46 protein-coding genes and 1 pseudogene (2 of these 47 only partly in view) are annotated in these 57671 nt (G+C 70.2%); 29 read left to right on the top strand and 18 right to left on the bottom strand.

Translation table 11 applies throughout. The annotated features are described in order from the left end of the window. Window positions 1–2008: the 3' portion of a DUF3427 domain-containing protein gene (locus tag ACILSK_RS12685; protein ID WP_395727521.1), read on the top strand. 1046 nt of this gene lie to the left of the window's left edge; only the last 2008 of its 3054 coding nucleotides appear in the window; the start codon falls outside the window, past its left edge; the stop codon is at window positions 2006–2008. A 505-nt stretch (window positions 2009–2513) separates the two neighbouring features. Here ACILSK_RS12685 and ACILSK_RS12680 read toward each other — a convergent pair. After that, on the bottom strand, window positions 2514–2996 hold the full coding sequence (locus ACILSK_RS12680) for a Panacea domain-containing protein (protein ID WP_395727520.1): 483 nt from the start codon (window positions 2994–2996) through the stop codon (window positions 2514–2516). 220 nt (window positions 2997–3216) lie between these two features. Here ACILSK_RS12680 and ACILSK_RS12675 point away from each other — a divergent pair, with 220 nt between their 5' ends. The 3 genes and pseudogenes from ACILSK_RS12675 to ACILSK_RS12665 form a co-directional block, all read left to right on the top strand. Further along, window positions 3217–3477 (top strand): type II toxin-antitoxin system CcdA family antitoxin, encoded by a 261-nt coding sequence (locus tag ACILSK_RS12675; RefSeq protein ID WP_395727519.1) that lies wholly within the window; start codon window positions 3217–3219, stop codon window positions 3475–3477. 146 nt (window positions 3478–3623) lie between these two features. After that, entirely contained in the window at window positions 3624–3860 is a 237-nt protein-coding gene (locus ACILSK_RS12670) for a hypothetical protein (RefSeq protein WP_395727518.1), read from the top strand. A 263-nt stretch (window positions 3861–4123) separates the two neighbouring features. Continuing rightward, window positions 4124–4815 (top strand): annotated as a pseudogene (locus ACILSK_RS12665) (helicase); the annotation flags it as partial. A gap of 7 nt (window positions 4816–4822) precedes the next feature. On the opposite strand, the gene ACILSK_RS12660 reads toward ACILSK_RS12665, so the two are convergent. From ACILSK_RS12660 to ACILSK_RS12645, 4 genes are all read right to left on the bottom strand, one after another. Continuing rightward, the gene (locus ACILSK_RS12660) at window positions 4823–5152 is read right to left on the bottom strand and encodes a type II toxin-antitoxin system PemK/MazF family toxin (RefSeq protein WP_395727517.1); all 330 of its coding nucleotides are present in this window, start codon (window positions 5150–5152) and stop codon (window positions 4823–4825) included. Beyond that, the gene (locus ACILSK_RS12655; protein ID WP_395727516.1) at window positions 5149–5385 is read right to left on the bottom strand and encodes a DUF2191 domain-containing protein; all 237 of its coding nucleotides are present in this window, start codon (window positions 5383–5385) and stop codon (window positions 5149–5151) included. Before ACILSK_RS12655 ends, ACILSK_RS12660 begins: the two co-directional genes overlap by 4 nt. Before the next feature lie 563 nt (window positions 5386–5948). Beyond that, window positions 5949–6422 carry a hypothetical protein gene (locus ACILSK_RS12650; protein WP_395727515.1) on the bottom strand — a complete coding sequence of 158 codons (474 nt, stop codon included), beginning with the start codon at window positions 6420–6422 and terminating at the stop codon, window positions 5949–5951. A 741-nt stretch (window positions 6423–7163) separates the two neighbouring features. Continuing rightward, window positions 7164–7304: a hypothetical protein gene (locus ACILSK_RS12645; protein ID WP_395727514.1), complete on the bottom strand. Its 141-nt coding sequence runs from the start codon at window positions 7302–7304 to the stop codon at window positions 7164–7166. 35 nt (window positions 7305–7339) lie between these two features. Between ACILSK_RS12645 and ACILSK_RS12640 the strand changes: the two genes are divergently transcribed. The 6 genes from ACILSK_RS12640 to ACILSK_RS12610 all read left to right on the top strand — a co-directional run bounded on the left by ACILSK_RS12640 (window position 7340) and on the right by ACILSK_RS12610 (window position 13411). Next, window positions 7340–8746 (top strand): ADP-ribosylglycohydrolase family protein, encoded by a 1407-nt coding sequence (locus ACILSK_RS12640; protein WP_407077048.1) that lies wholly within the window; start codon window positions 7340–7342, stop codon window positions 8744–8746. A 108-nt stretch (window positions 8747–8854) separates the two neighbouring features. Next, window positions 8855–9718: a polysaccharide deacetylase family protein gene (locus tag ACILSK_RS12630; RefSeq protein ID WP_395727513.1), complete on the top strand. Its 864-nt coding sequence runs from the start codon at window positions 8855–8857 to the stop codon at window positions 9716–9718. A gap of 116 nt (window positions 9719–9834) precedes the next feature. After that, window positions 9835–10998 carry an epoxide hydrolase family protein gene (locus tag ACILSK_RS12625; protein ID WP_395727512.1) on the top strand — a complete coding sequence of 388 codons (1164 nt, stop codon included), beginning with the start codon at window positions 9835–9837 and terminating at the stop codon, window positions 10996–10998. A 22-nt stretch (window positions 10999–11020) separates the two neighbouring features. Beyond that, window positions 11021–11353, top strand: a complete 333-nt coding sequence (locus ACILSK_RS12620) for a TfoX/Sxy family protein (protein WP_395727511.1) — start codon at window positions 11021–11023, stop codon at window positions 11351–11353. A 145-nt stretch (window positions 11354–11498) separates the two neighbouring features. After that, window positions 11499–12089 (top strand): ArsR family transcriptional regulator, encoded by a 591-nt coding sequence (locus ACILSK_RS12615; protein WP_395727510.1) that lies wholly within the window; start codon window positions 11499–11501, stop codon window positions 12087–12089. Further along, on the top strand, window positions 12086–13411 hold the full coding sequence (locus ACILSK_RS12610; RefSeq protein WP_395727509.1) for an MFS transporter: 1326 nt from the start codon (window positions 12086–12088) through the stop codon (window positions 13409–13411). Before ACILSK_RS12615 ends, ACILSK_RS12610 begins: the two co-directional genes overlap by 4 nt. Window positions 13412–13536: 125 nt before the next feature. Here the strand turns inward: ACILSK_RS12610 and ACILSK_RS12605 are convergent, their stop codons facing one another. Then, the gene (locus ACILSK_RS12605; RefSeq protein ID WP_395727508.1) at window positions 13537–13731 is read right to left on the bottom strand and encodes a hypothetical protein; all 195 of its coding nucleotides are present in this window, start codon (window positions 13729–13731) and stop codon (window positions 13537–13539) included. A 148-nt stretch (window positions 13732–13879) separates the two neighbouring features. Here ACILSK_RS12605 and ACILSK_RS12600 point away from each other — a divergent pair, with 148 nt between their 5' ends. From ACILSK_RS12600 to ACILSK_RS12590, 3 genes are read left to right on the top strand one after another with little or no spacing between them, the layout of a single operon-like run. Further along, complete coding sequence (locus tag ACILSK_RS12600) at window positions 13880–15733, top strand: alpha-amylase family glycosyl hydrolase (protein ID WP_395727567.1); 1854 nt, start codon at window positions 13880–13882, stop codon at window positions 15731–15733. Window positions 15734–15761: 28 nt separating this feature from the next. Beyond that, window positions 15762–16355 carry a TetR/AcrR family transcriptional regulator gene (locus tag ACILSK_RS12595; RefSeq protein ID WP_395727507.1) on the top strand — a complete coding sequence of 198 codons (594 nt, stop codon included), beginning with the start codon at window positions 15762–15764 and terminating at the stop codon, window positions 16353–16355. Window positions 16356–16392: 37 nt separating this feature from the next. Further along, a complete protein-coding gene (locus tag ACILSK_RS12590; protein WP_395727506.1) occupies window positions 16393–17301 on the top strand; it encodes an alpha/beta hydrolase in 909 nt (302 codons plus the stop codon). A gap of 4 nt (window positions 17302–17305) precedes the next feature. Here ACILSK_RS12590 and ACILSK_RS12585 read toward each other — a convergent pair whose 3' ends face one another. Genes ACILSK_RS12585 through ACILSK_RS12570 form a run of 4 tightly spaced genes read right to left on the bottom strand, consistent with a single transcriptional unit; the run spans window position 17306 to window position 24577 of the window. Beyond that, on the bottom strand, window positions 17306–18286 hold the full coding sequence (locus ACILSK_RS12585) for a hypothetical protein (protein ID WP_395727566.1): 981 nt from the start codon (window positions 18284–18286) through the stop codon (window positions 17306–17308). A gap of 52 nt (window positions 18287–18338) precedes the next feature. Continuing rightward, the gene (locus ACILSK_RS12580) at window positions 18339–21650 is read right to left on the bottom strand and encodes an AAA family ATPase (RefSeq protein ID WP_395727505.1); all 3312 of its coding nucleotides are present in this window, start codon (window positions 21648–21650) and stop codon (window positions 18339–18341) included. Window positions 21651–21659: 9 nt separating this feature from the next. Then, window positions 21660–22826 (bottom strand): exonuclease SbcCD subunit D, encoded by a 1167-nt coding sequence (locus tag ACILSK_RS12575; protein WP_395727504.1) that lies wholly within the window; start codon window positions 22824–22826, stop codon window positions 21660–21662. Window positions 22827–22837: 11 nt separating this feature from the next. Continuing rightward, complete coding sequence (locus ACILSK_RS12570) at window positions 22838–24577, bottom strand: ATP-binding protein (protein WP_395727503.1); 1740 nt, start codon at window positions 24575–24577, stop codon at window positions 22838–22840. A 157-nt stretch (window positions 24578–24734) separates the two neighbouring features. Between ACILSK_RS12570 and ACILSK_RS12565 the strand changes: the two genes are divergently transcribed. From ACILSK_RS12565 to ACILSK_RS12550, 4 genes are all read left to right on the top strand, one after another. Next, window positions 24735–26021, top strand: a complete 1287-nt coding sequence (locus ACILSK_RS12565; protein ID WP_395727502.1) for an MFS transporter — start codon at window positions 24735–24737, stop codon at window positions 26019–26021. A 131-nt stretch (window positions 26022–26152) separates the two neighbouring features. Beyond that, on the top strand, window positions 26153–26983 hold the full coding sequence (locus ACILSK_RS12560) for a VOC family protein (RefSeq protein ID WP_395727501.1): 831 nt from the start codon (window positions 26153–26155) through the stop codon (window positions 26981–26983). Between the two features lie 717 nt (window positions 26984–27700). Continuing rightward, window positions 27701–28483, top strand: coding sequence for an IclR family transcriptional regulator (locus tag ACILSK_RS12555; protein WP_395727500.1), 783 nt, complete (start codon window positions 27701–27703; stop codon window positions 28481–28483). A gap of 50 nt (window positions 28484–28533) precedes the next feature. Continuing rightward, entirely contained in the window at window positions 28534–29589 is a 1056-nt protein-coding gene (locus tag ACILSK_RS12550) for an alpha/beta hydrolase (protein WP_395727499.1), read from the top strand. Between the two features lie 2 nt (window positions 29590–29591). Here the strand turns inward: ACILSK_RS12550 and ACILSK_RS12545 are convergent, their stop codons facing one another. Beyond that, the gene (locus ACILSK_RS12545) at window positions 29592–30602 is read right to left on the bottom strand and encodes an aldo/keto reductase family protein (protein ID WP_395727498.1); all 1011 of its coding nucleotides are present in this window, start codon (window positions 30600–30602) and stop codon (window positions 29592–29594) included. A gap of 229 nt (window positions 30603–30831) precedes the next feature. On the opposite strand from ACILSK_RS12545, the gene ACILSK_RS12540 reads away from it, so the two are divergent. Beyond that, window positions 30832–31305: a hypothetical protein gene (locus tag ACILSK_RS12540; protein ID WP_395727497.1), complete on the top strand. Its 474-nt coding sequence runs from the start codon at window positions 30832–30834 to the stop codon at window positions 31303–31305. A 15-nt stretch (window positions 31306–31320) separates the two neighbouring features. Here ACILSK_RS12540 and pknB read toward each other — a convergent pair whose 3' ends face one another. Continuing rightward, entirely contained in the window at window positions 31321–33447 is a 2127-nt protein-coding gene (pknB, locus tag ACILSK_RS12535; protein WP_395727496.1) for a Stk1 family PASTA domain-containing Ser/Thr kinase, read from the bottom strand. A gap of 184 nt (window positions 33448–33631) precedes the next feature. On the opposite strand from pknB, the gene ACILSK_RS12530 reads away from it, so the two are divergent. Next, entirely contained in the window at window positions 33632–35515 is a 1884-nt protein-coding gene (locus ACILSK_RS12530) for a propionyl-CoA synthetase (protein ID WP_395727495.1), read from the top strand. A 62-nt stretch (window positions 35516–35577) separates the two neighbouring features. Here ACILSK_RS12530 and ACILSK_RS12525 read toward each other — a convergent pair whose 3' ends face one another. Beyond that, entirely contained in the window at window positions 35578–36237 is a 660-nt protein-coding gene (locus tag ACILSK_RS12525; RefSeq protein WP_395727494.1) for an ANTAR domain-containing response regulator, read from the bottom strand. Window positions 36238–37236: 999 nt separating this feature from the next. On the opposite strand from ACILSK_RS12525, the gene ACILSK_RS12520 reads away from it, so the two are divergent. The 4 genes from ACILSK_RS12520 (at window position 37237) to ACILSK_RS12505 (ending at window position 43070) form a co-directional block, all read left to right on the top strand. Beyond that, window positions 37237–39522: a hypothetical protein gene (locus ACILSK_RS12520; protein WP_395727493.1), complete on the top strand. Its 2286-nt coding sequence runs from the start codon at window positions 37237–37239 to the stop codon at window positions 39520–39522. Window positions 39523–39544: 22 nt separating this feature from the next. After that, a complete protein-coding gene (locus ACILSK_RS12515; RefSeq protein WP_395727492.1) occupies window positions 39545–40636 on the top strand; it encodes an alpha/beta fold hydrolase in 1092 nt (363 codons plus the stop codon). A gap of 178 nt (window positions 40637–40814) precedes the next feature. Then, the gene (locus ACILSK_RS12510; RefSeq protein WP_395727491.1) at window positions 40815–41648 is read left to right on the top strand and encodes a class I SAM-dependent methyltransferase; all 834 of its coding nucleotides are present in this window, start codon (window positions 40815–40817) and stop codon (window positions 41646–41648) included. Between the two features lie 138 nt (window positions 41649–41786). Next, complete coding sequence (locus ACILSK_RS12505; RefSeq protein WP_395727490.1) at window positions 41787–43070, top strand: Ig-like domain-containing protein; 1284 nt, start codon at window positions 41787–41789, stop codon at window positions 43068–43070. A gap of 16 nt (window positions 43071–43086) precedes the next feature. Here the strand turns inward: ACILSK_RS12505 and ACILSK_RS12500 are convergent, their stop codons facing one another. Further along, complete coding sequence (locus ACILSK_RS12500) at window positions 43087–43581, bottom strand: DUF4188 domain-containing protein (protein WP_395727489.1); 495 nt, start codon at window positions 43579–43581, stop codon at window positions 43087–43089. A gap of 74 nt (window positions 43582–43655) precedes the next feature. On the opposite strand from ACILSK_RS12500, the gene ACILSK_RS12495 reads away from it, so the two are divergent. Beyond that, on the top strand, window positions 43656–44285 hold the full coding sequence (locus ACILSK_RS12495) for a MerR family transcriptional regulator (protein WP_395727488.1): 630 nt from the start codon (window positions 43656–43658) through the stop codon (window positions 44283–44285). 68 nt (window positions 44286–44353) lie between these two features. Next, window positions 44354–47815, top strand: a complete 3462-nt coding sequence (locus ACILSK_RS12490) for a hypothetical protein (RefSeq protein ID WP_395727487.1) — start codon at window positions 44354–44356, stop codon at window positions 47813–47815. Here ACILSK_RS12490 and ACILSK_RS12485 read toward each other — a convergent pair. The 3 genes from ACILSK_RS12485 to ACILSK_RS12475 form a co-directional block, all read right to left on the bottom strand. Beyond that, a complete protein-coding gene (locus tag ACILSK_RS12485; protein WP_395727486.1) occupies window positions 47812–48240 on the bottom strand; it encodes a cyclic nucleotide-binding/CBS domain-containing protein in 429 nt (142 codons plus the stop codon). The genes ACILSK_RS12490 and ACILSK_RS12485 overlap by 4 nt on opposite strands. A gap of 228 nt (window positions 48241–48468) precedes the next feature. Continuing rightward, window positions 48469–48675: a hypothetical protein gene (locus ACILSK_RS12480; protein ID WP_395727485.1), complete on the bottom strand. Its 207-nt coding sequence runs from the start codon at window positions 48673–48675 to the stop codon at window positions 48469–48471. 187 nt (window positions 48676–48862) lie between these two features. Further along, complete coding sequence (locus ACILSK_RS12475) at window positions 48863–49669, bottom strand: hypothetical protein (protein WP_395727484.1); 807 nt, start codon at window positions 49667–49669, stop codon at window positions 48863–48865. A gap of 58 nt (window positions 49670–49727) precedes the next feature. Between ACILSK_RS12475 and ACILSK_RS12470 the strand changes: the two genes are divergently transcribed. Then, the gene (locus ACILSK_RS12470; protein WP_395727483.1) at window positions 49728–50195 is read left to right on the top strand and encodes a DUF5818 domain-containing protein; all 468 of its coding nucleotides are present in this window, start codon (window positions 49728–49730) and stop codon (window positions 50193–50195) included. 108 nt (window positions 50196–50303) lie between these two features. On the opposite strand, the gene ACILSK_RS12465 is transcribed toward ACILSK_RS12470, so the two are convergent. Next, on the bottom strand, window positions 50304–51749 hold the full coding sequence (locus tag ACILSK_RS12465) for an ISNCY family transposase (RefSeq protein WP_395727482.1): 1446 nt from the start codon (window positions 51747–51749) through the stop codon (window positions 50304–50306). Window positions 51750–51961: 212 nt separating this feature from the next. Between ACILSK_RS12465 and ACILSK_RS12460 the strand changes: the two genes are divergently transcribed. The 3 genes from ACILSK_RS12460 to ACILSK_RS12450 all read left to right on the top strand — a co-directional run. Next, on the top strand, window positions 51962–54085 hold the full coding sequence (locus ACILSK_RS12460) for a protease pro-enzyme activation domain-containing protein (protein ID WP_395727481.1): 2124 nt from the start codon (window positions 51962–51964) through the stop codon (window positions 54083–54085). Between the two features lie 112 nt (window positions 54086–54197). Further along, entirely contained in the window at window positions 54198–56405 is a 2208-nt protein-coding gene (gene treS / locus ACILSK_RS12455) for a maltose alpha-D-glucosyltransferase (protein WP_395727565.1), read from the top strand. A 111-nt stretch (window positions 56406–56516) separates the two neighbouring features. After that, window positions 56517–57671, top strand: the 5' portion of a protein-coding gene (locus tag ACILSK_RS12450) for a hypothetical protein (RefSeq protein WP_395727480.1). Its footprint extends 297 nt past the window's final position; the window shows 1155 of its 1452 coding nt (coding positions 1–1155); its start codon is at window positions 56517–56519; its stop codon lies beyond the right edge, outside the window.

The following is a 57671-nucleotide window of genomic DNA, read 5'->3' as shown; positions in this document are numbered from 1 at the left end:
GCCCAGCCTGCTGTTCGTCGCGCACCGCAAGGAGATCCTCGAACAGTCCCGCCGCGTCTACCAAGAGGTTCTAAGAGATCAGACCTTCGGCGAGCTGTACGTCGGCGGCGCCCGCCCGGAGCGGTGGCGTCACGTCTTCGCGTCGGTTCAGTCCTTGCACGCTTACGGCATTTCGCGTATCCCGCAGGATGCCTTTGAAATTGCCGTCATCGACGAATTCCACCACGCCGAAGCGTCGACATACCGCGCAATCCTGGACCATTTACGACCGGTCGAACTGCTCGGACTGACCGCCACCCCCGAACGGGCCGATGGGATGGACGTCCGATCGTTCTTCGGCGGCCGGACGGCCAGCGAACTGCGCCTTTGGGACGCACTCAGCGCCGACCTGCTGTGCCCGTTTCACTACTTCGGCATCTCCGACGGCACGGATCTGCGGAGTATCCAATGGTCCCGCGGTCGGTACGACCAGGACGCGTTGTCCAATGTGTTCACTGGCAACGACGCTCGTGCGCGCCTCATACTGCTCCAGATCCGAGATAAGATCGCCGAACCGGCGCGGATGCGCGCGCTGGGCTTTTGCGTGTCCCGGGCACACGCTGAATACATGGCGAGTACTTTCAACCGGGCCGGTATCCCCGCCGCCTGCGTCACCTCGGAAACCGGTGCCCAGGAGCGGGCCGCGGCTGTGCGAAATCTGGGCGACTGTGCGATCAACGCTGTCTTCACCGTTGATGTGTTTAACGAAGGTGTCGACCTGCCAAATGTGGACACGGTGTTGTTTCTCCGACCGACCGAGAGCGCGACTGTGTTTCTGCAGCAACTCGGCCGGGGTCTACGGCGGGCCCGGGACAAGCCTGTGCTGACGGTGCTGGACTTCGTCGGCCAGCACCGCAAGGAGTTCCGGTTCGACGTCAGGTACCGCGCCCTCGTTGGTGGGAACCGTCGAGAACTGGAACGGCAGGTCGAGAACGGATTTCCATTCCTGCCGTCGGGCTGTCAGATCGTGCTCGACGAGGTCGTGCAGGGCCTCGTCCTGGCCAACATTCGAGGTCAGCTGACCATCCGCTGGGCCTCGCTGGTGGCCGAATGCCGAGCCTCCGGTGATGTCGAACTATCCGACTTCCTCGACGAGACGGGCGTCGAACTGGCCGATCTCATCCGATCCGATCGAAGTTGGAGCAGGCTGCGTCGTGAAGCCGGACTTGCTACCCCGGAGGGTGGCCCGGCTGAGGCGGAACTGCTGCGACGGGTGCGATCGGTGTCGCACGTTGACGACCCTGATCGAGCCCATGCATACCTCAGCTTGCTCGCCGATGACGCCCCCGCCTACAACGACCTGAGTCCGGTCGAACGCGGGTTCGCCCGCATGCTCCTGTACTCGCTGTGGCCGACCGGTAACTTCGCTAGCTTTGATGCAGTGCTGCGGACGTTGCGGCAGGAAGCGTCCGCCCGCAGTGACCTGCGGGCGGTGATCGATCTATCCTTTGATTCGACGCGACACCTCTCCGTCATTCCGCACTCGGAGCTGTCAGCGTCCGGGCTGCGAGTGCACGCGCGGTACCAGCGGGAGGAGATCCTTTCCGCGCTCGGCCTTGCCGCGCGGTTGAAACCGGCGTACTTCCAGGCGGGCGTGGCCCGTTCGGACGAGTTGAATCTGGACGCTTTCCTGATCACGCTGCGGAAGAACGATACCGACTACTCGCCGACCACCATGTACCGGGACTACGCGATAAGCTCTACGCTTTTTCATTGGGAGTCGCAGTCCGCGACTTCGGTCGACTCACCTACCGGGCAGCGGTATATCGACCATCGCCGCGCCGGCTCGTCGATCCTTCTATTCGTCCGTGAGCGCAAGGAAAGCGCTCTCGGGCCGGTCCCTTACACGTTTCTAGGAACCGCGCAGTACGTCAGCCACCGCGGTGACCGTCCCATCGAGTTCATCTGGAAGCTCGATGTGCCCATGCCGATGGACCTGTTTACGGCGGCGTCGGTGACCCCCGGCTGACCCGCGCAGCTGACGAAGAGCTTGCCATACTACGTATCTCGAAATCGGTGCCCGAGACGCTCGGGGCTCGCCGGTTGGTGATCACGCGAGCCAGTCCGTCGTCGCCGACTCATAGGAATCCCCGCCGCATGCTCCGGCGTCACTGGGCGGGCGCGTGATCTGACCCATCGGCAGGTGGCGCGGCTTCGCGCCGCGGCTGGCCCGGCGGCGGGGTGGGCCGCCGCGTGAGCACCCGTTTCGATCAACCGAGCTAAGATTGGTCGGTCGCGGTACGCAATTGTCGCTCAGTGGTTCGAGATGCCCCGGGGACGGGATCGGTTCGGCGTCGCTTGCGCTCAACCCTGACAGGGCCCGTGTCGCCCCGGCCTCGAACGCTTCAGATCGGCGAGGGTAGATACCTTCTCGGGGAGAGATCGCACCCGAAAGCTCCTGCCCGGGGCTTTCGTTCAGGATTGAAGTGTCCAGCCTGACGTCGAAGTTCTTCATTTGCAAAATACTCGGCAACCTATCCATGAATCTGGCCGCGGCTGCGGATGCTTTCGACGGTGTCCACCGACAGGGTCGGGTGGTCCGGCGAGGACCGGCGCAGCCAGGCCGCGAGTTCGGCCGCGTCCACACCGATCTCCTCGGGGTCGGCCGCATTGTCGCGGAAAAATCGCTCGATCTCGTCGTTCGGGATCCGAACCGATCCGCCTGGCGCCCGGTTCCGGTCGACGTCGCGCCACAGGTCTTCGGTGTAGGTCAACCGTTCGAGATCGCTGCCGGTCAGATTCCCATAACGGCTGACGACGTACCCGATCGTGTTGAGAACCGCCTCGTCGGTGATCGGCGGTCCAGGTTCGATGGAGCCCTGCTTCTCCGCCCGCCACAGCGTCCCCACCACGGGTCCCATGTCCCATGCGGAGATCGATTCCGGGAACAGCGGTCGGCCGAAAGCGCCCAGGTGATGGCCCTGGCAGTAGTACAGGAGCTTGTGCAACTTCTTCACGCCGATTCCCGGCACTCGCCGGCGAAGCTCAGCGGCGACTCGGTGTGCGGAGGTTCCGGGGCATGACGCGATCCAATTCAGTCGAGGTGACCGTGCCGCTGGCGACACGATAATCGAACTGTTGTCCGGAGCGTACGAACCGGGTCCGACAGTGGGTGTTCGCGACGACGTCGAACACCCGCGACGCGTCACGGCCGCGTCGTGTGTGTATGGTATGCGCATGGCGAGAGTCAACATCACCCTCCCTGACGAATTGATCGGTCAGGCCAGAGCGGCCGGGCTCAACGTCTCGCGGCTGGCCTCGGCCGCAGTCGCCGAGGAACTGGACCGGCTCGCCAAGATTGCCGAGCTCGATGCCTACCTGGCGGAGCTGGAGCGCACTCTTGGCCCGCCGAGCGAGCAGGAAATCGCGGATGCCCGGGCATGGGCCGACCAGATTGTCGGGTCCGCGGGTGCGGATCCGCGGTCCGGCGCGGCGTGACCCTCATTCTGGATTCCGGGGGTCTCACTGCTCTGGCCGGACAGCGGGCCAAGTTGGCCGAACTACGCCGACGTGGCCTGTGGCCTGCCCAGGTTCCATCGGTCGTGTTGACGGAGGCGCTGACCGGGGACCATCGCAAGGATTTCATGACCAACCGGATCCTTCGGGCCTGCCAGGTCCGTGACGTTGGTGAACTCGTGGCCCGGACCGCTGCTCAGATGCGCACGGCCACCGGTCGGGCCGAGAGCATTTCGGCGGTCGATGCGGTCGTGGCCGCACACGCGGCGAGCACTCCCGAATCGATCGTGCTGACCAGCGATCCGGAGGACCTGACGGCGCTGGCCGACACCGCTCCACCAAGCATCGTCGTCGTTCGAATGTGAAGCCGTTTGCCGGCAGCCGGAGACGTCGCCCTTGTTCGGTTGACGATCGCGGGTAGCAGGACGTAGCCGTCCCGATACGATCACCCAGGGCGACGGCCGCCCGACGCGAGCTGGGGGGGTGCGCGGTGGTGACAATGACCGAACCGTCGACCGAGTCCGACCTCGCGATCGCACCGGGCTCGGTGGTGGTCGTCCGGGACGAGGAGTGGCTGGTCCAGTAGACCGAGCAGACCGCCGACGGGCTGCTCGTGCACGTGCAGGGGCTGACCGAACTGGTCCGCCGCGGCCGGGGCGAGCGGATCCTGATCGTCTCGCGGCGCCACGTGCTAGAACAGATGCAGCGGGAGATGTGGGCCCGCTTCGCGTTGCCGTTCGTCCGGCTGGACTCGGCCGGCATCCAGCGGGTCCGGCCGAAGCTGCCGGCCACCCGCAACCCGTTCACCTACTACAAGCGGGTCATCGTCTCCATCGACACCCTCAAATCGGACCGGTACGTCGCCGGCCTGCAGCAGCAGCGGTGGGACGCGGTCGTCATCGCCGAGTCGCACAACCTGGCCAACTCGCTGACCCTGAATAACCGCTTGGCCCGCATCCTGGCCCGCAACAGCGAGGCGTTGATCCTCGCGTCGGCGACCCCGCACAACGGCCGCAAGGACTCGTTCGCCGAATTGATCCGGCTGCTGGACCAGGCGGCCGTCCCGGCCGGCGGCGACCTTCCCCGCGACGCCGTGGAACGCCTGTCGTCCGGCGGCACCGGCACAGCCCCGAGGTGGCGGGCGTCGTCGGCAACGACTGGGCCGAGCGGCTGCCGCCGAACAACATCACGGTCCCCGCATCGCCCACGGAGGACGCGGTGGCCCACGAGTTGGCCGACCGGTGGCTGTTCGCCGGCCCGGGCGGATCCCCGTACAGCGGCGCCCGAAGCAGCCTGTTCCCCTGGACCCTGGCCAAGGCCCGCTCGATCAGCGCGAGCAGTCGACCGCGACCGACAGAGCGTCACACACCTGGCGCATTCGAGCATCGCTCAGCCGGCCGATTCGGTCGACCAGGACGGCCAGCGAGACACTCTCGACCGAATCGAGATTGATCGCCGAACGTCGTGGCACCGGGTCGTCCCCGGGCTCAAGCACCACCTCGCTGACGAGCCCGCGAATCGTCGTCGTGCACGGCGCGATCAATGCGCGTCCGTGCCGAGGGATCACCGCATCGCGCGAGAGAACGACGACCGGACGGCGACCGATCTCGGCCATCTCACACCACCACACCTCGCCGCGCGCGGGCATTGCGATCACGACGCGGCCGCAGCCCGCCGGAACGAGGCGAGGTCACCCCAATCATCCGGCTCGTCGAGTGGATGCTCGTCGTAAGCGGCATAGCTCGCGTCCACCTCGGCGGCGCGATGGCGAGCCAGCAGAGCTGCGAGCGCCTCGTCGACAATGGCGGCGTCGGTGACGTCCGACCGAATGCCGCGGGCGTGCGCAAGTAGGTCCGAATCCACCGTCGTGCTCAGTCGTGTGCGAGCCATGCCATCAGTATGCCACTCCGCGGACAGGACGTTCGGCGGGCAACGGCCTGAACGGACACCTCGACCGCGGATCGAAACACACCTTGCCGAATGTCGCCGACAACTGCCACGACAAGGCCCGATGCGATCGCGCGCGGCGTGCACTGCCAAACGTCAGTGCTGTAACCCACTCCTACCCTCACCCCCGATCCGAGAACCGTCGTCGACGCAGGGTGAGGTGGCCGGATGGACACGACGAACTGGTGTCGCTGTGCACCGGCCGCCCGGCATGCGCTTGCTGCGCGCCGGCAACGCGCCGCTCGTCCTTTCGGTGCTCGGCTCCGAACAACTTCTACTCGGACCCCGCAACGACAACTGATCTCGTTGCGGTCAGGGTCGCTGCGAGAGGGAGGGGCTCCGGGCGCGGGCCCGGCGCGTCAAGGAGGCACCACACCTGTGGGCATCGCCCAATCCAGGGTGACCGACTCGCATCCTCGATGTCGGTTCTTCGGTCGGACGTCGTCCGGGCCCGCACGACGAATGTACGCCGCGGATCGGGATGGATAGGCGCGGACCGGGCCGGATCAGCCAAGGCCCAGTGGGACGCGCAACCGGGCCGGACTCATCGTGCCCGGCCTGCCGTCGTCCTCCGGGAACGAGTCCAGCAGGGCGATCAGGTCGGGCCGACGGGTCGGGTCGTTCGCGCACTGGCGTGGCGTGTAACCGGCGAGCGCGGGGATCGGGTCGTCGAGCCAGGCCTTCTCGTACTGTGCGGTGAACTGCTCCACGGCCGCCGCGAGGGCCGGATCGGCAGCCGGGTCCAGAATCGCGTTCGGCGCCGCCGGCGTGCGTGCGGCGAGGCGCTTCATCGATGCGGGGTCGCCTGCGGGTTCACGGGTCTCATCCAGCACCGTGGCCGCGGGATCCAGGTTCCGTACCCGGGCCAGTAGGCGATCGAAACGGGCCTGGCTGTTCGCGTGGATGTGGAGTTCGTCGCCGTCGAGCTCGAGGCTTGCGCGGATCCGCTCCATGCCATGGGTGGTGACGTGCTCGAACAACCCGGGTTGTCGTCGGACCGGTCGTCGCGCCGGTCGTATTCCTGATCCAGCGCTTCACTCACCGCGACCGGATCAGTCAGCCGCAGGGTGGCTTCACACATCGCCAGCGATTCGCCCTCCGTGTTCCGCAACTGCGGCGGGGCGAACCGGCGGGACAGGAAGGCGACCAACTCGAACGGGTCGGGTGAGTCGTCGAGGAGGGCGATCAGTGCGTCGCGCTCGCCGATGGCCACCGGCTCCAGTCCGCCGAAGATCTGCATGGTCTCGGCCGCCGGAACGACCCGGGCGCAGTACAGCTGGCCCGCCCGCACCTGCCGGCTGACGGTCTCCTCGCGAACCTCGTGGACGTCGCCGGTGCGAAGGTCGCATCGTCATGCCGCGGCCGCGGCCGCGGCGGACGGAGACCACCTCATGCACCGACCGCTCGACGAGCAGCCACTGCTCGGCGAGCACCATCTCGTCGTCCGGCGGCACGTTGGCCCGACGGAGCAGGGCCAGCCCGCGCTCGGCGTCGCCTCGGTCGCCGGCGTACCGGGCCAGCGAGACCAGCGTCAACGGCCAGGACGGGTCAAGCGATTCGGCCTCGTTGAGGGTCTTCTCGGCCGACCTGATCTCGCCCAGCCGCTCGTGGGCGATGGCCTGTAGCCACCGCAACGCCGGTCGGGCCGGTCGCGGCGCCATCGGTTCTACGGTTTCGGCGAGTAGTCCGAGTGCTGCGGCCGCCCGCTTGTCGCCGGCCGTCTAGATCCGGATGGCGTCGGCGACGGCCGGCTCGGCCAGGAACTCCAGAATCGCGCCGACGGTCCTACGGTCGAAGGTGGGGAGGTGCCCGTTCGGCGCAGCGTGGCCGTCCGACCATGATTCGTCGATTTGATGGCGCAAGAATGCGCTATGATGGTTGCCAACGATGGGGGGCGATGATGACCGGATCACGGGGGCATCTCGACCGCGCCGCCGGCGCCCTGCTGGCGTCCGCGGCCGGCGACGCCTTGGGCGCAGGGTACGAGTTCACCCATCCCGGCCCGGACATCACGATCGGCATGATCGGCGGCGGCCCGTTCGACTGGGCGCCGGGGGAGTGGACCGACGACACGTCGATGACTCTGGCGGTCGCCCGGGTGACCGCGACGGGCGCCGACCTCAACACTGACGCGGGCCTGGACGCCGTCGCCGCCGGCTTCGTCGAGTGGTACGACTCGAACCCCAAGGACATCGGCAACCAGACCAGGGCGGTGCTCTCCGCCCGCGACCTCACCGCCGCTGTGATGACCGAGACGGCCAGTCGGATCAGCGGTCTCCGGGGCGGCAACGGATCCTTGATGCGCACCGCGGTCGTCGGTCTGGCCTATCTGGAGGACACCATGGACGCGGCCGCCGCCTGCGCGCGGGCGGCGGCCCGGGTCTCGGCACTCACCCACGACGACCGGCGGGCGACGCAGGCGTGTCAGATCTGGTCGCACGCGATCCGACACGCCGTGCTGCACGGCACCTTCGACGGCGTCCGCGGCTACCTGGACACGGTCGGCGGCGAGACCGCGCGTTTCTGGCGGCCGCTGCTCGATCAAGCTGAAAGTGGCTCTCCCCAGGACTTTCCGAAGAACGGGTGGGTGGTCCACGCTCTGCAGACCGCATGGTGGGCGATCACCCGCGCCCCGCACCAGGCCGATGCCCGCCACCTACCCGCCGCCCTGGAGCTTGCCGTCCGGGCCGGCGGCGACACCGACACCACCGCGGCGATCGCGGGGGCCCTGCTCGGCGCCCGGTGGGGGGCGGCGGCCGTGCCCACGGACTGGCGACGGCTGCTGCACGGATGGCCGGGCCTGACCGCCGACGATCTCGCCCGGCTCGCCGTCCTGACCGCGACGAACGGCGCGCCGGCCGCGGCGCGGGTGCCGGTGAACGCCGCCGCCGAGCTGGCCCGGTCCGCCCACGCGGGACAGCTCGACAAGGCCGGCGCTCCGTACATCGACCACCCGGCCCGAGTCGCCGCTCGGGTCCGCGCCGCCGCCGACGGTGACGACGCCGAAATCGTCGCGTGGCTGCACGACGTCGTCGAGGACACCGACGTCACCCTGGTCGCCATCGAAGGAGAATTCGGCCCGCGGATCGCCCGAGCGGTCGACGCGATGACCCGCCGCCCGGGCGAGGGCGACGGATACTACGAGCGGGTCGCGGCAGATCCCCTGGCGCTGTCCGTCAAACGGCACGACATCGCCGACAACACCGCCCCCGAACGAACCGCTCTGCTCGACCCGGCCACCCGGGAGCGGCTGGCGGCCAAGTACCGGCATGCCCGGCAGGTGCTGGACGAATCGGCTCGATGAGCGCGGCCGGACCTTCGGCGCACTTCACATCGGGGGCGGTAGCGTCCGGCCGGTGTGGCTCCCATTCCTGACCCCGGGCGGACGCGTCGGCCACCGTCGGATCGTCCGGTGACGGTCGACCGGCCCGAGTCGGGCGGCCTGACGCGACGACACCTGTTGGCGACGATCGGCGTCCTGGCGGCCGCGTCGGCCTGTACGCCGTCCGGCCCGGCGGACGCCACGGGCGCTGCCGCCGCGACCACCGCGGGGACCGTCACCGCCCCGGCCCTGACGACGACGGTCGAATCGACCAGCGCCGCGCCGACATCGTCGAGCGCGGACGGGTCGCCGGCGACGGTCGCTTCCTCGTCGACCGCCGCGCCGTCCGGTGGGCCCGCGGTGGAGGTCGCCAGGGGCAGCGGAGCCCGCCCCCAGGTGGCGCTGACGTTCCACGGTGCGGGTGACCCCGCCATCGCGCAGAACGTGCTGGATGTCCTGGGTTCGCGTCAGGCGCACGTCACCGTCATGGTCGTCGGAACCTGGCTGGCCGCGAACGCCGACCTGGCCGGCGTCATCGCCTCCGCCGGGCACGAACTGGGCAACCACACCTGGACGCATCCGGTTCTGGCCGACCTCGCCGAGGCCGATATTCAGGACGAGATCGACCGCTGTCGGGACCTTCTCGTTCAACTGACCGGCTCACCGGGGGTGTTCTTCCGCCAATCCAGCGCACAACACGCCACCGACCAGATCCGGCAGGTGGCCGGCCGCAGCGGATACTCCACGTGCCTGTCCTACGACATCGACTCCACCGACTGGACCGACCCCGGACCGCGGGCGATCCGGCAGGCCGTCGCCGCCGCCACGGCCGGTTCGGTGGTCAGCATGCACTTCGGCCACCCGGGCACCGTCGAAGCCTTGCCCGGCATCCTCGACGACCTGAGCGCCCGCGGGTTGACGCCGGTGACCGCCTCGACCCTGCTGGCCCCCTGACGGCGTCTTGGCGCATCCGGGACATCAGGCGGGTGGCGCGCTGCCGGTTCAAGAGGTCTGCCAGTGCACCACTCGGCTCCGATCCACGCTGGCGGCAACGGTCGTAGGGTTCCGTTGTGCCGGACATCCCGCCCCGTCCCGAACCGTTCACCGCCTCGGCCGACCCGGCCGCATTGGCCGACCTTCGGGCCCGGCTCCGGGCCACCCGGTGGCCGGACGCCCCGGAGGACGCCGGCTGGTCCCTGGGTGCCGAGGTGGATTACCTGCGCGAGTTGGTCGGCTACTGGGCCGACGGCTTCGACTGGCCGGCCCAGGAGGCGGCACTGAACCGGCTGCCCCGGTTCCGGATCACGCTCGACGGTCTGCGCATCCACCTCGTCCATGCCCGCGCGGCTGCCCCGGCCATGCCGGTGATCCTGGGTCACGGCTGGCCGGACTCGTTCTGGCGCTACACCAAGGTCATCCCGTTGCTGGTCGATCCGGGTGCGCACGGCGCCGACCCGGCCGACGCGTTCGACGTCGTCGTCCCCGACATGCCCGGGTACGGCTGGTCCGACCGCCCGCCCGGACCCCTGCTGAATTCGATCGACGTCGCCGGGTTGTGGGCGAAGCTGATGGACGCACTGGGATATCGGCGATTCGGGGCGGCCGGTGGCGACATCGGTAGCCACGTCGCCCGGTACCTGGCGTTGGACTTCCCGGACCGGGTGGTGGCCGTCCACCGCAGCGACGCCGGGGTCCCGGTGCCCATCGGCGACGGGGCGGACCTGGCCCCCGAGGAGCGGGATTGGTTCCGGACCGCCGCGTCCTGGGGTGCGGCCGAGGGAGCGTACGCGGCGATGCATCGATCCAAGCCGCAGACGGTGGCCGTCGGGCTCACCGATTCGCCGGCCGGGCTGGCCGCGTGGATGGTGGAAAAGCTCTGGGCGTGGAGCGACAACGATGGCGACATCGACCGCAGCTTCACCCGGGACGAGATCCTGACCAATCTGACGATCTACTGGCTGACCGGGACGATCGGCTCGTCGATGCGGATGTACCACGCGAACGCTGCCATCCCGGCCGCCCAACTCGCCCGCCGGGTGGCGGTGCCGTCCGGCTTCTCGCTGTTCCCCGGTGACCTGCTGCACCCGCCCCGGGCCTGGCTGGAGCGCACCACGAACGTCGTCCGGGTGACCGAACCACCCCGGGGCGGCCACTTTGCGGCGTTCGAGGAGCCCGAGCTGTACGCGCGGGAGCTGCGCGATTTCTTCCGGCCTTACCGCGCCGCGGTCGGCTGAGCCGGTCGGGCAGACTTCGCACATGGCGTACGACGAGGACATGGCCGCGCGGATCCGCGACATCCTGGCCCCGGAACGTGGGCTGTCCGAGAAGCGGATGTTCGGCGGGCTGGCGTTCCTGCTCGAGGGACACATGACGGTGGCCGTCAGCGGCCAGGGCGGGCTGTTGCTCCGGATCGATCCGTCCCGCGCCGACGAGCTGGTGGCCGGCCCGCACGTCGATCGGATGGTGATGCGCGGCCGGGAGATGAACGGCTGGCTCCTCGTCGCCCCGGCGGCCGTGGACACCGAGGAGCAGCTGACCGAATGGGTCGGGCTCGGCGTCGCCTTCGTGCGGACGCTGCCGCCCAAGTAGGCGAGGCACCCGCCCGCACCGCTGCGCCCGCACCGTTCCGCCGACCACACCGTCCCGCCGCCCGCGCTGCGCCACCGCCCACCCTTTCCGAGGGTGGGGGCGGCCGTACTTGACACAATGGTCGGGATCGGCCGACCATACGGGAATGCCAGACCAATCGGCGCCCGACTACGACCTGGCGGCCACCCTCGCATTGACCGAGCCGGCACAGTACCGCGCGCTGTTCGAGCCGACCCGCTCGCAGATCGTCAGCCTGCTGCTCGATCGGGCCGCGACCACCTCGGAACTGGCCCAAATCATAGAAAAGCCCAAGGGAACCATCGGGTTTCACCTGAAGGCGCTGGAGGCGGCCGGCCTCGTCCGGGTCGTTCGGACGCGGCGGGTGCGGGCGTTGGAGGCCAAGTACTACGGGCGGACCGCGCGGGTCTTCCTGTTCGAGCCGGTCGGGGAGGCGGCGGGGGCCGTCGCCGGGCAGTTCCGGCAGGCTGCGGACGAGGCCGCCGCGGTCCCCTCCGGCATCGACTTGCCGGTCAACGGCGGCGTCCGGTATGCGCGGATCCCCGCGAGCCGAGCCGAGGCCTGGTCCGACCGGGTGCACGCCATGCTCGACGAGTTCGATCGGGAACCGCGGGCCGGGGAGCAGACGTTCGGGCTGGTCGTCGGGATCTACCCGACGGACCGGCCCCGGCTGCCGGCCGGGTCGATCGAGAGCGACGACACCGCGGGCGAGCCGTGACCGGCCCAGCCGGGGTGCCGCCGCGGGGGGATCAGGTCTCCGCCACGCGCGTCGCGGGCACCGGCGCCTACCGCCGGCTGCTGGTGGCGACCGGAGCGGCCAACCTTGCGGACGGACTGCAGGTCGTCGCGGTGCCGTGGCTGGCGTCGGTGCTGACCCGGGACCCGGTGCAGATCGCTTTGGTCACCGCGGCCACCCGCATCCCCTGGCTGCTGTTCTCGCTCCCGGTGGGCGCGATCACCGACCGGTTCGACCGGCGGCGGCTCATCGCGTGGGCCGACACCGCGCGGACCGGGCTGCTGCTGGCCTTCGCCCTGCTGCTCGCGCTGACCGGCCCGGATGGCACCGGGAACCCCGCGCGAGCGGGGCTGCTGCTGGCCGGGTTGTACGTGCTTGCCCTGCTGGTCGGCCTCGCGGAAGTGATCAGCGATAACAGCTCTCAAACGCTGATCCCATCGATCGTGCCGCGCGAGCGGCTCGAGACGGCCAACGGCCGGCTCTGGGCGGTGGAGACCGTGGCGAACCAGTTCGTCGGGCCGCCCGTGGCCGGCCTGCTCCTCGCGGCCGGCATGGCCCTGCCGTTCTTCGTCAGCGCCGGGTCGTTCGCGCTGGCCGCCGCCATCGTCTTCACCATCGCCGGCCATTTCCGCGCGCCCGAAGGCGAGGGACCCCGGGCGGGCCTGCGGCGGGAGATCGGCGAGGGCTTTCGCTGGTTGTGGCGGCACCGGCTGCTCCGGTCCCTGGCGATCTCGCTGGGCGTGTTGAACGCGTGCAGCGCCCTGGCCACGGCGGTGCTCGTGCTGTTCGGCCAGGAGGTGGCCGGCCTGGATGCCGCCGCATTCGGCCTGCTGATGACCGGCTCGGCGATCGGCGCGGTCATCGGATCGTTCGTCGCACCCTGGCTGACCCGCCGGATCCGGTCGGGCACCGCGCTGGCGGTCAGCGTCGTCGTGATGGCGGTCGCCGAAGCCGCGTCGGGCCTGATGTCCGCTTTCTGGCCGTTGTGGTCCGCCACCCTGGTCGCCGGCGTGTTCATCGTGGTGTGGAACGTGATCACGGTGTCGTTGCGGCAGTCGCTGATTCCCGATCGGCTGCTCGGCCGGGTGAACTCGGTCTACCGGTTCTTCGGCTGGGGCACCATCGCCATCGGCACGCTGCTCGGCGGCTTGCTGGTCGCCGCGCTTGAACCCACAGTTGGCCGGGAGTGGGCGTTGCGGCTGCCGTTCCTGGTGTCCGGCGTCATCCAGGTCGTCCTGCTGGCCTGGGCCTGGCCCCGGATCGGCAACGCCCCGATCGACCGGGCCCGCGCGGCCGCCGCCTGACCGTCACCCGGGACGCGCGGGATTCCGCCTGCTGTTTGAGTTCTCGCAGACCATTGGGGAAGCCTGCTCGATCGTCATGTCGACCTTGAGCACCTTTGTTCGACGCGACGACACAACCACCGCGATCACGACGCCTCCCTGGTCTGCCGCTCCGCCGAGGTGGCCCGGAAGATCTCCTGCGCCGGCTGCACCTCGGCGGACGCCGGCCGGGCCTTCGCGCGGCTGCGCCCAGTGCGCAACCGGTCGCAGTGGGATCGTCCCCACCCGATGACCGGCTGGCCGGACGTGCTCGTGCAGCTGGTCGGCGACGGATGAGTCACCCGGCGAGCTCATCTCCGCGCGGCGAACCGGACAAATCCGGTTGACCGGACCACTGCCGGCGGCCACCCTGATGGTGGGACGGAGCCGACGCTGTCACCGGGCCACCTGAATTGCGATCCCACCATCCGCGGGAGGCCGGCGGTGACGATGTCGTACATGGCGCAGGGGTGCGGCGCCTGGCAGGTCGGGGCGGACCCCGGTCACGGGGCCGTGCGTTTCCGGGTGTTCTTTCCCGCCGGCTTCGACCCACACATCACATCCATCCGGGTGGCCGGGTCGTTCCAGTCGCAACTGGGCGGCGTCGACTGGGACTTCCTCGCCGGTCTTCTGCTCACCCGGGACGACGGCGACCCGGCCGGCACCTTCTGGACGGCGACGACCGCAGATCTGGCGGCGGGCTTTTACGAATACAAGTACCTGGTGACATTCGACAACGGTGAGGCGCGGATCGTCACCGACCCGTGCACCAGGTACGGCGGTCTTCGCGATGTGAACTCGGGCGTCGTCGTGGGCGGGAGCAGCCCGGCTGAGAACCTGGTGCGCCCACTGCCGGGTGGCCGCCGGCCGCTGGATGAGTTGACCGTCTACGAACTCATGATCGACGACTTCACCGCCGACTATCGGGGCGGCCGCGCTCCGCTGGACGCCGTCGTCGACCGCCTCGATCGGCTGGCCGACCTGGGTGTCGGGGCGATCCTGTTCATGCCCTGGACCGCCTGGCGCACCGAGCTTTTCGACTGGGGATACGAGCCGTTCCAGTTCTTCTCGGTGAGCGGCCGGTACGCGGACGCGCCCGGCCGGCCGACCGAAAAGCTCTCCTGGCTCAAGCAGCTGGTCAGCGCCTGCCACGACCGAAACCTGCACGTCATCATGGACGGCGTCTTCAACCACGTCAGCACCGCGTTCCCGTATCGCGAGCTGTATCGGGATCGCAACGACTGTCCCTACACGGCGGAGCCTTTCGGGGGCAGCTTTCCCGGCCTGCAGGACCTGGACTTCGGCAACACCTGCACCGGTGAGTTCATCCTCGACGTCTGTCACTACTGGATTGCCGCCTTCGGCATCGATGGAATCCGGTTCGACAACACGGTCAACTACTACGTCCCGGGAAACCCGCACGGCCTTCCCGAGATCCTGAACGATCTGGCCGGCCAGGGGCCGACGTTCTCGCTGACCCTGGAGCACATCGACATCTCGGCCGCCGCGCTGACCAATGACACCGCGGCCACCAGCTTCTGGGACAATTCGCTCTACGGGCGGACCTTCGACGACCTGTGGTCCGGCCGGCTCGGACCCGGACTGCTGGACGCATTGAACAACCGTCGGTTCCTGACGGCCGGGAAGGTGCCGACGCTGTACCTGAGCAATCACGATCACTCGCAGGTGGCCTGGCAGGCGGGGGCCCGCGCCAACGAGGGGGCGCCGGGCGGATGGTGGAAGGTCCAGCCCTACGTCATCGCCCTGTTCACCTCGACTGCGGTTCCGCTCGTGCCGAACGGTCAGGAGTTCGGCGAGGACCACTTCGTCCCGGAACAGGACCACAACACCGGGCGAAGGGTAATCAGCCGGCCGCTGCGGTGGAAGCTGACCACCGACCCGATCGGGCGCACCTTGACCGCCCTGCACCGGCGACTGGCCCACCTCCGCCGCGATCATCCGGCCCTGCGGTCGCCGCTGATGTGGCCGGACCGGGCCGATCCGAACGCCGACCGCTTCAACCCGGCCGGAGCCGGTGTCGATCTCGGCCGGCAGCTCGCCGTCTACCACCGGTGGGCGGAACTGGACGACGGTCGGATCGAGAACGTGGTGGTGATGTTGAACTTCTCGGACGACGCGCAGACCGCTGACGTGCCGTTCTCCCGGACGGGCCGCTGGACGGACCTACTCGCGGGATTCGACGGGTCCGACACCTACTGGGACGTCACCGTCACCGGTGCATCGGCGCCGGTGACCGTCAATTCGCACTGGGGGCGAGTCTTGCTCTACGCCCCCCTTGAGTAGAAAAGTACGACCGTGCTACGGTCTGCCCGTGAGTAAGGGCGCGGCCACCAAGGGGGCCATCCTCGACGAGGCGATCCGGGTGACCTCGCGGGACGGTTTCGCCGGGCTGACCGTCGGCTCGCTGGCCGAACGCACCGGAATGAGCAAGAGTGGCCTGTTCGCCCACTTCGGGTCGATGGACCGGTTGCAGTTGCAGGTGCTGGTGCGTGCGCAGGAGCGGTTCGTCGACTGCGTGGTGCGTCCCGCCCTCGCCACCTCCCGGGGCGAACCCCGGGTTCGGGCGGTGTTCGCCAACTGGCTGCACTGGGCCAGCGAGATCATGCCCGGTGGGTGCATTTTCGTCGGAGCCGCGGTCGAGCTGGACGAGCGGCCGGGGGAGCTGCGCGACGCGCTGGTCAGTGCCGAACGGGACTGGCTGGAAATGCTGGTCACGGTCGCCGGAACAGCCGTCGCCGACGGCGATTTCGACCCAGATCTGGACCTCGAGCAGTTCGCGTTCGAAGTGCACAGTCTCATGCTCGGCTACCACCACGCCAGCCGCCTGATGCACGACCCGCACGCCCTGACCCGGACCCGCCGGGCCTTCGACGCGCTGATCGAGCGAGCCCGCCCTTCCCACTGATCCCATCAGTTCCACCCCCCCGCGAGAGGCAGCGGCGATGAGCATCGCAGGCTCAAAAAAGCGCACGATCGTCCGTATTCATGACGCGGGATGTCGCGCCGGGTTCGCCGCCGCGGAGAAGTGTGCGCCCGCACTCGGCGGCCGCTACGCGGCCCGTCGATGGCTGACCGTACCGGCGGCTCCGGCGGCTCCGGCCGAGCCGGCCGGCGGCGAGGAGTTCGCCGTCCGGGTCGGTGACGGTGCGGTCCGCGGCACCAGCTACGGCACCGGGCCGGTCGTCTACCTGATGCACGGCTGGGGTGGGAGCGGCGCTCAGCTGTCGGTGTTCGTGAAGCCGCTGCGCCAGGCCGGATTCCGGGTCGTCCGATTCGACGCGCCGTCGCACGGTCGGTCCGATCCGGGTGCCTGCGGGCGTGGCCGGACGCACGGCGTCGAGTTCGCCGCGGCACTCGCCGCCGTCATGCGGCGGTTCGGACCGGCTGACACGGTGATCGCACATTCCATGGGCGTGCTGCCGTCACTGTTGGTGCAGCGGAGCGGACTTCCGGTGGGGCGGCTGGCGCTGATCGCCCCGGTCCAGGACCTGGACGGACATCTCGATCGATTCGCCGCCCTGGTCGGCATGGGCCCGCGGACTCGGCGGGCCATGAACGACCGGATCGCCGGCCTGATCGGAGAGCCGGTGGTGGGCATGGACGTTCGCCGCCTGGCCGAATACGCCGGGTCGATCCCGCTGCTCGTCGTGCACGATCGTGGGGACCGGGAGACCTGGTACGCGCACTCGGTCGAGCTGACCGAGCGCTGGTCCGGGCCGGTCACCTTGATCACCACCGAGGGCCTGGGTCATCGACGGATCGTCGCCGATGCTGTGGTCGTGGACCAGGTGGCCGATTTCGTCGGGCTCGCCGCTGATCGGTCCGCCCGATCCGAGTGGACCGCAGCCTGACCCCTCATTGGGCCGCCGCGACCCGCAACGCCCGGTACAGCAGCCGCTGATCGCCCAGCCGGCGACGCAGCTCGCGCTCCAGACCGGCGATGGGGTAGAGGTTCTGCGGGGCCCGGGTGTCCTTGTACTCGGCCGAGGCGAACCGGGGGAGCACCGCCTGGGTCAGGGTCGCCAGCTCGATGACGCCGGCGACCGGCAGGTCGGGGGCGCATTCGATCCGCACGATGCCGGCCCAGGGCGCGCCCGGGGCGCCCGGCAGCCGCAGGTACCAGGAGTACCGGGCCCAGCCGTCGCCGATCCGGAACACCGGGGTCCGCTCGCCCGCCTGGAGCCGTCCGACCTGGGCGTGCAGGTCGGGCGGGAGGTACGCACTGTGGTGGCTCTTGATGTAGCCGATCGCGCGGGGCAGCGCGGTCCGGCCGCTGAGCGGACCGTCGACCACCAGCAGGTCGTCGTCGTCCGGAGCGGTGGCCCGGGCGCCCGCCGCGACCTCGAGCTCGATCTCGGCCAGCTGGTTCTGCAGGGCGCGGGACAGTGCAGCGGCCAACGGTTGCTGGGGCCGACGCTCGGCGAGATGGGCGGTGTACGTCCCGGCCGAGGTTCGGATGGACTCCGCGTGCTCGGCGACGGTGAAGAGTCCACGCAGCGCCCGTGAGCGTTCCAGATGGGCCCGAACGCCCGTGCAGCACACGACGCCCGCGGCGTAGGACGCGCAGATCGCCTCAGTGGCGGTCGATGCCGGCGCGGTGCCGGTAAGCAGATCCGGCGGGTCGTCGATCCAGGCCCGGGCCTCGATCCGGCGCACCCCGTCGACGAACAGCACCCGGCCCGGCGGTACCGGCGGCGCCGCCGGGCGGACCGGCCCCCAGTCGGCGACCGCCCGCTCCACCTCCAGCCGCACATTGGCGGCGGCGGCGTCCAGCTCATCGTCGACCTCGAACGTGCTGCCGTAGCCCGGATCCCAGCCGTCGACGGCGAAGCGCATCACGTCGGCGCCCCGGGCCGGCCGTTCGCCGGATGCGCCACCGGTTGCGAGGTCATAGCGCCTCCCGCTCGATCGACGATGTCCGGGAGTCGCGTCGCACCCGGAACCGGACCGGGATCCGGTCGGCCAGGCCGCCGACGTGGGTGACGACGCCGACCATCCGGTCGCCCTGGGCGAGGTTCTCCAAGGTGGCCGCCACCACCTCCAGGGTCGCCTCGTCCAGGGTGCCGAAGCCCTCGTCGAGGAAGATCGAGTCCAGCCGGGCCGCACCCTCGGCGGCCATGGACGACAGCTGGGTGCTCAGCGCCAGTGCGAGAGCCAGGCTGGCCTGGAAGGTCTCACCGCCGGACAGGGTGCGAACACTGCGGATGCTGTCGGCGTCGGCGTGGTCGACGACCATGAACTCGCCGTCCCGGTGGGTGAGTTCGAACTGCCCGCCGGACAGCTCGGACAGCCGCTTCGAGGCGTCGATGACCAGCGTGTCGAGCGCGGCCGACTCCAGCCACTCGGGGAACTGGTTGCTCCGCAACAGGTTGCCGAGCATCTTGGCGACCTGCTGATCGTCCCGGGCCTTGGTGAGGTCCTGCTCGACGGACCTCGCTCGGGCTCGTCGCTCGGTCACCCGATCGCGGTCGGCCACGGCCCGGGCCAGCGCAGCGGCAGCGGCCGCGGGCGCGGCATCGGCCAGGTCGTCGCCGGCGACCGCGTCGATCTCGATGCCGAGCGCGGAGAACTCGTCGGTGAGGTGCTTGGCCGCCTCGTCCCGGTGTCGCGTCGCTACGGTGACCGCGTCCTGCGCGTCGGGGACCGCGGCGCCTCGCGCCCGTGCAGCCGCGCCGGCCCAGGCGGACAGCGTCGTCCAGGCCGTCCGGACCGAACCCTCGGGCAGGTCGGGGGCACCGAGGCCGATCAGCCCGTCGCGGACGGAGCGGAGCGCCCGCCAGGCCTGGCCCACCTCCGCGGTCGACGACTCGAGCGCGGCGACCGCCGTCGTCCGCGCCGCACCGGCCGCGGCCAGCGCACGGTCGGAATCCCTGACCGCTGCGGTGATGTCGTCGATCTGGCGCAGCTGTGCAGTGGCCTGCTCGACGGTGGGCGCCTGCGCCAGATCGCCAGTCAGTTCGGCCCGCCGCGACTGCAACCCGTCGAGCTCCGCGCGGGCCCGCTCGACCGCGCCGGTCGCGGTGTTGACGGCTCGGCCGGCCGTGATGGCGCGCTCGTCGGCCGACACGAACGCGTCGCGGGCCCGGTCGAACGATTCCTTCGCAGCGTCGCAGGCGAGTCGGGTGGCGTGCTGTTCGGATCGGGCGACGTCGGCGTGGTCGCGCGCCCAGGTCGCCAGCGCGGTCCACCCGGCGAGCAGTTCGGTCTCGTCGAGCGTCGGCGCGCCGAGGGCGACGAGCGGATCGCGGGCGTCGCGCAGGGCGGCGCGGGCCGATGCCGCTTCGGCGTGCAGCTGCCCGGCCGCGGCGACCGCCCGGTCGTGCTCACTGCGCCGGGTGCGGGCCTGCGCCGACGCGGCGCGCAGCGCCGCCTCCAGCCCATCGATGTCGGCCAGCGACTGCCGCAGGGCGGCGGGGTCGCGGGGGCGGTCGGCGAGCCGGTCGCGCAGCGCCGTGACGTGTTGCCGGGCCGCGACGAGCTTGGTGGCTGCCTGCGTTTCGGCGGCGGACGCCTTCGCGTGCGCCGCCCGTGCCTCGGTGACCTTGGCGTCCCACCCGCGCACCGCCTCGTCGGCCGCGGCGAGGGCCGGGGCCCGGAGCGCAGCCGGCAGCGTGGCCACCGGCTGATCGCAGACCGGGCAGGCCGCGCCGGCCACCAGTTCGGACCGCAGCCCGGCGGCCCGGTGGGCGATCGACGCGTGCTCGCGGGCGACCCGAGCACCGTCGCGCTCGCGGTTGGCCTCCTCGAGGTCGCGTTCGGCGGCGCGCAAGCCATCCGTGGCCCGGGTGTGCTGCCGCTCCAGCGGCACCACCTGATCCTGCGCCGCGGCCAACTCGTCGACGAGCCGCAGCGACTCCTCGACCGGCCCGCGGGGCGGGGCGGAGGCGACCGCGTCCTGTGCGACCGACTCCCGTTCCTGCGCGGCCGCGACCGCCGCGGCGGTTGCGGTGACCGCCTGCGCGGCGGCCGATGTCCGGCTCGCCAACTCGACCAGCCCGGCCGGCACGGTGACCGCGTCCAGCAACCCGATCTCGACGGCGGCCCGCGCCACCGTAGCGGTCAGGTCGGCCACCGAGCCACGGGCGATGTCGCGCACCGACCGGGCCTGCTCGAGGGCCGTGGCGGCGGCGGCACTCTCCCGGTCGGCGGCGGTCAACCGCTCGGCGGCCTGCCGGGCGGCCTGCTCCGCCTCGGGCAGGGCGCCGCTGACGCGGGCCAGTTCGGCGTGGTCGCGCAGGGCCCGGTCCAGCGGGCCGCGGTCGGGGGCGGCGGCCAGCCGTTCGCGCGCCGTCCGGTCGTCCCGCCGCGCGGACGCCTCGGCGGCGTCGGCCTCGGCCAGCGCCCGAGCGGCCGCGGTGTGCGCGGCGTCCAGGTCGTTGACGTCGTCGGGGACGATGATCGCCGCCAGGGCGGCCTGCTCGGCCACGAGGCCGGCCAGGTGTTCCTGCGCGGCCTCCAGTTCCCGGCCGGCGGATCGCAGCCGCGGAACCTCCTGCCGGACCTTCCCGTCCAGGGCCCGGAGTGCCAATTCCCGTTGTCTCGCAACGTGTTCTGCTTCGTCGGTGGCGTCGGCCAGGTCGCCGAGCTGTTCGGCGAGCAAATCGACGCGTTGTCCGGCCAGGCCCGCCCGGGTGTTGGCCCGCTGCCCGATGTCGGCGTAGAGGCCCGCCCCGAGCAGCTTGAGCAGGATCATCCGGCGTTCGGCGGGTTTGGCCCGCAGAAAGTCGGCGAACTCGCCCTGCGGCAGGACCACGCACTGGCAGAAGTGCTCGTAGGGCAGGCCGAGCAGCTTCTCGATCGCCGGCGTGACCCCGCTGTCGGCGGCGATCGACTCGATCTCGTCTTCGATCCCGCCGGCCGCGGTCGGATCGATGAGCCGGTCCAGGCGGGCGTTGCGCACGTGTACGCCGGCCTTGGTGCGGCGCAGTTCGCGGGCGACGATGTATCGCTCGTCGCCGACGTCGAAGACCAGCGCCACCTTGCCCTGGTTGGCGGTCGGAGCCAGCCCGTACATCACCATGCTGCGGTGGTTCCACCGCGGCACCGTCCCGTAGAGGGCGAAGGTGAGCGCGTCGATGACCGTCGACTTGCCCGACCCGGTCGCCCCGACCAGGACGAAGAAGTCGGCGTCGGTGAAGTCGACGACGGCCTCGTCACGGAAGGCGGCGAAGCCGTTCATGTCCAGGCGTACCGGTCGCATGGCTGATCCTCACTCCCGTCCGACGCTCGTGACCTCGTCGTGCAGCCGCTCGAACAGGGCCTGTACCTTCGGGTCGGCCACGTTCCGGGCGGTGCAGAAGTCGGCGAACAGCTCGGCGGGGGAGCGGTCGCGATGATCGGTGGTCGGCTGCCGTTCGGCGATCGAGACGGCGAACTCGGGGTCGATCCGGACCTCCAACGCGTTCGGCAGCGCGTCCGTGACCTCCTCGCGCAGCCCGGCCCGGGCCGGTTCGCGGATGTACACGCGCAGGTAGTCGTCACCGAATTCCTCGGCGCGGGCGACGATCTCGTCCACCGTTCCGTGCACGGTGCGCAACCGCCGGCCGGCCGTGACGGCCAGGTCGGTGATTCTCGCCGGAGTGCTGGGCGACGCCTGCACCAGACACACGACGGGGATGTTGTCCTGCTCGCCGAAGTCCACCGCGAACGGCGACCCGCTGTACACCACGGGGGCGGGCGCCGGCAGAGTCTGCCGCCGGTGCAGATGGCCGAGCGCGACGTAGTGCACGTCGGCCGGGAATGCGGCCGCCGGCACGTGATACTCGAAGATCGACTGCGCCTGCCGTTCGCCGCCGCCGAAGGCACCGCCGACCACCGTGAGGTGGGCCATCATGACGTTGACCGCACCCGGAGTGAACGAGGCCGCCAGCGCGTCGATCACCTCACGCACCATCGCGTCGTAGTCGCGGGACATCTCGGCCGGGGTGGACGCGACCAGTTGGGCGGCCTTGACCGCGTACCGCTGGGACAGGAACGGCAGCACGGCGACGTTGACCCGCTCACCGGTGGAACGGGCGTCGAAGCTGACCACACCGCCCTTTCCGGCGCTGCGCACCCGGCCGGCCAGGGTGATGTCGACCGCGTCCATCAGCGGCCGGTAGGCGTCGAAAGTGGCGGCGTTGTCGTGGTTCCCGGCGATCGCAATGACCTTGGCGCCGGTGTCCCGGAGCGCCAGCAGGGCCTGCACGACCAATTGCTGCGCGTCGGGGGAGGGTGCGGCCGTGTCGTACAGGTCGCCGGCGATCAGCACCGCGTCGACGTCGTGCTCGCGGGCGTGCCCGATGATCTGGCCGAGCACGGCGCGTTGCTCGTCGAGCCGGCTGCGGCCCTTGAGGGTCTTGCCGACGTGCCAGTCGGCGGTGTGCAGGAACTTCATGTCTGGTGTCCTCAGAACGGCGGCGGATCGTCGTCAGGCAGCCGGCTGAACGCCGGCGCGGTGGGCCGGGTGGCCGGCGCGGGAGGCGGGGTACCGCATTCGGACTGGCGGGTGGCCCAGGCCGGGAAGGGGAACTCGACGGCCAGTGGCACCGGGATCTCCGGTTGCGAGACGAACATCGTCCCGGGCTTGGCCAGGGTCGCCCGGGTCCGTTGGCTGGGCGGCAGGAACCCGTACTCGGGCCGGCCGGCCTCGGCCGCGTCGAGCCGGCCGACCACCCGGATGCTCGAGTTGGACACGATGCGGCGCTCCACCTCGCTGGCGGTCTGCTGTGCGCCGATCAGGATGATGCCCAGGCTGCGGCCGCGTTCGGCGATGTCCAGCAGCACGTCCTTGATCGGGCTGTTGCCCTCCCGCGGCGCGTACTTGTTCAGCTCGTCGATCATGGTGAACAGCAGGCCGCCGGGGCCCGCCGCCTCCTTGCGGGTGGTCTCCGCGGCGAGCACGACGCCGACCACGAACCGTTGCGCCCGCTCCCGCAAGTTGTGCAGGTCGACGACGGTGACCTGCTGATTGGTGGTATCGATGCGCCGCCGGCCGGTGTCCGGCAGGTCGGCGCGGATCAGGGCGCGGAGCGGGGCGAGGGAGGAGGTGAGCCGGCGGATGAACGCGTTGATGGTGCCGGCGCCGGTGACCGGGCCGGCCCATTCCGGGCGGGTGGCGTCCTCGGTGAGCCGGGCGATGATGACGTCCACCAGTTCGGAGTAGGTGCGGCAGGTGCTCATGCCGATCTTGACCGCGCCGTCCTGGCCGATCGGTTCGGCCTCCCGGCGCAGCCGGGCCGCGACCTGGTGGATCACCATCGTGTATTGGTGTCGCTCGTCCTCGGCGTCGGTGAACACGAACGGCAGCAGCTCGCCGGCGCAGAACTCCTGCAGGGTCCACCAGAAGGCCTCGACGCCGCTGGTCCGGCCGGTGATGTGCGGCCGGCCGGTGGGATCGTCGGGAGTGGGCGGGGAGAAGAAGCCGACCGAGGCGAACGGCTCGGCGGGCAGCCCGACGGCGGCGTATCTGCCGCGCAGGTCGTCGTCCAGGCGGATGTTGGCGTGGTCCAGGAACAGCAGATCCTCGCCCTTGACCGAGAACACCAGCGCCTTGGTGTTGGTGGTCCGGCGACCGAGCACCGCGGAGCGGAACAGCGAGTGCAACAGGAACAGGGCGTAGCTGGTCTTGGTCGCGACGCCGGAGATGCCGCTGATGGAGATGTGCGCGCCCCGGGCGCCGTCGACGAAGTCGAGATTGACGTACATCGGTGAGCCGTCGCGGGCGGTGCCGACCGGGAGCTTGCGCTCCATCCGGTCGAAATACAAAGCCTGGTCACGGCTTTCGCCGACAGCCCGGAATGCCGGTTCGCCGGGGAGGGGTGGCACATAGCACTCGGGTTCGACCCGGGTGGTGGTGATCTCCGCGGTCTCCTGGATCCGGGCGGGGAGCACGCCCTCGCTGATCAGGAAGACGTCGGAGCCGAAGCTGGCTCCCTCGTGCCGGGCTTGCACCTCGGTGACCACCCCGGCCAACAGCACCTCGCCGACGCCGGGCACCTCGCGCCGGGTCGTGACCACGTCGTCCAGCTGCAGGTAGTCCCCCTCCTGCAGCGCGACGTGCCACTGCAGCGGGGTGGCGTCCTCGGTGCCCAGCACCCGGCCGATCGGCTCGCCCGCGGCCGCGGTGCCGGACGCAGGTTCGGACACGCCCCCTCCTTCGCTCGCGCCGGCCGTGTGGTCGGTCGTCAGCGAGTATGTACCGAGGGTCTGACCGAGCCCTTCAGGCGGGCGGCGAAACTCCGGCTCGGACAGGTCCACCAATTCAGATGCGCCACCGGTCCGGTTTGCGCGACCATGCCGTTCTGTGACCTGGCGGGAGAGGCTTCGGGCGCTGCGGATCGATGTTCGGCCGCTGCGCACATCCCGCGACTTCCGCCTGCTGTTCCTGGCCGGCACCGCTTTCTATCTCGGGGGGATGGTCGGCTACGTCGCCATCCCGTTCCAGGTCTATGCGCTCACCGACTCCAACCTCGCGGTCGGAGCCGTCGGTCTGGTCGAACTGGGGCCGCTGGTGGTCTTCGGTCTGTACGGCGGGGCCCTGGCCGACCATGTCGACCGGCGGCGGTTGCTGATCTGGACCGGGGTCGCGCAGGCGCTGCTGACGGCCGTGCTCGCGGTCAACGCGTTTGCCCGGGAGCCCGCCCTCTGGCTGATCTTCACCCTGGCCGCGCTGCTCGCCGCGGCCGGCGCGTTGCAGCGGCCGAGTCGCGCGGCGCTGCTGCCCCGCACGGTCCGGCATGACGAGATCCCGGCGGCCGCCGCGCTGTCGGCGTTCGGGATGCAGGTCGGGATGCTGGTCGGCCCGGCTGTCGGTGGCCTGCTGATCGCGTTCGTCGGCGTCGGCTGGTGCTTCGCGGTCGAAGTGGTGGGCCTGGCGGTCGCGACGGCGATGTTCGTGCTGCTGCGGCCATACCCGCACACGGTCGAGACGACCCCACCGAGCCTTCGCGCCATCGCCGAGGGCTGGCGCTACGCCGTGGGCCGTCGCGACCTGCTCGGCACCTACCTGGTCGACATCGCGGCGATGGTGCTGGCGTTCCCGGTCGTGCTCTTCCCCGCGCTGGCCGACGACGTCTTCGAGCACCCGCAGCTGTTGGGCCTGCTGTACTCCGCGGAGACCGTCGGCGCGCTATTGGCCACCGCACTCTCCGGCTGGACCGCTCGGGTGCACCGGCACGGCCGGGCCGTCGTGCTGTCGGCGGCCTGCTACGGCCTGTTCATCGGCCTGGTCGGGTTGGCACCCACGATCTGGATCGCCCTCGGGTTCCTGGTGCTGGCCGGTGCGGCCGACATGCTCTCCGGAGTCTTCCGCGAGACCGTATGGAACCAGACCATTCCCGAACAGATGCGGGGCCGGCTCGCCGGCATCGAGATGCTGTCCTACTCGCTCGGACCGATCTGCGGGCAGGTGCGGGCCGGCCTGGTGGCGGATCTGTGGTCGGTGCGTGGATCGATCGTCAGCGGCGGGTTCGCCTGTGTGGCCGGTGTCGCCATGACCGCGACGGTGCTGCGCGACTTCTGGCGCTACGACGCCCGGACCGACGAGCACATGGTCGCCGAACGGCGGCACCGCACTGCCGACGGGGAGTGACCCGGCTTTCCCGTACGGCGACCGAGCCGGCACGCGCCGCGGCGGGAACGGTCGGCGCGGACGCACTGTCAGATCGATGGTGAACCATGTCGGCGACGGGGCCACCAGAACGACGACCGGGGAGAACGGACATGACCGGCCGAACCTATCCACCCGGAGTGACCAGCTGGATCGATACCGAGCAGCCCGATGTCGACGCGGCGGCCGCCTTCTACGGCGGCCTGTTCGGCTGGACGCTCACGGACGTCGTGCGGCCCGGGGCCCCTGGCCGGTATCTCATCGCCACCCTCGACGGGCAGGACATCGCCGGGATCGGCCCCGCCGCCGGAACGGACACCCGGTGGCACACCTACGTGGCGGTGGCCGAGGCCAACGAATCGGCGGCCGCGGTCGGTCCGCTGGGTGGGGAGGTGGTCGAGGGGCCGGTTGACGTCGGCCCCGCCGGCCGATGGGTCGCGGTACGGGACCCGCAGGGCGCGCCGTTCCGGCTCTGGCAGGCGGGACGCCGAACCGGCGCGCAACTGGCGAACGTGCCCGGTGCCTGCAACTTCAGTGACCTCTTGACGACCGACCGGGTCGGGGCGATGTCGTTCTACCAGGGGCTGTTCGGTTGGCGCATCGTCGACATGGCCATGGACGCCGGCACGATGATCCAGGTGCCGGGCTACGGCGACCACCTGGCGGCCACCACTGACCCGGGCATCCACAAGCGGCAGAAATCCGCGCCGCCCGGCTTCGCCGACGTCATCGGCAGCATCGTCGTCGACCCGGACGGCCCGCCCGTCTGGCGGGTGACGTTCACCGTCGCCGATCGGGACGACAGCGTCGCTGCCGCGGAAGGGCTCGGAGCGACCGTGCTGGAGTCCGGTGCGTCGGCCTGGACCAGGCACGCCCGGATCCGCGACCCGCAGGGCGCCGACCTGGTACTCAGCCAATTCGCCCCGCCGGACAGCGATTGGTGAATCGCCGTGCGGTGGTTCGCGGCCACTGACCGTGCACCGCCGGCCGCGCCGTGCGGCGGCCACCCGGGGCTACGACCGGCCATCTCCGGCGGCACACGTCCGGGCTCGGCGCCGAGCAGCGCCCCATGCTGAACGGCTCCGGAGACCGGTGCCGCCTCGAAGACCGCGATCGAGATCGTCAGGCCCGCCACCGCAGCCGACCGTCGACCCGAACCCGACCACGTCACGACCCACCCCAGGCACCGAGCCGGAGTTGACGCTACCCGGGGTGAGCGGGCGATGACAGGGTCGCGCAGTCGTCCGGCGGGCACCGGTGCCGGCTGTGCGCGGCGATGGCGGCTGCCACCTTCCGGGCTTGCCTGTCGACGACGGCGCGCGCCGGCGAGACGCCCGTGACGCGCGCAATGTTCCGCTGGTCCCTTTCCCCTGGGGGGCGATCAGGGTTGCGTCCCACTCAGCGGTACGAGCCGGTTGTTGAGACATGGACGGGCTGGGAAGGTGGTGACACCGGCCGATCCGGCGCGACGCACGCGCCACAAGTCGAGGAAGAGCCGATTTTTCGTCCGCCTGTCCAAGGCGAGCGAGTGGTACGTCCGGTCGGCCCACCCGCCCGGAGAACGAAGTGAATTCACGACGCAGCGCCGCGACACCGTCGCCCGCTGCCCCGAAGGCGGGAGAGATCAGTTGGCGGGGAATGCGACCGAGTCCGGACGTTCGGTGACCAGCAAGATCACGTCGATCCTGATGACCTTCACCGAGGGCAGCGAGCACTCGCTCACCGAGATCGCTCGACTGGCCGGATTGCCGGTGTCGACCGCACACCGGCTGACCTCCGAACTCGCCTCCCGCCGGCTGCTGGAGCGGACGAGCGACGGCCAGTACCGCGCCGGCCTGCCGCTGCGCACCATCGGCGGCACGGATGCCGCTCCGCCCAGCGTCGGCGAGCGCGCCCCGTATGTCCTGGAGGATCTCGCCGCGGTCACCAGGTGCCGGGCCCGGCTCGGCGTGCTGCGTGAGCTTGAGGTCGCCTACATCCAAAAGGAGCCCGGGCCACGGCCGGCCACCTCCTTCTCGGCCGCGGCCACGCTGCCGCTGCACGCCACCGCGCTTGGCCGGGTACTGCTCGCCTTCTCACCGCAACGGACGGTGGAGATGACCATCCTGCGCGGGCTGCGTCAGTACACCGCGCACACCGTGACTGCTCCGGTTCGGCTGCGTCGTGCGCTGGGGGTCACCCGGCTGACCCGGGTCGCCGTCGCCAAGTGGCAGCTGGAGCCCGGTGTCTGCGGCGTCGCGGTGCCCGTCTTCGGGTCGGGCGGGGAGGTGCTGGCCGCCATCGAGCTGTCGGTCCGTGACCTCGGCACCGACCTGCAGCCCATTCTGGGGCCGCTGTCCATCGCCGCGCGTAGCCTGTCCCGGGAGTTGGCCGGCGTCAGCGCCATCTCGACCCAGCCGACCGCAACCGACGAGCCGCGTCACCTGGTGGCGGTCGGCCACTGACCGGGCGACCCGCGACCCGCGGGGCGACGGGGGTGTGAATGAATGCCGGTGTGGACCTCCTTCTCCCCGGCATCACCGCCACCCGCGTCCGAACCGACCGGCTGACCGTCAACGTGCTGCAGATCGACGGCCGGGACGGCATTCCCGTCGTCCTGGTGCACGGAAACGTCTCCTCAGCCCTGTTCTGGCAGCAGCTGATGCTGGATCTACCCGCCGGCTACCGGCCGATCGCCGTGGACCTGCGCGGATTCGGGGACACCGATCCGGAACCGGTCGACGCCACCCGTGGTGTCCGCGACTACTCCGACGATGTCCGGGCCACGATGGCGGCCCTGCATCTGGACCGGGCGCACCTGGCCGGCTGGAGCATGGGCGGGGGTGTCGTCCTGCAGTGCCTGCGGGACCAGCCGGCGGCCCTGGCATCGGTGACGCTGGTCAACCCGGTCTCCCCGTTCGGCTTCGGTGGCACCTCCGGCCTCGACGGGGTCCCGGCGGACCCGCCTGGGCTGGGCTCGGGCGGGGGCACGGCGAACCCGCAGTTCGTCGAGCGGCTGGCCGCCGGCGACCGGTCGGCCGACGGTCCGCTGGCGCCGAGGAACGTGCTGCTGGCCCACTACGTCAAGCCGCCGTTCGTGCCCGAAGGGTTGGACTACCTGGTCGAGTCCATGCTGTCGACCCGGCTCGGCCCGGACCACTATCCCGGCGACCTGGGGGTCACGCAGGCCTGGCCGGGTCTGCTGGCCGGGTCCCGCGGCGTGCTGAACACCATGGCGCCGAACCACTTCCGGATCGACGACCTGGAGGTCATCGAGCCCAAGCCACCCATCCTGTGGGTCCGCGGCACCGACGACGTCATCGTCTCCGACACCTCGCTGTACGACCTGGCCCGGCTCGGCGAGCTCGGCGTCGTGCCCGGCTGGCCGGGCCCGGAGGCGTACCCGGTGCAGCCCATGGTGAGCCAGACGCGCGGCGTCCTGGACCATTACGCCGCCGCCGGCGGCAGCTACCAGGAGGTGCCGATCGCCGACACCGGGCACAGCCCGTTCCTAGAGAAGCCCACCGAGTTCATGGCCGCCTTCCGGGCGCACCTGGACGCGGCCGGCTGAGGTCAGGCCGGCCGGGCCGCCGGCGCGGTCGCGGCGGTCATCGCGGGGTCGCGGACCACCACGTCGGTCAGCACCTCGTCGATCCGCGCCAGCAGTTCGGGCGGGATCTGCACGTCGACCGCCTTGACGTTGTCGGCGACCTGCTCCGGACGCGATGCGCCGACGATCGCCGCCGCGACGTTGTCGTTGGTCAGCACCCAGGCCAGGGCCAGTTGTGCCATCGTCACCCCCAGCTCGTCGGCCACCGGCGCAAGCCCCTGCACCGCCGTCAGCACCTCCGGCCGCAGGAACCGCTCGATCGACCGGGCGCCGCCCTTGTCGTCGGTGGCTCGGGAACCGGCGGGCGGTGGCTGGCCGGGCAGGTACTTGCCGGTCAGCACGCCCTGCGCGACCGGCGACCAGACGATCTGCGACAGGCCCAGCTCCCGTGATGTCGGCACGACCTGGTCCTCGATCACCCGCCACAGCATCGAGTACTGCGGCTGGCTGGAGATCAGCTGGATGCCCAGCTGCTGCGCCAGCGCGTGACCCGCCCGGATCTGGTCGGCCGTCCACTCGCTGACCCCGATGTACAGGGCCTTGCCCTGCCGGACGACCTGGGCGAACGCCTGCATCGTCTCCTCCAGCGGCGTCTCGGTGTCGAACCGGTGGGCCTGGTAGAGATCGACGTAGTCGGTGCGCAGCCGGCGCAGCGACGCGTTGATCGACTCGGCGATGTGCTTGCGGGACAGCCCGACGTCGTTGTGTCCGCGCGGGCCGGTCGGCCAGTACACCTTCGTGAAGATCTCCAGCGACTCGCGGCGTTCCCCGTGCAACGCGTCCCCGAGCACGGACTCGGCGGCGCCGTTCGCGTAGACGTCGGCGGTGTCGAAGCTGGTGATCCCGGCGTCCAGGGCGGCCCGCACACAGGCGGACGCGACGTCGTTCTCCACCTGCGACCCATGGGTCAACCAGTTGCCGTAGGTGAGTGCGGAAATCTTCAGGCCGCTGCGGCCCAGGTAGCGAAACTCCATACCGCTCAACCTATGAGGCGCGCGGGAGCGGCTTCGCCGCGGGGCCGCCAGAAGCGAAAGGCGTTTCCAACGTCGCTGTTCCACGAGGTCGGCCACCGAACGGCCGAGGTCGGTCACGTCGGCGCCGGCTGAACCCGTGCCGGTCCCCGCGGGTCCTCGCTGCGTCGAGCGGGAATTGTGGCAGCATGACCGGCGAACCTTCGGGCGTCGGGACGGGGCCGGGACAGACATGGTGCGGCGGATTCTGGTGGTCGCGAATCAGACCATCGGCGGCGACCACCTCGCCGCACTGATCCGGAATCGGGCCGACCCCGGTCCCGTGGAGGCGTTGCTCGTCGTGCCGGCGACCTCCCACCCGGACCTGGTGGAGGTCCTGGCCCAGGCCTTCGCGGTGCAGGGCGGTATGCGGCCGCCGGCCGCCGTCAACGATGCCCACCAGCACGCCCGGGCCCGGGCGACCGCCGGGGTGCACTGGCTGGCCGGGCTCGGCGTGTCCGCCGTCGGTGAGGTCGTCGACCACGACCCGGTGCCGGCGATCCGGGACCGGCTGGACCAGGGGGATGTGGACGAGGTGATCGTCTCCACCCTGCCCGAAGGGATGTCCCGATGGCTGCATCAGGATCTGGCCCACCGCATCCGCCGGATCACCGACACCCCAGTGACGGTGGTGACCGCCGACCACCCGCATCCGGCACCGGGCTGAGACGACCTCCTCGCGTCAGCCTCGATACACCGTCACCACCAGCGCGGTATCGGCAGTGATCGCGGTGCCGCCCGGCACGGACTGGGCGGCCACCCGACCGGCCTGACCGCGTGGCGCGGCGCCGCCGTCGGCGAAGGTGACCTGGGTCGCGCCGGCGGCGCGCAGCAGGTTCTCCGCGGCGCCGCGGGTCTTGCCGACCAGCGCCGGCATGGTGATCTGTTGCACGCCGATCCCGACGGAGACCGCCGTACCCAGCTTGCGCACCACCGCGCCGGCGGACGGCTGCTGATCGACCACCGTGCCGATCAGATTCGGCGACGCCGCCGGTGCCGAACTCACGGTGATCGTGCCCGCATCCCCGGCCCAGCCCTGGGCCTGCAGCACGGTGGCCGCCGCGTCCCGGCCACGACCCGTCAGGGTCGGCATCACCATCAGCGCGTTGTTCGAGTAGTTGAGGGTGATCGGGCTGCCCTCGGGCAACCGTTGGCCGGGGGAGTGGTCGGTTCCCATGACGATGCCGGCCGCCGGGGTGCCGTCCTGCTCGACGCCGACCGCCGTGAGCCCGGCGCCGGCCAGCACCGAGGTGGCGTCGTCGACGCTCACTCCGATGATGCCGTCCGGCACGGTCACCATGGTCATTCCGGTGCCGACGGTCACGGCGACCGTGCCGCCGGGCGGGGATTGCTCGTGCGCGCCGGGAGACTGGGCCAGCACCCTCCCACGGTCGGCGTCGGACGAAGGCTGTTGCTGCTCGCGGTAGCTCAGACCGACCCCGGACAGAGCCGACCGGGCCTGATCCGGGGTCAGGCCGTCGAGGTCCGGCACCGCCACGGCGCTCACCCCGCGGCCGACCACCACGTTCACCGGGGTGCGGCCGGCGACCTCGGTGCGTCCCGACGGACGCTGCTCGACGATCCGGCCGGTCTGGTCCGCCGTCGAGTCCTGTTCGGCGACCGTGCCGACCAGCAAATCCTTGCCGGACAGCGCCTGCCGCGCCTCGTCCACGGTCATCCCGGACAGGTCGGGCACCGCGACCGGCCGGGCGGGCGGAGGGGCGGAGACCACGCTCATGGTCAGCCACACCGCGGCGGCCAACCCGACGATGCAGACGGCACCGAAGCCGACGAAGGAGGCGACCTGCCGGCCCCGACGCCCGGGCGGTGGTTCGGCGTCATCGGCGGGCCGGGTGCGAGTGGGCGGGGCCAGCAACGGTGGCCCCGCGGGCACCGGCCGCTCGGTGCTGCCCGCCCCCCGCGCGACCGGACGCCGGATCGGACCGGGGCGTCCGGTGCCGACCGAACGATCGGCGCCGGTCGTTCGGCCGGCCGCGAGCGCGACGGTGGCGGCACCGAGCCGATCCCGGACGAGATCCGAGCGCAGGTCCGCGACCGATTGGTACCGGTCCAACGGGTCCTTGGCCAGCGCCTTGAGCACGATCGCATCCAGGTCGGCCGAGATCGCCGGCGACGTGTCACTCGGTGGCCGGGCCGGTTCACCGACCTGGCGGTAGGCCACCGCAACGGGATCGTCCCCGGTGAACGGGGCCACGCCGGTGAGCAGCTCGTAGAGCAGGCAGCCGGTGCCGTACACGTCGGAACGGGCGTCCGCCGGCTCACCCCGGGCCTGTTCGGGGGACAGGTACTCGGCGGTCCGCGCGGGGTCCCGGTCGCCGGCGACCGCCCGTCGGGACATCCCGAAGTCCATCACCTTCACCGTCCCGGCGGCGTCGATCATCACGTTCTCCGGGCAGACGCCCCGGTGCAGGATGCCGAAGCGGTGGGCGTACTCCAGCGCGGTGCAGACGTCCTCGACGATCGTCACGGCCCGATCGGTGGCCGGCGGACCGTCGGCCACCAGTTCGGTGCGCACCGTGCGGCCGGCGACGAACTCCATGACGACGAACGGCTCGCCCCCCTCGTCCGCGGGCAGTTCACCGGTGTCATAGACGGCGATGATCCCCGGATGGTTCAACAGGGCGGCGTTGGCCGCCTGGCGCCGGAACCGCGCGAGGAGGTCGGGGTCGTGGTCCGCGCGCAGCACCTTGACGGCGACGTCGCGACGCAGCCGCAGATCACGGCCACGATGCACGACCGACGTCGCGCCGCGTCCGATCTCCTCGCCGATCTCGTATCGACCCGTCACCCGACCTCCCCGGCCGGTTGCGTCTCGGAGCTGCCGTTCACCGTCCCGATTCGACCGGTGATCGGCAATTGTCGCCGCTGCCCTCGCCGGTGCCCATGTTCCCCGCACCGATCGGCCCACGCATGTTCGAACGGTCACCATCGGAGCACAATCTTGACCAGCGCGCTGACGAGGAGGCCAGTGAATGGGCGGGTATGAGCAGATCCGACGCACGAGCGTCGAGGACCCGGAGTCCTTCTGGCTGGATTCCGCGGGCGCGATCGACTGGACGACCGCGCCGACCCGGGCGCTGGACGATTCGGCGGCCCCGTTCTACCGCTGGTTCCCGGACGGTGAACTGAACGTCTGCGCGAACGCGCTGGACCGCCACGTGGACGCCGGTCGGGGTGACCAGGCGGCGCTGATCTACGACAGTCCGGTGACCGGGACCGTCGCCACCTACACCTACCGGGAGCTGCGGGACGAGGTCGCCCGGTTCGCCGGTGTGCTGGCCGACCTGGGCGTCGGCAAGGGCGACCGGGTGGTGGTGTATCTACCGATGGTCCCGCACGCCGCGATCGCCATGCTGGCCTGCGCCCGGTTGGGCGCGGTCCATTCGGTCGTGTTCGGTGGTTTCGCGCCGCGCGAACTGGCGGCCCGCATCGACGACGCCACGCCGAAGGTGATCGTGTCCGCCTCCTGCGGTATCGAGGTGCAGCGCGTCATCGAGTACAAGCCGCTGCTCGACCAGGCGATCGAGATCGCCGCACACAAGCCCGAGAAGTGCATCATTCTGCAACGGCCGCAGGTGGTCTCGGTCATGGGGCCGCGCGATGTGGACTGGGACGAGGCCATGTCGGCGGCGGTGCCGGCGGACCCGGTGCCGGTCCGGGCGACCGACCCGCTCTACATCCTCTACACCTCCGGCACCACCGGGAAGCCAAAGGGCGTGGTGCGGGACGGCGGCGGGTACTCCGTGGCGCTCGCCTGGACCATGCGGGGTCTGTACGACGTCGGCCCGGGCGAGGTCATGTTCACCGCCTCGGACGTCGGCTGGGTGGTCGGCCACTCCTACATCGTCTACGGCCCGCTGCTGGCCGGGGCCACCACCGTCCTGTACGAGGGCAAGCCGGTCGGCACCCCCGACGCCGGGCAGTTCTGGCGGGTCGTCGCCGACCACGGGGTGAAGAGCCTGTTCACCGCGCCGACCGCGTTCCGGGCCATCCGCAAGGCCGACCCGTCGGGTGAACTCGTCGGCCGGTACGACGTGTCGAGCCTGAAGTACCTCTTCCTGGCCGGTGAACGGCTCGACCCGGAGACCTACCGGTGGGCCTCCGAACTGCTGGACATCCCGGTCATCGATCACTGGTGGCAGACCGAGACCGGGTGGGCGATCGTCGGCGACCCGGCCGGCATCGAGCTGCTGCCGATCAAGGCGGGCTCGCCGACCCGGCCGATGCCGGGCTGGGACGTGCGGATCCTGGACCCCTCCGGTCAGGAGATGGCGGCCGGCGAGGACGGGGCGATCGCGATCAAGCTGCCGCTCCCGCCGGGGTCGCTGCCGACCCTGTGGAACGACGACGAGCGCTACGTCAGCTCGTACCTGTCCACGTACCCCGGTTACTACCTCACCGGTGATGGCGGGCACCTGGATGCCGACGGCTACCTGTTCGTGATGGGTCGCACCGACGACGTGATCAATGTGGCCGGGCACCGGCTGTCCACCGGGGGCATGGAGGAGGTGCTGGCCGGGCACCCGGACGTCGCCGAGTGCGCCGTCATCGGCGTGGCCGACGTGCTCAAGGGACAGGTGCCGCGCGGATTCGTGGTGCTCAAGGCCGGCGTCGACCGCGATCCGGGCGACGTGCAGGCCGAGCTGGTCCGGCGGGTGCGGGAGCAGATCGGTGCGGTGGCGGCATTGCGCGAGGTTTCGGTAGTCCCGGCGTTGCCCAAGACCCGATCCGGCAAGATCCTTCGGCGCACCATGCGGCAGATCGCCGACGGGGTCGAGGCTCCGGTGCCGTCGACCATCGACGACGCCACCGTGCTGGACACCCTGCGGCCGGTGCTCCGCAAGGCCGGTGCCTGAGGGGCCGGCCATCGACGCCGGCTGACCGGCGGGGATGTCGAGCCCCGCCGGTTTCCGGTGGATCAGGACGCGGCGCGGTGCTGCTGGCTCTCGCCCAGCTCAGCGACCACCTGCCCGGCGATCGCCAGCGACGTGGTCCGACGATCCATGGCCGTCCGCTGGATCCACCGGAAGGCCTCGGGCTCGCTCATCCGGCGATGCGTCATCAGCAGGCCCTTGGCCCGGTCGATCAGCTTGCGTGTGTGCAGCCGATGGTTGGCCGCGGCCGCCTCGGCGACCAGCCGGGACATCTCGGCGAACCGGGCAATCGTCACCTCGACCGCCGGCAGGAGGTCGGCCCGGGTCGGCGGCTTGGTCAGGTAGGCCAGCGCGCCCGCGTCCCGGGCGCCGGTGACCAGCTCGGGCGCGGAACCGGTCGCCATCACCACGACCGGTGCGATGCGCTGCGCACAGATCGCCGAGAGCGCCTCGAATTCGGGTCCGTCGACGCCATCGAGCGCCAGAACGACCACGTCCGGACGCCGATCGGCGACCATCTCGGTCAGGTCGCGGGCGTCGGCCAGCCGGCCCACGACATCGAACCCTTCGTCGGTCAGGATCGCCGCCGCCGCGGACCGGGCCGCTTCGTCCCGATCACAGACGACGGCCCGGCGCTTGGCCGGGCGCTGCTCGGTGGCCAGCACCGGACGCAGAACTGACTCGCCCGTCCGCTCGATGTTCATACCGCTCTCCCTCCCCCGGGGGTGACCCTGTGACTCGCTGTGAACCCCACTGCCGCCGACTGCCCGGCTGGGCAAGTCGATCTTGTTAGCAAGATTAGCTGAAATAGCAGCAACTCAGCTAACGCAGGCTGAGAGAAGTTGCACGTGTCGACAGAACCACCCGATTGCTCGCCGGTGTCCTCGATCGAGGGAACGAGGCCTCGATGGTGTTCGCGCCATGACGCACCGCTCCGGCGAGTGGCGCACCGCCCGGCGGCGCCTGAGCTCTGATGGGCCATGCCCGCTGAGGGCGCCCGGTGGTTCGACCTGTGCGCGGACGAACTCGCGTCGGATGTGACGCACGTGACGGAAGTCGACGAGTTCATCCGCGGCACCGGAGATGATCCGCGCGCGACGGCCGGCGGAGGTGATCAGCGCCCGACTGCCGCCGGGCGGAGGTGATTCAGCGCCCAGCCTTCGGGCCGGGCGGAGCTGAGAAGGGTTCACCCATCGTCCGATGATGCCGCTCGTTCGCCGGTGTGCGCGTGCGTTCCGTGATCGGGCCGGCCACCCCACCCGGAGTACGGGTGATCATGACTGCAAGGAAGGAACATTCGCCGAGCCGGTCTGTCACGATCCGCTGCGGTGAGCGAGTGGGTCACGACGACGGACTGTGAAGCTGCGCATGCGCAGGGCGATGTTTGTGACTAGGGTCACCAGCTGGAAGCGCTCCCACAGCGAGCTCCCCAATGAAGAGGCGGTCGCCAATGTCGGTGGTCCATGCGCAGGTTCGGCCGGTCCGGAACCGGAACCGGAGGCGGATGGGTCACCGGACCCGGTTCGGCGCGGTCGTCGCCGCGGCGCTGGCCGTGCTCGGCGCCACCGTCACCGCCACTGCCGCCTCGGCCCAAGCCGTGCCCGAAACGGCAAGGGCCGCAGTGATTGCCGCTGCGACGGACCTGGGACCGAATGTCAAGGTCTTCGATCCGAGCATGTGGCACCGCCGCCCAGCCGCTTGAATTGCAGGTCGGTTACTACATGGACATCGCCGGCCTGGGGAAGAACCCGACCGACGTCACGATCAACGGCCGCATCGACGTCTTCAATCGCTGCCTGCCGAATCCGACGAAGCCCGGTCAGCCGTATTGCGTGGCGCTGAACAACTTCTGGCGCTCGCTGTCCAATCTGACCGTCAACGTGGCCGGTGGGACCACCGATTGCCGCCGCACCGCGATGTTCTGGGCGGCCTCGCAGGCATCGCCGATGCGCCGGGTCAACATCAATGGGCCGCTGAGTCTGATGGACTACTGCACCGACCAGCCGCAGTGGGCCAGCGGCGGCTACATCGCCGACTCCAAGGTGCCCGGCCAGGTCACCAACGGCTCGCAGCAGCAGTACCTGGTGCGCAACTCGACCGTCGGCGGCTGGTCCAACGGAGTGTGGAACCAGGTGTTCTCGGGCGTCGTCGGCGCCCCGGCGACCAACTTCGGCGTGCCCCAGGCCGATGGTCGCCTCGGCACCTACACGAACCTGCCGACCACCGCGCTGAGCCGCGAGAAGCCTTACCTGTACCTCGATTCCGCTGGCAGCTACCAGGTCTTCGTGCCATCCGCCCGGGCCAACTCGGCCGGCGTGAGCTGGGACAACGGTGGCACCCCGGGCACCTCGATCCCGCTCTCGAAGTTCTTCGTCGCGAGCCCGTCCGACTCGATCGGCACCATCAACGCCGCGCTGAGCTCTGGTCAACACCTGCTGCTGACGCCCGGCGTCTACAACGCCGGCGAGAGCATCAAGGTCACCCGGGCCGACACCGTCGTGCTCGGAATGGGTCTGGCCACGTTGACCGCCGTCGGCGGCGCCGTCCCGCTGACCGTCGGCGACGTCCCCGGCGTGATCGTCGCGGGCATCATGATCGACGCGGGCACCGTCACCTCGCCGGCACTGATGACCGTGGGGACGAGCAACGGGACCTGCGCCGCCTGCAGCCTGACCGACCCGACGACCCTGTCCGACGTGTTCATGCGGGTCGGCGGACCGCATGTGGGCCGGACGACGCTCGGTCTGGTGATCAACAGCGACGACGTGCTGATCGACCACACCTGGTTGTGGAGGGGCGACCACGGCGTGCCGAACAGCGTGGGTTGGGACGTGAGTCCGGGCGACGTCGGCCTCGTTGTCAACGGCGACAACGTGGTCGGCACCGGTCTTTTCGTCGAACACTGGCGCCAGTACAACACGATCTGGAACGGTGACAACGGCAAGGTCGTGTTCTACCAGAACGAATTGCCCTACGACCCGCCCAGCCAGCAGGCCTGGCGCAGTGACGCCCTCGGTTACGCCGCGTACAAGGTGGCCGACTCGGTGAACAATCACGAACTGTGGGGGGGCGGCGCCTACATCTACACCAACGTCGACCCGTCGATCCATCTGAGCCATGCGTTCGAGGTGCCGGTCAAGTCCGGGGTCAGGCTGCACCATCTGCTGACGGTGCAGTTGCTGGCCGGCATCATCGACCACGTCGTCAACGACACCGGCGACCCGACGCCCTACCCGGACACCGAGCCGGCCATGGTGATCGACTACCCCGGATCCGGCCTGCCGCCGACCACCCCGACCACCAGCACCCCGACCACCAGCACCCCGACCACGAGCACCCCGACCACGAGCACCCCGACCACGAGCACCCCGACCACGAGCACCCCGACCACGAGCACCCCGACCACGAGCACCCCGACCACCAGCACCCCGACCACCAGCACCCCGCCGAGCGGGCAGGGGCCGACCAACCTGCGAGTCACCACGACCGCCGACAGCGCGACCCTGACCTGGGACGGGGATGCCGGCGCGACGTATGAGATCCTGCGCGGCGAGGCCGGGGTGCGGATCGCCAGCACCACCGGGAACAGCTTCACCGATCAGGGTCTGGCCCGGAACGTGCCGTACGTGTATTCGGTGCGCGGCCCCGGCGGGGTCACCCGGCAGATCACCGTGATCCCCGGCACCACGGCCACCTCCACCCCGACCACCTCCACCGCGACCCCCACCAGCACCACCCCGACCCCGGGGAGCGGCGCGGCACCCCGCAACCTGCGGGCCACCGGCACCACGTCCAGCACCATCACCCTGGGCTGGGACGGTGATCCGAACGCGACGTACGACGTGCTGCGGGGGGAGGCGGGGGAGCGGATCGCCACGGTCAAGGGCACCAGCTTTACCGATATCGGCCTGCTGCGGAACATCCCGTACGTGTACTCGATCAGGGGGGCAGGGCAGACCACACCGCAGGTGACCTTGGGGATCGGCTGACGCGCCGGACTACCATTTGGGGATGCCCGCCACCAGCCGGGCGGGCAACCCGCACCAGCAGATCCGCTTCTGCCGGGCCCCCGACGGAGTCCGCATCGCCTACGCCGTGCACGGCGGGGGCCCGCCGATCCTGATCTCCACCTGCTGGCTCTCCCATCTGCAGCACGACTGGGCGAGCCCGGTGTGGCGGCACTTCCTGGAGGACATCGGCCGGTTCGCCACCATCATCCGGTTCGACGAGCGCGGTCACGGCCTCTCCGACTGGGACGTCACCGACTTCTCCCTCGAGGCTCGGGTCGGCGATCTCACCGCGGTCGCCGACGACGCCGGCTTCGACACGTTCGCGCTGATGGCCATGGCCCAGGGCGGCCCGGTGGCGATCAGCTACGCGCACCGCAATCCGGACCGGGTGACCCGCCTGGTGTTCTACGACAGTTACGCCGATCCGCAGCACGGGATCACCGACGACGACCTGGAACTGGAGGACGCGTTCGAGCACATCATCAAGGCCGGCTGGGGGCGGCCGGAGGGCACGTTCCGCCGGGTGTTCAGCACGCAGATGATCCCGGACGCGACCGAGGAGCAACTCGGCTGGCTGGACGATCTGCTCAAGGTGTCGGTGTCGCCGCGGACCGCCGTGCTCGCCCGCCAACAACGCAAATGGGCCGACGCGAGCGCGCTGATGCCGGAGCTGGCGATGCCCGCGCTGGTGCTGCACTCACTGCGGGACCGCATGAACAACTTCGACCACGCCCGGCACCTGAGCACCGGCATCCCCGGGGCCCGGCTGGTTCCGCTGGACAGTGGCAATCACATCCTGCTGGCCGGCGAGCCGGCCTGGCCCGTGTTCGTCGCCGAGGTCCGCGACTTCCTGGCCGACGACCGCGTCACCGAGACCGCGAGGAAAGTCCCGTTGTCGCAGATCTTGTCGGGTCGGGAACTGGAAGTGCTGGGGTTGGCGGCGGACGGTCGCGACAACGAAGAGATCGCCCATACCCTGTCGCTGAGCATCCGGACCGTCGAACGGCACCTGCAGAACATCTACGCCAAGCTCGATCTCCAGGGAAAGGCGGCCCGGACCGCCGCCGTGGCCCGGTTGCTCGGAGCCCCCTGACCGAGGATTCGCCGCCGGACGCGTCGGTGCGGGTACGCGTACGCACCCACGGCGCCCGACCGGCAGACCGCCGACGTGCGCGTCTGCACCGATGTGCGCACGCCCGGGCGATCCCTACCGTTCTCCCTGTCCGCCGAACGGCTCGGCCGGACCAGGTTGCAGGACAGGGAGAACTGACATGACCCAGGCACCGGCGCAGCACCCGGCCACGCAGAGTCCGATCAAACTCAAGCACCGGGCGATGTGGGCGTTCGGCGATTACGACGCGGTCGCCACCGAGGTCGTCGGCGGCCTCGGCCCGGTGATCGTCCGCGCCGCCGGCATCGGTCCGGGCCAGCGGGTGCTCGACGTCGCCGCCGGTTCGGGCAACGCCAGCATCCCGGCCGCCGAACGCGGCGCGCGGGTGACGGCCAGCGACCTCACGCCGGAGTTGCTGGACATCGGCGAGCGTCGCGCCCGCGAGCGGGGACTCGACCTGCGCTGGCTGGCGGCCGACGCCGAATTCCTGCCGTTCGGCGACGGCGAGTTCGACACCGTGCTGTCCTGCGTCGGGGTGATGTTCGCCCCGTTCCATCAGCCGGTGGCCGACGAGCTGACCCGGGTGACCCGATCCGGCGGGACGATCGCGCTGATCAACTGGACCCCGGAGGGCTTCATCGGCCGGATGTTCACGATCATGAAGGAGTTCGTGCCGACGCCCCCGCCCGGCGCCCGGCCGGGACCGCTGTGGGGCACCGAGGTGCACGTGCGGGAACTGTTCGGGGATCGGGTCACCGAGCTGCAGGCCGCGCGGCGCGAGCTGACGGTCGACCGGTTCGCCTCGGCGGAGGACTTCCGCGACTTCTTCAAGGAGCACTACGGCCCGACGATCGCGGCCTACCGGAACATCGCCGACGACCCGTACCGTACGGCCGCACTCGACCGCGCCCTGGTCGAACTGGCCCGCACGGCCGGTGCCGACACCGGAACCATGCACTGGGAGTACCTTCTGGTCACTGCGCGCCGGGCCTAGGACCGCGCGGGGCCACGACCCTCAACACCCCACCGGGTGGCCCGATATGCGGAGATTTCACAGTACGGCGGCATATCCTCCGGTCGGGTGGACGCCTACCGCGGGTGGACGCGCCCGCAGTGGGGCTCGGGAGCACGCATGCACGGTCGTCGCCATCACCGTTGGATCCTCGGCTCGCTCGCGGCAGCGCTGCTCGCCGTCACGGCCGGCTGCACGACCGGGTCGCCCGGCGGCCTGACCGCGGTCGCCGGAACGAGCGCATCGCCCAGTTCTCCCGCGTCGACGGCAACCGCCGCCGGTCCGAGCGGTTCGTCGAGTCCATCGAGCCCACCCACCAGCTCGACCACACCGGTGCCGCCGGTCGCCACGATCACCGCTACGCCGGCGCTGAACAGCGGCGACCTGGCCCCGGCCGACCCGATCACCATCGGCGTCGCGCAAGGCACCATCGACGCGTTGACCATGACCAATCCCGACGGAAACCCGGTCGGCGGCACGCTGTCCGCCGACCGCGCGTCGTGGACGTCGGGCGAACCGCTGGCCTTCGGCGCCACCTACACCGTGGCCGGCACGGCGACCGGGACCGACGGCAAGCAGGTGGCCATCGCCGGGACGTACTCGACCGTCAGTCCTGACGTCCAGGTGAAGAACACGATCTACCCGAGCGACGACATGACGGTCGGGGTGGCGGCGCCGATCATGGTGAAGTTCGGCGTCGAGCCCGCGGACAAGGCCGAGATCGCCAAGCACGTCACCATCACCACCGACCCGCAGGTCGAGGGTTCCTGGGCCTGGGTCCAACACGACGACGGCCTCTGGGCGCTGGACTACCGCACCAAGGATTACTGGCCCGCCGGCACGAAGGTGCACGTCGAGGCCAAGCTCTACGGCGTGAAGGTCGCTGACGGCGCCTACGGCCGGGCCGATGTCACCAGCGACTTCGTCATCGGTCGCAACCAGGTGGTGAAGGCGGACGTGAACTCGCACGAACTCGTCGTCACCCAGGACGGGCAGGTCACCGCGACCTATCCCGCCTCCTACGGCCGCGGCGACAACACCGGCGACACGAATCTGATCACCCGATCCGGTGTGCACGTGGTCACCGACTTCGACGAGATCAAGTACATGAGCAACCCGGCCTACGGGTACGTCAACATCCCCGAGCGCTGGGCCGTGCGGATCAGTGACAACGGCGAGTTCATCCACGCGAACCCGGCCAGCACCGACGCGCAGGGGTACGCGAACGTCACCCACGGGTGTGTCAACCTGTCGATCGCGGACGCGCAGGCCTATTTCCACTCGGCGATCTGGGGAGATCCCGTCGAGGTGACCGGTACCAGCGTGCAACTCGGTCCCGACGACGGCGACATCTACGACTGGGGCCTGACCTGGGACCAGTGGCAGGCGCTCGCCGCGAGCTGACCGGGCGCGGCAGAACTCATGCCGCCGACGACCGGGTGCGTCCGTCGCCGAGCCGTTGGGTGGCCCGATCACCCCGCGGCCCGACCGGCACCGACTCGGTCGCGCGGGCCAGCCCCATCACCGGGGTGGACACGTACATCGTCTCCGCCCGCTCCACCACGTACGTCTCGTGGAACACGCCGACCGCGCCGTTCGCCCGTCGGGCGCGCCGGTTGTAGGCGGCCCAGGCCGGTCGGTGCCGGGCGTCGGGGTCACCTGCGTAGGCGTACAGCTTGTCGGTCGACTCCCAGTACTGGATCAACGTCGGGCCGCCGCGGCCGACCAACAGGCGGTAGCCCAGCAGCCCCGACTCCGGGTCCTTGGCCAGTTCGGCGAGCATGCCGGGCATGGCGGCGAACACCGGCCACCACCGGTCCGGCCGGTGCCATGTGTTGATCGTCATGCCGATGTGGAAGACCACCAGGGACCCCTCGTGACGATGGGTCATCCGGCGGGTGTCGATGCGAGCCACGGCGGTCCTCTCTCGATAAGATAGTGACGCTCTCCAATAATGGAGAGTGTCACTATCCAATGTCAAGGACCGTCGTGCGTCTCTCCGAACTGTCCCGGGTCAGCGGTGTGCCGACCGCCACGATCAAGTACTACCTGCGGGAGAACCTGCTGCACGACGGGCATCTCACGTCGGCCACGCAGGCCCGGTACGACGAGAGTCACGTCGCCCGGCTCCGGCTGATCCGCGCGTTGCTGGGCCCGGCCGGGCTGTCGGTGGCCAAAGCGATGCGGGTCCTGGACGCCGTCGACCAGGCCGAGGCGCCGAGCAACGAGCTGCTCGGGGCTGCGCACGGCGCGCTGATGGAGCCGGCCGACCCCGACCGGGACCTGGGTCGCGCAGACGACCTGCTGCGGCATTGGGGGTGGAGCATCGACCCGAAGGACCGGGACAGTCGGGCGGCGTTCCTCGACGCGCTCGAGGCGATCGACGCGGCCGGATTCGACGTGCCGGCCGGCGCGCTCGACGGCTACGCCGCGGCGATGCTGCAGGTGGCCAACATGGAACTCGACCACCTGCCGACCCAGTCGCCGGCAGCGGCGGTGCGCTATGTCGTCCTGGGCACGGTGCTCAACGAACCACTGATCCTGGCCCTGCGTCGGCTGGCCGAGCAGCACGTGTCGACACAGCGATTCGCCGGCGTGCAAGACTTGACCGAGACTTGAGACACTACCCACCTCCGGCGGATTCAGCTCGGTTGGGGTGTTCACGGTTGCGGTGGGGGTCCGCGGTAATGAGATTTGAGATTCCGGACGATGACCTTGAGAGTTCCGTCTTCGACCACATTCTTACTGCCGATTCGCTGGGCTCCATAGTGGCCGCTTTTACTGCCTCGGGTCCGCGGCCCGCGTTCGGGACACCCAAGGACGAGGAAAGAGATCCGGCAAGGATTCTGTCGGGGGACGAGGAGATCATCCGCCGGCGGATCGCCCAGGTCGCCCCGGATGGCGCCGCCCACTACGTCGCCATGCTGGAGACTATCCGCGATCGGAGCCGACGGTCCACACCGGTTGAGCAAGTCTTCCATGCTGCGCGTGAGATGGTCGGCGCGGTCGCGGAGGCGTTGTTGCCTGTCGCGCTCTCCATTGCGGAGCGGCGCGACATCCCGGTCCCGGTGCGGCCCGAACGCGAGGGTGACGCTTGGCGACGACAAGTCTTCGTCGCTGTACTCGGTCTTGACGAGGCAGTTTCGAAAGCCTGGCGGGAACTTTCGCCGAGTTCGCTCGCCCACCGCGAACGCGGCCGTCCGGCCCGGGTGCTGACCCCTGATCTGATCAGCAAGGCGCAGGGCGCCGCAACGATCGCGCAGGAAATGATCATTCTGTTCGAGCAGTATGTCGACGAAGTTCTCCAACAGATCCGCGACCTGATCCATGGGCCGCCGTCCAAGCCGGCCGCTGTGAAGCTCGCGGGACTGGTCCGACTCGATCCCGACTACATCCAATTCCTGTTCGACTCACTGGATGAACCAGTGTGGTGGTCCTTCCTTGCCGGACAGCGGCTTTTCGATTTTCCTCCTGAGCCCACGAAAACTGCGCATCCCGCGTGGTCACCGTCACGGTATCTGGCCCGGATTGCCGACCGTGCCCCCGATCGCCCCAACTTGATGTGGTGGCTGGTCAAAATCGGGGACTGTAGCACCAATGTCCGGGTGCATGAAGACATCCTGCGCGCCGCTATGGCCCTCGGTTCGGCCCACTTGTTCGAGGCGCTCGCACGGGCTCGACACTGGCTTGACCTGCCATTACACGATCGCGTGGCCAGGTTGGGGGGCGACGATCGGGTCATCCGGTTTCCGGCCTGGTACGCGCACGCCTGCGTGGTCCTCATTCTTGACCCCGGGGCAACCCCGGCGCAGCAGTTGTACGCTGAGCGTTCGCTCCGCGAACTATTCGCGTTCGGACCAGCGGAGGACGGGAGTCAACCGCTGGCCATCTGGCTCACCGGAATCAACCTCGCCCGGGTCGTGACTCATCTGCTCGAGCACGTGGGTCGCGACGGCCGGCGGCTACTGCTGCAAGTCCTTTCGGAGACCGTGATATCGGTGATCGGCGAGCTCAACGCCGACGGTGGGTGGTTGCGGGAGCTCCGCGAGGCGACGGCCGATCATGAGATCGACGGGGCCGTCCAACGGGCGAGCGACTGGGTCGGCGCTCAGGACGATTTCGCCGATCCGTCCAGCCTGCTCGTGCCAATCCTTTGGGAGGCGCCGACGGACACCGAGGATCTGGTTCAGTTGATTGCAGCTTTGGTTGAGACGGTGGGCGTCGGCCGCGACGACCCCTTGATCGACACCATGCTGGCCGAGCCCGGGTGCGGTCTGCTGACTCGGTTGTGGTTGGCCCGCGTCGCGGCCGACAGGACCGCCCGGCCAGACACTGTGCTGGCAGTTGCGCGCAACCCGCGGATCCGGCGATCGCCATGGCTACGCGGCGAATTCCGGGACATGTTGTCGGTTCACTGGCCGCGCCTCTCGGACTCCGACAGAGACGTGGTACGACAGGATGTTCTTGACGACGCCAAGGATTGCGCCAACGCCGCAGCGTCGCTTGCCCCGCTGGTTGAGGTCGACGATCACGCCAGTATCCGGCACGCCTGGGAGTCGGCGGTCGGGACGGGCCGGCTCGCTGTGGAGATCGCGCCGATCTACTCCATGGGGATTGGTCGGTTCATGTCGGTGGTCGACAAGTCCCGGGCGACACGACCTCGACCGGAGCCGGACAGCGGCTGGATCCAGGATCCGGTGACCGGCATCCTGCTGCCCCGCTCCGAACTTGAATCCTCCGATTGGGATCGGTGGCCACCGGCCCTCGTGCCGCCTTGGAAGCCCCCGCGGCGTTACGCCGAGCTTGAGGCAACTGAACTCTGGACGTCCGCTGATTGGACAAAGGCCGTCAAACTCTTGCGCGGCTGTCTCGGGCCGCTCCCGCAGCCTCCCACCCCGGACTCGCGCCGACGTCGACGGCTGGCGACCGACCTGCTCACCCTGATGGGCAAGCGACTCCGCGAGCGGCGACCCACTACTGGCCAGGTGGAGACGTTGTGCCGAATGATGGCCGAGCCGCCGCTGAACACGGAGTCAATTCGCTTCGAACACCAGGCGTGGGCCGAGGCTCGGGCCGCGTTTGAAGCGGTGGACCGGCAACCGGCCGGTCAGGCAGTTGCTCTGCTCCTCCAGCTGTTCACTGACCGAAGCTGGCCCGATCGCGACTTGGCGCCCCTGGTCCACCGGTTGACCGGAGCCCTGTCATCGCCGGGAGCCAGTCGTCCGGTGATATTGGCGGTAGTCGGTCTGTGGACGGGCGCCCTCTACCAGATCCGCCCGCAAATGACCCGAGTACTGCTCGAACCACTTCTCGAAAGTCTCGACAAAGTCGAGGTTCTCGAAGTGCAGTCGCGGAGTCAGGGCCTCCGTGAAGGTCCCCAGACCGATCTCACCTGGTTCTTGGCTGGGTTCTTCGAAAACCACCATGCCTTCCCCGCTGGCCTCCATCAGTACCTCGAGCCGTTCTACGGCTGGTTCTTCACCAATGCCGACCGGCTGGCCTACCGCGACCCGGCCGATCCGCCCGGGGTGATTCGGTGCGTGGCGCACGCAATTCTCGTCGATGGCGGGAGAGCAGACGGGCCGAACGCCGGAGTCTTCCGTCGTTGCGCGCCCGCCCATCTGATTGCTGCCACAATGATCTACCTTGGTTCCGCCCTGAGCACCAAGTGGGTGGCAACGCCCGAGGACGCGCGCAGGCTGTGGGTATCGGTACGCGAATGGGACGCCGATGCTCAGCATCGGCCCATTCCATCGGTGATCAGCGCGTGGGCAGCGACGCCCGACCTGGTACGTGCCTGCGGGCCGGACTGGTTCCTCGCTCAGCTCAACGAGGCGCTCGACGTTGCCGGGACAGTTCACGACCCGGCCCGCTTACTCCGATCACTAGCCGACGTCAGCCGTTCAGGGCCGGCGACCGCGACGAAGATCGTCGAGTTCGTTGGGCGGCTGCATCGACTTGACCTCCTCCGCGGGGTGCGGGCCCCTGTCCTGGATGACCTCATCGCGGCGACGCGACCCGGCGCCCGTGAGGCGAGCGGGCGGCTGGCATCGTCCCTTACCGCCGACCGCCTCATCGGACCACTTTCCGTGACGCGGCCTGCACGCAGGGCAGGGGACACGAGGGACGACCGGGGGAGTCGAATCTAGGCGGGTACGGCGACGCCGCACTGGGCTGCCACCAGAACTCGGAGCACGTCGCGGGCGGACACGATGCCGAGAACTTCCCGGCCGTCGCCGACCGGAAGATGCCGGATCTCCGCGTCCATCATCGTCACTCCGGCCTGGGCGATGGTGTCGTCCGGGTCCGCCCAGATCAGGTCGAAGGTGGCGATCTCACCGATCTGCCGGGCCGCCAGGTCGGTCGTTCCTTCGGCCAATGCGTCGATCAGGTCGCGCTCGGACACCAGGCCGACGCGCTCGTTGTCGTCCACCAGGAGCACGGCGCCGATTCCGTTCGCGGCGAGCTCGGAGACCGCGTCGGCCCAGGTGGCCGAGGCGTCGATGGTGGCGACCGAGGTGGTCATGATCCGGGCGACCGGCTCGGACGGCTGCGCGGTGCGTGGACTGGTCATTTCTTCCCGCTCCTGACGTGGTGTTCGCTCGACCGGCCGATGTGCGCCGATCAGCACCCAGTCAAGTCGCCGGAACCGGCTCGCCGCGAGGGTCCTTGGTCCTTGACATCGGCCCCGACGGAGTCCGGCCAAACGCAGGACGGCCGCGACGCGCCTGCGCGGCGCCTCGCGGCCGTCCTTGAGATGTGGGTCCGGGTCGACCCCTCGATGACCCGAGCGGAGTGCGGCTCAGCGAGATTGCAGGTCGCTGTCCGTCAGGCCCACCAGGGTCAGCCTCGTGCCCATGTCCGGGGTGAACTCGACCGTGTAGGTGGTCGAACCCCAGCCGGTTTGCAGATTGACGATCGTTCCGGGAGCTCCTGTGGGGACTGCAGTGGTTCCGCCGTAGCGAATGTCACGCGCCGCTTGCACCGTAGTGAGCGCCGGAAAGGCCATTCGTCCTCCTCGAAGGTTGGTCCTGACCGGCTACCCTACCGACGGGTCCTGTGCGTTGGATAGGTGCATTGGTTGAACAATCGGGGTTCGCGGCCTTGACGGCATTCGTCCGATCCGCCCTCGGGCGTCCCTGTAGCCCAGTTCCGTCGGCGAATGTCGCCGGGTCTGCCCGCCCGGTCTGCCCCGGTCACCGCAGGACATTCACCGCCCGGGCGATCACCAGCGCCGCAGTGACCAGGGACACCGCCGATTCCACCATCATGGCCAGCTTCGTCCACCGCGTCATCGGCATGGTGTCGGTCGGGCTGAAGGCGGTGGCGTTGGTGAACGACACGTAGGCGTAGTCGGAGAAGCGCGGCTCCCACGTCCGGAACATCCCGGAATCGCCGGCCATCTGGGGGAACAGAAAGTCCGGTCGCGGCCGGGTGCCGGCCGACCGCGCGGCCGGCCCGCCGCGGTCGAATTCCCAGAACAGCAACGCGAAGATGATCACGTTGGTGATCCAGATATTCGCCCCCGTGGCCAGCAGCGGCACCGGATCGTCCCCGGTATCACCCGAAATGAGATCCTTGACCAACAGCACCACCGCCAGGGCATTGGCCAGGCCGGCCACGGTCAGCAGGCTCAGCCCGGCGGCCCGCAGCCAGGGCGACGACCGCTCGATCCGGAACGGATTGCCGGCCACCAGGATCACCACGATGACCAGTTCGATCGCGGGCAAGGTCCACCGGCCGACCGGGGTGAGCGCTCCCGGCAGCGCCAGCTGCAACACGATCATCAGGCCGACCGCGACGCTGACCTCCCACCGCTGCTCGCCGCGGGTCGGCCGCCGCCAGGCCGGCAGTGCGGGCGGGGGGTGTCCGTCGGTCGGGTGGGCCGGCTCGGGCCCGGGTGCCGCGGTCCGATCCACCCGTTGCTGCAGGCGCCGCACTTCGTCCCGGAGTTCCTCGACGACCTGTACCAACCGATCCTCGGGTCGCGGCGATTCATTCACAAGGCTCAGTATCGGTCCGTGCAACGTGTGACCGGCCGACGGACGTCTTCGTGACGTGATGCGCCTTTCTGCCCAACCGGGATCCGGCCGGTCGACCCGGCGGATCGTCGCCGGGTGCCTCGCCCTGCTGCTGGTCGGCTGCGGTGCGCCGGCCCCGCCCACCGGATCGATGCCGCCGTCGGGATCCGGATCGACGCGGTCGACCCCGGCGTCGCCGTCCTCCGTCCCGGCGCCGCCGTCGACGGGCCGGGGGCCCGCATCCACACCCGGACCGTCCGCGTCGGAGGCGTCCCCGCCGTCCGAGCCGTCCGTGCCGCCCGCCGGGATGACCGTCACCGGGACGGTCGTCGAGGGTGCGCAACCGTCCTGCCGGAACCTGCAGACCGACGACGACGGTCGCTGGACGTTGACCGGCGAGCCCGCCTCGGACCTGGCGATCGGCGCTCACGTGACCGTGACCGGAACGCCTCGGCCCGACCTGGTCAGCCCCTGTGGGCGGGTGCTCGTCGTGACGTCATGGCGTTGAAGGCCATTAGTTACTTCGCCATGAAGAAGGCCGATTGAGCTCGGGCAGGGCTGATTCGTCGGTCCGGACGTCGGCTCGATTGAGCGGGCTTTCTTGGTACGGGTGGCTTCAGACGGTCAGGGCGGCGATCTTGACCAGGTTATGGGCCAGAATGCCCTGTCCGGTCCAGGTGCGGGCACCCTCCAGCGAGTCCAGCTGTGTGCGGTCCCATCCGTATCCGCGTTTGAGGGTGCTGATCCGGCCTTCGCAACCGGTTCGCCACTTCACGGTCCGTCGGAATGATGGCCGATGCTCGATCGCTCTTCGGGCGGTGCCGGGCTTGCCTTTGCGGGGGATGACGACGTTTCCGACTCCCTGGTCGCTCAGTTGCCGGTCGACGGCGGCCTCGCCGTACCCGCGATCGGCGGTCACCGTGCGCGGTGTCCGGCCGGTCCGCGCGGTGATCCGGTCGATCGCCGGCGCCAGCTGCGGCGCGTCCGGTGGGTTGCCCAGCTCGACGTTGTGGTCCAGCACGATCCCGTCGTCGTTGTCGACAACCTGCCCCTTGTAGCCGAACTCGACCGGTCTGCCCAAGCGGCCCTTGGCGATCGGCCGGGCCTGGGTGTCGTGCAGGCTGACCACTCGGGTGGCGCCGTCCGGGGTGCGGCCGGTCAGCCGGGTCCGGGTCTGCTCGATGATCCGTTCGGTCGCCTCGACCAGGTTCTGCAAGTCGTTGACCGCGCGGACCAGCCGGCCTCGGCGACGCCCGGCGACCGCGTCGCGGATCCCGGTCCTCGCCAGCGCCGTGGCCTTGGCCCGGGCCCGGGCCCGGTCCGCGGCGCGGTGAGCGTTGACCAGCAGCTTGCGGGTGTCCTTGATCGCCTGTTCGGCCAGGTCAGCGAGCTCGCCGGTGATCTTCTGCACCCCGGCCCTGGCCTCGTCTCGACCCAGTTGGGCGCGGGACCGCAGCTTGGCGGCGACCCCGTGCGCCTTCGCTCCGGCGGACCGGGACCGGTCCCGCACGTGCGTGCGGACCGCGCCGCCGGCGGCGTGGATCCGCTTCACGCTGGCGCCGATCCGACGGACCGCCTTGGCCAGCAACCCCGAGTCGGTCGGGTAGGCCACGTTCGCCGGGACGACCGTGGTGTCGGCGCGAACCCGGTTCGTGCGGACCACTTTCGCCTCGACCGCCTTGGCCAGCAGCACCCGGTTCAACCCCTCGACCGCGGTCGATCCGCATCTCGTCGTGAGCTTGATCAGCGTCGTCGGGTGCGGCACCGCCCCGTCGAACGGGATCCGACAGAACCGCCGCCAGGTGAACGAATCGCTCACCTCCCGGCACAACGTCTCGTAGCCGAGCCGGTACCGGAACTTCAGGAACATCAGCCGGAGGTAGACCTCCATCGGTGTGGACGGTCGGCCGATCCGCGGGTCGAAGAACGGCTCGAAAGGTCCGAAGAAAGCCTCGTCGTCCAGCAGCGCATCCACCCGAGCCAGCTCCTCGGGCAGCCGCAGCAGCTCTTCGGGGAGGACGGCCTCCCACAACGAGATCTGATCGCCTACAGTACGAAACACGATGGTCCTGATCCCTTCTAGCCCAAGGGTTCAGGACCATCTTCGCAGCTCAGGGCACATACCAGCAGCTCCGACGCACCCGACTTTTTCAGGGTGAAGTAGTTAGTTAGTAGTGCAAACGGGTGATTCCCGCTCCTTGCGCTCGCCCGCCCACTCGGGCGGGAGCATGCTCCCAGCGTCGCATCGTCCTTCCCGATCTGGGGGATTTCGCCGTGAGAGCCACCTTTCGCCGAGTGGGCCTGATTTCCTGCGTGACGTCGGCGCTCGTGGTCGCCGCCGTGCAGCCGGCGTTCGGGGCGCCACCCCCGCCGACCGCGGTGGTGGACTCGGCACCGGAATGGACCGCCCAGGCGCCGGTGGTCGGCGACGTGCCCGCCGACCAGACCCAGCACCTGACCGTCGCGCTCAACCTGCGCGACGAGGCCGGCGCCGAGACGTTGGCCGCCGCGGTCGCCGACCCGGCGAACGCGCAATACGGCAAGTACATCTCGGCGACCGACTGGCGGGCCCGGTTCGCACCCGGCGACGACACCGTCAACCAGGTCACCAGCTGGCTGAGTTCCCAGGGTTTCGCCATCGGCGACATCCCGGCGAATCACCGGTACATCCCGTTCACCGGCAGTACCGCACAGGTGCAGGCCGCGTTCGGCACATCGGTGAAGACCTTCGACCGGGATGGGGTGACCGCGTCGGCACCGGCCTCGCCGTTGACCGCGCCGACCTCGGTCGCCGCGCTGATCGCCGGGGTCGGCGGGCTCGACTCGAGCGCCACGGTGCGCCCCGACCATCTGACCGGCGACGACACCGCCGACGGTCGGTCGACCGGTGCGGCCGGGTCCCGCAGCGCCGCGCCCCGGTCGGTGAGCCCGCAGGCCGCCGTCCCCGGCGACGCCCTACCCCCGCCGGACGCCGTGTATCGCAACGCGACGCCGTGCTCGACCTACTACGGGCAGAAGAAGGCGACTGGCGTCCCGCAGATCCTGCCGGATCCGCTCACCTACGCACCGTGCGGCTACAAGCCGGAACAGCTGCGCGGGGCCTATGACATCGACAGGTTCCTCAGCAAGGGGATCGACGGCCGCGGGGCCACCGTCGCCGTGGTCGACGCCTACGCCTCGGCCACGATCTTGGCGGACACCCAGAAGTACTTTGCCCGCAACGATCCCAGCCACCCCTTCCGCGCCTACCAATTCAGCCAGTCACTGCCGGCCTCGTACAACTCCATCGACGACTGCAACGCGGCCGGCTGGTACGGCGAGGAGACCCTCGACGTCGAGGCGGTGCACGCCATGGCGCCCGGCGCCAACGTCCTGTACGTCGGGGCCAGCAGCTGCCAGGACGACGACATCCTGGCCGCGGTGAACACCGTGGTGGACAACCAGCTTGCCCAGGTGATCACCAATTCCTACGGCGACGTGGGCGAACCGTCGCGAGCAGCCGCCGAAGGCGATCACCAGACCTACCTGCAGGCGGCCGCCGAAGGCATCAGCGTGCTGTTCTCCTCCGGTGATGCCGGCGACGAGATCGCGGCCACCGGTACCCGGCAGGCCGACTACCCGGCGTCCGACCCGGCGGTCACCGCCGTCGGCGGTACCTCCCTGGCCGTCGGCGCGAGCAACAACTACCTGTTCGAGCAGGGCTGGGGGACCGGCACGGCCACGCTGAGCAACGGGGCTTGGGATCCGAACCCACCGGAGTATCTGTACGGCGCCGGTGGCGGTACCAGCCGGCTGTTCAAGCAGCCCGCCTACCAGCGGGGAGTGGTGCCGGCCGACATCGCCAACTGGGTGCCCGCCGGCGCGACGCCGAACGGGCCGCACCGGGCCGTTCCGGACGTGGCCATGGACGCGGACCCGCAGACCGGCATGCTGATCGGGCAGAGCCAGACCTTCCCGGACGGCTCGGTCAAGTACTCCGAGTACCGGATCGGTGGCACCAGCCTGGCCAGCCCGCTGTTCGCCGGTGTGGTCGCGGTCGGCAACCAGGCCACCGGCGGCAGCCTCGGCTTCCTCAACCCGCGGCTGTACCGCAAGGCGAGCGCGTCGCTGCTCCGTGACGTCACGACCGCCTGCCCGGCCACTCCGCAGCAGTGCGTGACCGACGGCGTCGTGCGGGTCAACTACGTCAACGGCTTCGACGCCTCGGCCGGGAAGGCCACCATCCTGCGCACGTTCAACCAGACCGGCTCGATCTACACCCGACCCGGTTACGACGACGTCACCGGCGTCGGCAGCCCGGACATCGCCGGCATGCTCGGTGGCTCCTCCGGCGGCGGCGGCAATCCGGCGGCGGCGAACAGTCCAGCCGGGCCGGTGCACGGACAACCGATGCGCTGAGCCCACCGACCGCCCCTCACCCACACCCCACCGGATGCTGATCTACTGTCGACCGGACGCAGGATCGGCGGCAGGAGGTGCGTGGGTGACCGAGCTCGACAAGGACCCCGAGATGGGGGAGGCCGCAAGTGACGCGGCCAGTGAGATCTCCTACGACGAGCACCTGTACCCGGCCCGGCCGAGTGTGTTGGGCCCGCGGGCCCGGCTCAACCGGCACCTGACCGAGGCGCCGCCGCCGTTCGCGGCGGACGGTCGCAACCGGGCCTACGTCGAGTGGCTCGAGGACATGTCGATGCTGGGCGACGCGAACTCCGTCGCCCGGCAGCTGTCCGGTCAGGCGGGCATGTGGCTGAACCCGTACGCGTACCCGAATCCACGGGCCGCGGTCGACCGCGCGTCGGTGTGGTTCACCGCCTACCCGTTGTCGCTGATCTCCGCGCCGGGGCAGTCCTACCTGGCCGCGCTGGGCGACGAAGGCCTGTGGGCCGCGTTCGAGCAGATCGGGGTCGAGGGGGTGCACATCGGCCCGGTCAAACGGGCCGGCGGCATCAGCGGCTGGGAGTACACGCCCAGCGTCGACGGCCATTTCGACCGGATCAGCATGGCCCTGGATCCATTGTTCGGCACCGAGAAGGACTTCCGGGTCATGTGCGCGGAGGCGGTCGCCCACGACGGGGCGATCATCGACGACATCGTCCCCGGGCACACCGGCAAAGGTGCCGACTTCCGGCTTGCCGAGATGAACCACAAGGACTACCCGGGCATCTACCACATGGTGGACATCCCGGAGGAGGACTGGCATCTGCTGCCCGATGTGCCGGCCGGCCGCGATTCGGTCAATATCGACTCGGCGACCGAAAAGGCCCTGCAGGACACGGGTTACATCATCGGCCAGATGCAGCGGGTGATCTTCTTCGAGCCCGGCGTCAAGGAGACCAACTGGAGCGCGACCCGGCCGGTGTACGACACGGACGGCCGACTCCGCCGGTGGGTCTACCTGCACTATTTCAAGGACGGTCAGCCGTCCATCAACTGGCTGGACCCGACCTGTTCGGGGATGCGGCTGGTGCTGGGTGATGCGATGCATTCCCTGGTCGACCTGGGTTCGGCCGGGCTCCGGTTGGACGCCAACGGCTTCCTCGGCGTCGAGAAGAGCGCCGAGTCGCAGCCGGCCTGGTCCGAGGGGCATCCGCTGTCCCAGGCGGCCAACCAGTTGATCGGCAGCATGGTGCGCAAGGTCGGCGGGTTCACCTTCCAGGAACTCAACCTGACCATGGACGACATCAAGGCCACCTCCAAGGACGGCCCCGACCTGTCCTACGACTTCGTCACCCGGCCCGCCTACCACCATGCCTTCGTCACCGGCGACACCGGCTTCCTTCGGTTGACCCTGCGCGAGGCGATGCGGATCGGCATCGATCAGGCGTCGCTGGTACACGCCCTGCAGAATCACGACGAGATGACCTACGAGTTGGTTCATTTCGCCACCAAGCACAAGGACGAGACCTACTCCCTCGGCGGTCGCGACTACCTGGGCGGCGAACTGGCCGAGCACATCCGCCAGACCTTGCGGGACAAGCTGACCGAACCCGCGGCCGATTACAACCTGGTCTTCACCCAGAACGGTATTGCCTGCACCACCGCGACCATCATCGCCGCCACCCTCGGCGTCGCCGACCCGTCGGCGGCGACCGACGAGCAGGTCGCGCTCATCCGGCGCGGGCACCTGCTGCTGGCCATGTACAACGCCCTGCAGCCGGGGGTGTTCGCGCTCTCCGGCTGGGACCTGGCCGGCAACGTCACCCTGCGGGCTGACCAGGTGCAGGGGCTGATCCGGGACGGTGACACCCGATGGATCCACCGCGGCGCGCACGACCTGATGGGGTCCAACCCGTCGGCGACCGCGTCCGGCTCGGGCATTCCGCGCGTCCGCAGCCTCTACGGGACGCTGCCCGAACAGCTTGCCGAGCCAACCTCATTCGCCGCGCAACTGGGCCGGGTGCTGACCGTCCGCAAGCAACTGGGCATCGCCGCCGGCGCCCTCCTCGAGGTGCCCGAGGTCGCTCAAGCCTCGGTGTTGGCCCTGGTCAACTTCACCGTGCGGGGGTTGATCCAACTGACGGTGCTGAACTTCTCGGGTGACGACGTGGTGGCCGAGGTGGTGTCCGAGCACCTCGACCCGGGCGGCACCGTCGTCGACGGGCTCGACGGAGACTTCCGTGCGGTCGTCGACGACGGGCACCGCTTGGCCGTTCCGCTTGCCGCGTATCAGGGTCGGGCACTCGTCGTGGAGCCGGTCGCCGGACCACCGCAGGAGTAAGGGCGAATTCGTCGAGAACAATCGAGTCGACCGGCGCCATCCGGTGTCCCGGCCACCCGGTTCGTGGGGATCGGTCCGACGGCGGGTGCCCGGCTGAGCGAGGATGTCCCCATGAGTCATGGTGTGGACTTTCCGGCCGGTCCGGACGGGGCGCGCGGCACCACCGCAACCGGGCGGGCCGTCGTGGCCGACGCGTTGCGCGCCGCCGACCCGGTCGGTGCCCGGGCCGTCGACAACGAGACCGCTTGGCGCAGCCGGTATCTGCTGCACCTGCGGCGGGCCGTCGAGGCCGGGATCGACACCCCGGAGGCATGGTGGTCGATCGCCGCCGCCGGACTCGCGTCGGCGCATCGACGATTGGTGCTGACCGGCGGTCCCGACGAGGTGCCGGTGACGACCCTGCTCACCGCGCCGGCCGCGCGCCCGCTGGCGACGGTCGAAGTGACCGGCCGAGGGACCGCCACCCGCGAGCTCGAGGTGCCCTACCACGGCCGGACGCTCCGCGGGGACGAGCTCCGCGACCGGCTGGCCGGGTGGGCGGCCGGGGGCATCCTCGAACCGTCCGCGGTCCGCGCGGTGGACGACGTCATCGCTCACCCGGAATGGTTGCGCCTGGACGGATTCACCGTTGCGGTGCTGGGTGCGGGGGCGGAAATGGGACCGGTGGGCCCGTTGCTGCGCTGGGGTGCCCGGGTGGCCGCCGTCGACCTGCCGCGGCCGGCGGTGTGGGAACGCCTGCGCACCATGGTGGAGGCATCGGCCGGCACCCTGGTCGTACCGTCCGCTCCCGCCGGTGGCGATCTCACCGCGGCCGCCGGCGTCGACCTGCTGGTCGAGGTGCCCGCGATTGCCGACTGGCTGGCCGGTCTGGATGGCCGGCTGATCCTGGGGAACTATCTGTACGCCGACGGCGGGGCGCACGTTCGGCTGTCCGTTGCTGCCGATCTGCTCGGCTGCCGGCTGACCGGCGCGCGTCCGGACACCGGGCAGGCGTTCCTGGCCACCCCGACCGACGTGTTCGTGGTGCCCCGCGAGGCCGTCGAGCAGTCCGGAGCCGCCTATGCCGGTCGGTCGCGGACGGCCAAGGTGGTCGGCCGCCCGCTGCGCTGGCTGACCCGCGGCCGGCTGGTGCACCGGGCCTACCCGCCCGACGCCGACCCCGGCATCGCCGACGCCCTGGTGCCCGCCCAGGGACCGAACTACGCGCTGGCCAAACGGATCCAGCGGTGGCGCGCGGCGACGGCCCGCCGGGACGGCCGGCTGGTC

The organism is Nakamurella sp. (assembly GCF_044224575.1).
Lineage (GTDB): Bacteria > Actinomycetota > Actinomycetes > Mycobacteriales > Nakamurellaceae > Nakamurella.
This window is presented reverse-complemented; position numbering and strand designations above follow the sequence as displayed.

What these genes read in the sequence shown, in the direction of transcription:
- ACILSK_RS12675 (WP_395727519.1), top strand. Translation starts at nt 3,217, where the DNA reads ATGGCGAGAGTCAACATCACCCTCCCTGACGAATTGATCGGTCAGGCC.
- ACILSK_RS12670 (WP_395727518.1), top strand. Translation starts at nt 3,624, where the DNA reads ATGACCAACCGGATCCTTCGGGCCTGCCAGGTCCGTGACGTTGGTGAA.
- ACILSK_RS12655 (WP_395727516.1), bottom strand. Translation starts at nt 5,385, where the DNA reads ATGGCTCGCACACGACTGAGCACGACGGTGGATTCGGACCTACTTGCG.
- ACILSK_RS12640 (WP_407077048.1), top strand. Translation starts at nt 7,340, where the DNA reads ATGATGACCGGATCACGGGGGCATCTCGACCGCGCCGCCGGCGCCCTG.
- ACILSK_RS12620 (WP_395727511.1), top strand. Translation starts at nt 11,021, where the DNA reads ATGGCGTACGACGAGGACATGGCCGCGCGGATCCGCGACATCCTGGCC.
- ACILSK_RS12615 (WP_395727510.1), top strand. Translation starts at nt 11,499, where the DNA reads ATGCCAGACCAATCGGCGCCCGACTACGACCTGGCGGCCACCCTCGCA.
- ACILSK_RS12600 (WP_395727567.1), top strand. Translation starts at nt 13,880, where the DNA reads ATGTCGTACATGGCGCAGGGGTGCGGCGCCTGGCAGGTCGGGGCGGAC.
- ACILSK_RS12590 (WP_395727506.1), top strand. Translation starts at nt 16,393, where the DNA reads ATGAGCATCGCAGGCTCAAAAAAGCGCACGATCGTCCGTATTCATGAC.
- ACILSK_RS12585 (WP_395727566.1), bottom strand. Translation starts at nt 18,286, where the DNA reads ATGCGCTTCGCCGTCGACGGCTGGGATCCGGGCTACGGCAGCACGTTC.
- ACILSK_RS12580 (WP_395727505.1), bottom strand. Translation starts at nt 21,650, where the DNA reads ATGCGACCGGTACGCCTGGACATGAACGGCTTCGCCGCCTTCCGTGAC.
- ACILSK_RS12575 (WP_395727504.1), bottom strand. Translation starts at nt 22,826, where the DNA reads ATGAAGTTCCTGCACACCGCCGACTGGCACGTCGGCAAGACCCTCAAG.
- ACILSK_RS12560 (WP_395727501.1), top strand. Translation starts at nt 26,153, where the DNA reads ATGACCGGCCGAACCTATCCACCCGGAGTGACCAGCTGGATCGATACC.
- ACILSK_RS12545 (WP_395727498.1), bottom strand. Translation starts at nt 30,602, where the DNA reads ATGGAGTTTCGCTACCTGGGCCGCAGCGGCCTGAAGATTTCCGCACTC.
- ACILSK_RS12540 (WP_395727497.1), top strand. Translation starts at nt 30,832, where the DNA reads ATGGTGCGGCGGATTCTGGTGGTCGCGAATCAGACCATCGGCGGCGAC.
- ACILSK_RS12530 (WP_395727495.1), top strand. Translation starts at nt 33,632, where the DNA reads ATGGGCGGGTATGAGCAGATCCGACGCACGAGCGTCGAGGACCCGGAG.
- ACILSK_RS12525 (WP_395727494.1), bottom strand. Translation starts at nt 36,237, where the DNA reads ATGAACATCGAGCGGACGGGCGAGTCAGTTCTGCGTCCGGTGCTGGCC.
- ACILSK_RS12515 (WP_395727492.1), top strand. Translation starts at nt 39,545, where the DNA reads ATGCCCGCCACCAGCCGGGCGGGCAACCCGCACCAGCAGATCCGCTTC.
- ACILSK_RS12510 (WP_395727491.1), top strand. Translation starts at nt 40,815, where the DNA reads ATGACCCAGGCACCGGCGCAGCACCCGGCCACGCAGAGTCCGATCAAA.
- ACILSK_RS12505 (WP_395727490.1), top strand. Translation starts at nt 41,787, where the DNA reads ATGCACGGTCGTCGCCATCACCGTTGGATCCTCGGCTCGCTCGCGGCA.
- ACILSK_RS12490 (WP_395727487.1), top strand. Translation starts at nt 44,354, where the DNA reads ATGAGATTTGAGATTCCGGACGATGACCTTGAGAGTTCCGTCTTCGAC.
- ACILSK_RS12485 (WP_395727486.1), bottom strand. Translation starts at nt 48,240, where the DNA reads ATGACCAGTCCACGCACCGCGCAGCCGTCCGAGCCGGTCGCCCGGATC.
- ACILSK_RS12480 (WP_395727485.1), bottom strand. Translation starts at nt 48,675, where the DNA reads ATGGCCTTTCCGGCGCTCACTACGGTGCAAGCGGCGCGTGACATTCGC.
- ACILSK_RS12470 (WP_395727483.1), top strand. Translation starts at nt 49,728, where the DNA reads ATGCGCCTTTCTGCCCAACCGGGATCCGGCCGGTCGACCCGGCGGATC.
- treS (WP_395727565.1), top strand. Translation starts at nt 54,198, where the DNA reads ATGGGGGAGGCCGCAAGTGACGCGGCCAGTGAGATCTCCTACGACGAG.